Genomic DNA, 40,859 nt, shown 5'->3' with positions numbered 1-40,859 from the left:
ATACTTTTTACTATATACTCGCAAAAGCGTCCTCTTTTTTATTGTATTCGTTGTCATCAGGCTACATTGGTCAATCAAGCTGATTAGCCAAAGCAAAAGGCTATGCGTCTTTATTGTCTTTGGATTCTTCTTTTTCAGCTTTCTCTTGGTTAAGTTTATCCGAGCGATTGAGCTTATCTAAATCTCGCTCAGTTTTACCACGCCCCGTCAGATCCATATTGGCTGTCTGTTTGAGCGCTGCGATGTTACCCACAACAACGCTAACTACGATGATGATGATAACCCAAGGGTTTGTAAGCCACTCCAACATAAGCGCTCCTAATGACTGATATTCGCTACGAAGCGTGCATAGATCTCGTCTAGCTGCTCCATAATAATCTCATACCCTAATACTGGCTTAGATTGGAGTTGCTTGCCAAGTAAAGTCGGAGATAACTGTGATAAACACGACTCCGATACTTTGCGATGGCTGATATGCCATGGTTCGATCGCCACACCACCCAAATCTTGGCTGTAAGGAAAGAAGAAACCAAATTGTGCAGCATGAACTGATAGCCATTGGTAAAACGATTGCTGGTGGCCAGTAAGGTATTCCCATGGTTCTAATTGCAGATGTATGCCTTCAGGTAAGTGGTTACGAGCAAAGACATCGAAGTCACAACCCCAATGATGACGACTCGCGCCGGGAAGCGCAGACCATCTCAGGATAGCCGATAGCTTTTGTTGTTCGGTCAGTTTTGAAGCATCAAGAGGTTGGCTTTCTGAATCTAATATCGGAGCTTCGCCAGAAAACTTACGGTTCCAAATCAGAGATTGCCTTTCATAGTCGCGAAAGCCACTGGCAATCTCCATTTTAAAACCAGCGAGCTGAGCAGCTTCAATCAAATTATTCAGGTCATTCTTAACCTCACTGTGGACCAAGAAGGTCTTGGTGCCGATCAGGCTAGGCTCTAGATGAGAATCTGATTGTCCGGTAAGCTGCTCTGGTGTCATAACGAGTCTCTCAATAATTGGATGCTATGAATCGCTGATGAAAGACTATTTAGCGAATAGGTTCACTAATGTTCTTTCGTACATGTCAGTTAGCTTTTCTAAATCGGCTACCTTCACGCATTCGTTAACCTTGTGAATCGTTGCATTCACAGGGCCTAGTTCAACCACTTGTCCGCCCATACGTGCAATAAAGCGACCATCAGATGTACCGCCAGTCGTTAGCAGTGCTGGTTTCACATCATTGACGTGACCCACTGCATCAACAATAGCATCAAGCAGTGAACCTGCGTCTGTTAAGAACGGGTCGCCATTGAATGTCCATCTTAGGTCGTATTCGAAATCATACTTGTCGAGTGTCGTTGTGATGCGCTCAACGATGATGTCGTTGCTTAACTCTGTACTAAAGCGTAGGTTAAACTGAACATTAAACTCACCAGGGATCACGTTTGAAGCACCAGTACCCGCACTCACATTTGGAATTTGGAAACTGGTTGGCGGGAAGTAATCATTACCTTTATCCCACTCAGTTGTTGCTAGCTCATTAATAGCAAGCAGAGAGCTGTGTACTGGGTTGTTTGCTAGGTGAGGGTAGGCAACATGACCTTGTGTGCCTTTAATCGTTAGGTCGCCAGTGATAGAGCCACGACGGCCGTTCTTCACGACATCACCCACGAACTCAGTGCTCGATGGTTCACCAACGATACACATATCGATGTTTTCACCGCGCGCCATTAATGCTTCAACAACACGTACAGTACCGTTGATGAAAGGACCTTCCTCATCTGAAGTGATCAGGAAACCAATTGAGCCTGTGTGGTCTGGGTGTTTGGCAATGAACTGCTCGACGGCAACAATCATTGAAGCCAGAGAGCCTTTCATATCAGCAGCGCCACGGCCATGTAGGAAACCGTCTACGATAGTCGGTTCGAATGGCTTAGTGTTCCACTGTTCGATTGGGCCTGCAGGTACCACATCAGTGTGACCAGCAAAAGCAAACAGAGGCGCTTCAGTACCACGACGAGCCCAGAAGTTGGTCGTATCTTCAAATACCATCACTTCGATTTCAAAACCGAGTGCTTTTAAGCGTTCAATCATCAGGTCTTGGCAGCCTGCATCTTCTGGTGTTACCGATTGACGGCTGATTAGGTCTTTTGCCAGAGCCAAAGTTGGGCTATCTGTCATCCTTGAATTCCTTGTTTAAATAAAACGTCTAGTCATTAATTTTTAGAAGCTGATTCAATGATCAACGTCCAGTTGTCTGTCTATGTAAATACAACGATCTAAGCAAAAATAGCCGCGTATTGGTCGGCTTTAAATCCGATGTGAAGCTTACCTTCGACTTTTAAGATTGGGCGCTTGATCATGGCAGGTTGTTCAACTAGCAAAGTCACCGCTTTTTCTTCTGTTAGGGTGTCTTTCTGTTCTTGAGAAAGTTGGCGATAAGTCGTACCACGTTTGTTTAGCACAAGATCCCAACCTAGCTCAGAGCAGAAGCTTGTTACTAGCTCTTCTGTGATGCCTTGTTTGCGATAATCGTGAAATTCGAACTCGATACCTTCAGCTTCGAGCCATTTCTTTGCTTTTTTAATGGTGTCGCAATTTGGGATACCAAACATGGTGATAGTCATTATTCTTCCTTTGAGTGATTTTATTTCATTGTTATGAGTTGAATCCTATCAGGAAGCAGCAACTCAGACAAAATAGAGTGATGAATATTTCATAGAGTGAAAAAAAAGCGTAAGAAAATGTCACTATTGGAGACTTATTGATCAGCCTCAACATGTTGTCAGCGAAAAAAGAAATAATTGAGCTGCACATATATAGGAGGTGTCAATGGAGTTGAGTCCTGTTTTTGCAAGGCGGCTATATTTAGCATTGTTAGTGGAAAGCCTTGATAGGCCAAATGTGCCTAAACTCATCGAAAAAACGGGGTGGCCTCGTCGTACTATTCAAGATGTACTCAAGGCGTTACCGGGGATCGGTATCGAACTTATGTTTGTTCAAGATGGGCGACGTCATAATGATGGCTATTACCAGTTATCCGACTGGGGGCCATTTGACAGTCAATGGGTTATCCAGCGTAAAGGCGATATAGCAACAAGCCTTGGATTTAGTGCATAAGCCAGCGAAAGCTGGCTTTCTTTTGGGTGTCATAAAATCAAAGCATATCGATATGCCGCTTTAGTTGCTTACTCGCACAGGTAGGCGGTACCAAGCATAGTCACGGAAGTGCTGAAATCTTGGGGTAGGGTAAAGATGACGGTGTCTGCGCCTAGCTCAATGGCATTCGATTTAAGCTCATTCATCGCACCTTGAATCAGGGTGTCATTGGGAAAGAACAAGTAGCTGTACCAATGACCTTCGCTGCCAGTGATTTCCCCTTTATACTCACACTGCTCGATGTTAATCAGGCCGTGGTAATCCATTTGTACCTTGTCCGCTTTACTATGAGGCGTTGATGTGGGTTTGGTACACCCGAGTAACATGCCACTCATAGCCAAAGCGACTAATTCCTTTTTCATACGTTTACCCTGCTATTGCATCAAATAAATCGCGAAGCCTACCCAGCTTGCGAACAGTAGTAACCACGGCAGTTTAGTGGCGTGATTTGATGGTGTTTCAACACTTGTTTCGATCGTGTCTTCTTGGTGTTGATTAGCTTGTTGAGTCTGTTTTTCTTTCTGTACGCGCTTCTTCGCTTTATCGGCTTGGCGGCTGCGTTCTTTTTGCTGTTTCTTGTACAGTGCGATGCCTTTCTCGATACCCTGAGCAATCAGTTTAGTTTGTTCTTTGGTTTGAGCTGGCTTTTGAGTCGCTTTGGCTATCTTCAGTGCTTCCTGTTGAGATTCAACAGAGGGCGTATTAGTTTTGTTTTTCATACTGAGTTCGACAATTAAAACGGATTGGCTACTAAGATAACGCAAAGCTAGTTAAGTATGAATGATTTGCGTTAAAGTGTTGGTTTGAAAATAAGTGAAAGTGAGATTTGTGCGGTACTCCATAGAACAATACGACAAGCACGGCTTTTTGAAAGCTCCAATCTTGCTCTGGCTAGGTTGGTTGTTTCTTGCGAAAGCCTTGGTCGTTTTCATTGTTGCAGGCGCAAGCCGAGAATCGGGAACCGATATTCTTGAGATAATCTACCCAGACCATCAGATGTTTTATGTCGGGATCGCGTTGAGTGTGCCTAGTTTGCTGCTGATGTGGTTATTTGGGCTAAGATCGCCAGATAGAAAGCGCCTTAACAAAGTCGTGTCATGGGGACGTTGGGTTACCATGATGGCTATCTTGGCACAGGGCTCCCATACGATTTATTTAATCTATTTGGATAACGGATGGTTCCGTTGGTCAAATGGCATCACCCTATTGTTGCTGCTGTGGTTAGCGCTTTATCTAACCAATAGCCATGCTGCAAGGGATTGCTTTAAAGTGGTTGAGCTCGAAGACTGATTCTCATCAAAACATTTGTCCCATTCACAATTATACTTAGAAGCTAAAACTGGAAGGAATAATCTATGCTTAATGTTTCAAATGAGCAGCCTAACGTTCAAAGTGCTATTTTGCCTGAAGCTGGGCCTTTCGCGCTTTACGTTCAACTTAAAGTGAACGCTAATACTGCTAATGTACTAGCAGAAATTCAAAAGCTTCCGACTCTAATCGACGAACTAAACCAAACTCAGCCTGATGCGAACTTAACGGCATCGGTTGCGTTCTCAAAAGCTTTTTGGGATAGGTTCGAGCAAGCAGCGCCCGCTGATTTGATCGACTTCCCTGTGCTGGGTGAAGGTGATATCACAGCACCGAGCACACTGTCTGACGTTCTGATTCACTGTCATTCAAACCGACATGATCTGCACTTCTTTATCTTGCGTAAATTGCTATCTGAAGTAGCAGCTGATGTTGAAGTGGTTGATGAAACTTATGGTTATCGCTTCCTAGACTCTCGTGACATGACAGACTTTGTTGATGGCACTGAAAACCCGAAAGACGCACAACGTGCTGAAGTCGCTATTGTGCCTGAGGGTGAATTCGCTGGTGGTAGTTATGTAATGGTGCAGCGTTTTGTGCATAACCTGCCAGCTTGGAATCGTTTGAATGTATCGGCACAAGAGAAAGTGATTGGCCGAACTAAACCTGATTCAATTGAGTTAGATGATGTTCCTGCGGCGTCTCACGTTGGCCGTGTGGATATCAAAGAAGAAGGCAAGGGGCTTAAGATTGTTCGCCACAGTCTACCTTACGGTACTGCTACGGGCGACCACGGCTTATTGTTCATTGCTTACTGTAACGTTCGTCATAACTTCGATGCGATGTTAGAGAGCATGTACGGCGTAACTGATGGCAAAACAGACCAACTGCTTCGCTTTACTAAAGCGGTGACTGGCGCGTATTACTTTGCTCCTTCAACTGAGATGTTGAGTGCATTAACGATTAAGTAAGTCGTCTCAAAAAGAATAAACAAAGGGAGCCTCAGGGCTCCTTTTTTATTAAAGCTTTATATGAATTGGTCGATATAAGAGCAATCGTGAGTTTTATTCCTCTTTTTGTAAGCGAAGGTCTATGGCTATAACTGTTAATACCAATGTCTCAGCGCTGGTGGCCCAGAGAAACCTCTCTAATGCCAATAACATGCTGAACCAATCTTTGGAGCGCTTGGCTTCAGGGAGTCGTATTAACAGCGCTAAAGACGATGCTGCAGGGCTACAAATTTCGAACCGCTTGGAAGCGCAGATGAGTGGTATTGATGTCGCTGTGCGTAATGCGAATGATGGTATATCTATCATGCAAACCGCTGAAGGCGCGATGAATGAAACCACCAATATCATGCAGCGCATGCGCGACTTGTCTCTACAAGCAAGCAACGGTTCAAATAGCCAGTCGGAAAGAACGGCGATTCAAGAAGAGATTACCGCCTTAAACGATGAGCTGAATCGTATTGCAGAGACCACTTCTTTTGGTGGCAAAAAACTTCTCAATGGTAATTTTGGTAGTACGTCATTTCAGATTGGTGGCAGTTCGGGCGAAGCCGTGCAGATTGGTTTGAAAAGTATGCGTACTGATGACATCAACATGGGAGGCTTTAGCTACGTTGCTAATGGCATGGCCAGTGATTCATGGGCAGTGAAATCAAACCAGAATGATATGACGATGTCGTTTACCGATCGTTTTGGCCAGCCTCAAGAGATCATCATTAATGCGAAAGTCGGCGATGACATTGAAGAGTTGGCGACCTACATCAATGGTCAAACGGATCTGGTCTCAGCTTCGGTTAATGATGATGGGCAGCTTCAAATCTACATGTCTGGTGAAGATACCTCTGGCACTATCTCTTTCTCTGGTTCACTCGCGAGTGAACTGTCGATGTCAGCGGGTTACTATGAGTCGGTGAATGACATCAATGTGACGGATGTGGGTGGTGCGCAGCGTGCTGTTTCTATTTTAGATACCGCGATGAAGTACGTGGATAGCCATCGCTCTGAATTAGGCGCAATGCAAAACCGCTTCGACCACGCCATTAACAACCTTGAAAATGTTCATGAAAACTTGGCGACCTCAAACAGTCGAATCAAAGATACCGATTACGCCAAGGAAACGACTCAGATGCTAAAGCAGCAAATTCTGCAGCAAGTTAGCACCACTATTCTGGCTCAAGCGAAGCAAGCACCTAACCTTGCCTTAACCTTGTTAGGTTAATCAATTACTTTAAATCTCATAACACCATTTCAGTTTATTTGGCTTCTTTGGTTAATAAAAACACAAAACCTCGCTCGACGGATTTCTCGACAACTTTAGCGTTTTTCTTATCTTTTTTTGATAAATTTATTACCAGTCACGCTTTCTTCTCCTTTATCGCTATTTCTTTAATTTTATTGTTTTTTTCCTAAAGGTTTCGTCAATTACGCCGTTATTAAAAGTAACTTTGAGAGAACTACTTGGTTTTCCGAGACGTCGGAAACCGCAATATCGGAAAATCAATTGGAGAAATCACCATGGCAGTGAATGTAAATACAAACGTTTCAGCGATGACTGCGCAACGTTACCTAAACAACGCAAACAGCGCACAACAAACATCAATGGAGCGTCTAGCTTCTGGCTCTAAAATCAACAGCGCAAAAGATGACGCTGCGGGCCTACAAATCTCGAACCGTTTGAACGTTCAAAGTCGTGGCCTTGATGTTGCTGTACGTAACGCGAACGACGGTATCTCAATTGCACAAACTGCTGAAGGTGCAATGAACGAGACGACTAACATCCTGCAACGTATGCGTGATTTGTCTCTACAATCTTCAAACGGCTCAAACTCAAAATCTGAGCGTGTAGCGATTCAAGAAGAAGTAACAGCACTGAACGACGAACTGAACCGTATCGCGGAAACGACGTCTTTTGGTGGTAACAAGCTGCTTAACGGTACTCACGGTACTAAATCATTCCAAATCGGTGCGGATAACGGTGAAGCTGTAATGCTTCAACTGAAAGACATGCGCTCTGATAACGCTCAGATGGGTGGTAAGAGCTACCAAACTGAGAACGCGAAAGACAAAGACTGGAACGTTCAAGCGGGCTCTAACGACCTAAAACTGTCGTTCACTGACAACTTCGGCCAAGCACAAGAAATCGACATCAGCGCAAAAGCGGGTGATGACATCGAAGAGCTAGCGACTTACATCAACGGTCAACAAGATTCTGTTAAAGCGTCTGTTACTGAAGACGGCAAGCTACAAATGTTCACAGGCAACAACAAAGTGAGCGGCGATGTGTCTTTCTCTGGCGGTCTTGCGGGCGAGCTAGGTATTCAAGCAGCTAAAGACGTAACGGTTGATACTATCGACGTAACATCTGTTGGCGGCGCACAAGAGTCTGTAGCAGTAATCGATGCGGCCCTTAAGTATGTAGACAGCCACCGTGCTGAGCTAGGTGCTTTCCAAAACCGTTTCGATCACGCTATCAGCAACTTAGACAACATTAACGAGAACGTTAACGCATCTAAGAGCCGTATTAAAGATACCGATTTCGCGAAAGAAACGACTCAGATGACTAAGTCTCAGATCCTTTCTCAAGCTTCAAGCTCGATTCTTGCTCAAGCGAAGCAAGCACCGAACTCGGCACTTAGCCTACTAGGTTAATCGATTGAAAAGCCACGTTGACCGATAGTGTTGACGTTAGGCTTCCACAAATTAGCTCGTGGTGAGAGATGAGCGCTAAACAGACCCAGCTTCGGCTGGGTTTTTTATTGCCTGAAATTTGGAGAAGAGAGGGGAGTTGTGGTGTTGGTAGTTGATTGGAAAGCGAGATTCCCTATCACGTTCGTGCCTCACTGTAGGGAATGACGGGAGTTGGGTATTGGTGACTCTATAGCTAACTGTATAGAAGAGGTCGGTTTGAGTAACAATCACTCAGGCTTAAACCATAGTGTTTAATCGTCATCCCAGAATCGAACCGAGCGAGATGTCAGGGATCTCTGTTCGTGAGAGGCCCAAAGAAGAAGGGGATTTGTAGTTGTTAGGTATAAGGCCAAAGCGGCTGGTAATCTGGCATTAGAACTATATAGCAGGCACAAAAAACGCCACCCTTAGGTAGCGTTTTAATTAAAGCAGATAAGTAATCGAGATTACTTAGTTACTTTAAGAACTGGAGTTTCGCCAACAGTTACAGAACCAGAAAGCTTGTTCAGCTCTTTGATTTCGTCCATGTTAGAGATAACAACTGGAGTAAGCGTAGATTTTGCTTTCTCTTCTAGAAGCGCTAGGTCGAAAGTGATGATAGTGTCACCAGCTTTAACAGATTGACCTTCTTCAGCTACACGAGTGAAGCCTTCGCCTTTAAGTTCAACAGTATCGATACCGAAGTGAACGAAAAGCTCAACACCGTCGTCAGACTCGATAGAGAATGCGTGGTTAGTTTCGAAGATCTTACCGATAGTACCGTTAACTGGAGCTACCATTTTGTCGCCAGCTGGTTTGATCGCGATGCCGTCACCAACGATTTTTTCAGCGAAAACTACATCTGGCACATCTTCGATGTTTACGATTTCACCAGAAAGAGGTGCGATGATTTCGATTGCACCAGCATCAGCGCTGTCATCAGATACAAGCTTTTTCAGTTTGTCAAACAGACCCATTGTGTCATGCTCCTAACGTTTAGTTTTATTCTGTAGAATATACTATACCAATCTAACAAATTAGACGACTATTTTTAGCCGTCTAACGTTATTAAGCGATTGGCGATTACTGAGTTTTCTCAGCGATGAACTTTTCTACGCAAGCTTCAATTTCAGCAGCTGTTGGTAGAGATAGTGCTTCGTCAGCCATAGCTTTAACTTCAGCGAAGTTAGAGTTACGGATTACTTTCTTAACTTTAGGGATAGAGATACCGCTCATAGAGAACTCATCTAGACCCATACCAAGTAGAAGTAGCGTTGCACGCTCATCACCAGCAAGCTCACCACACATACCAGTCCACTTACCTTCAGCGTGTGATGCGTCGATCACTTGCTTGATTACTGTAAGAACAGCAGGAGATAGTGGGTTGTATAGGTGAGAAATCATTTCGTTACCACGGTCTACCGCAAGAGTGTATTGCGTTAGGTCGTTAGTACCGATAGAGAAGAAAGATACTTCTTTCGCTAGGTGGTGTGCGATTGCAGCAGCTGCTGGAGTCTCAACCATTACGCCGATTTCGATTTCTTCATCGAAAGCTAGGCCTTCAGCGCGAAGTTCAACTTTGTACTCTTCGATTGCTTTTTTCAGTTCACGGATCTCTTCAACAGAAATGATCATTGGGAACATGATACGTAGTTTACCGTGTGCAGATGCACGTAGGATGCCACGTAGTTGGTCACGTAGGATTTCACGACGATCCAAGCTGATACGTACTGCACGCCAGCCTAGGAACGGGTTCATCTCTTGTGGAAGGTCCATGTATGGTAGGTCTTTGTCGCCACCGATATCCATAGTACGGATAATCACTGACTCGCCTTCCATTGCTTCTGCTACTTCTTTGTAAGCAACGTATTGCTCTTCTTCAGTAGGAAGCGCGTCACGGTCCATAAATAGGAATTCAGTACGGTACAGACCAACGCCTTCACCGCCGTTACGCAGGATACCGTCACAGTCTTTTACTGTACCGATGTTGCCACAAACTTCTACACGGTGACCGTCTAGAGTTTCAGCGTGTAAATCTTTTAGTTTTGCTAGTTCAGCCGCTTCTGCTTCGAAATCTGCTTTGATTTTCTTAGCTTCTGCTAGTTCAGCTTCAGAAGGGTTGATGATGATCTTGTTGTTCATCGCGTCTAGCACAAGCATGTCGCCGTTCTTAACTTGCTTAGTGATATCGTTAGTACCAACGATAGCTGGAAGCTCAAGAGAACGTGCCATGATTGAAGTATGAGATGTACGACCGCCGATGTCACAAGCGAAACCAAGAACGTAGTCTAGGTTGATTTGTGCAGTTTCAGATGGCGTTAGGTCGTAAGCTACTAGGATAACTTCTTCATTGATATCTGCTAGAGATACAATGTTGATGCCTAGAGCATTTTTAACGAAACGAGTACCGATATCACGGATATCAGTTGCACGTTCTTTTAGGTACTCATCATCAAGAGACTCTAGTGCAACAGCTTGCTCTTCGATCACAGTGTGGATCGCGTTGTCTGCGTGCATCTTGTCTTTCTTGATGAGTGCTAAAATCTCTTCTTCTAGCTCTTCATCTTCAAGCAGCATGATGTGGCCTTCAAAGATTGCTTCTTTTTCTTCGCCAAAAGTTTCAAGTGCTTTTTGCTTAACAACTTCAAGTTGTTGAGAAGATTTGTTACGAGCGTCAAAGAAACGCTGTACTTCTGCTTCAACTTGGTCGTCAGAGATAGATTGAGTGTTTAGGACAATTTCATCTTCTTGAAGTAGTAGTGCTTTACCGAAAGCAATACCAGGAGATGCTAGGATGCCTGAAATCATAGCCTTACCTTAGTTGTTCAACTGTAAACGGGAGAGTGTGTGACTTTAAGTCGTCGACTAATGTCGCGCTTATTCCTATCTATTTCGAACAAAGCCACTTTGCTATGCAAAATGGCTTTGAAAGAAGGAGACCGTATTAGTGTAGTTGATCCATAAGAGCAACTAGGTGGTCTACTGCTTGCTGAGCTTGAGGACCTTCAGCTGAAATAGTAACGTTAGTACCTTTTACTAGGCCTAAAGTTTGTAGTTTGAACAGGCTTTTCGCGCTAGCGCTTTTGCCGTTAGAAGTCACGGTGATGTCAGCGTCGAAAGATTTTGCTTCTTTAACGAACTGTGCAGCTGGACGAGTGTGAAGACCGTTTTCTGCTGTGATTTCTACTTGCTTCTCGTACATTTTATATACCCCAATTAATTTATTTTTTGTAAGTTTGTAACCAGATTAGCTTAACTGCTTTAGCCCAAATGCGCTAGAGGCTAGTACGCCATGTTCGTGTTAGAACTTAGACTGGTTATAAATTTTTATCCAGCCATGGTCGTCTTTTGCTGAGTACTCATGACTTTCAGAATTTGTTTATTGCTTCTTTTATTTTGAAGCGAAAAATAAAACAGACCTGATATTACCAAAGGTGGGGCAGGGATCAACAAAAAAGCCCCTAAACGGGGCTTTTTTGGACGAAAAATTGATTTGACCACATATTATTGTTGGTTCTCTTTTTCCGTAAAGATGCCAGCAAATAGGGCTGTGCTTAGGTAACGCTCACCAGAGCTTGGTAGTACAGTAACGATAGTTTTTCCTGCAAATTCAGGTAGTTCGGCGATTCTGTTTGCTGCTACAACTGCCGCGCCAGATGAGATGCCTGCAAGAATACCTTCTTCTTTCATTAGGCGTTGAGCCATCTCAATCGCTTCTTCAGAAGTTACCGATTCAACACGGTCAATAATCTCTAAATCTAGGTTTCCAGGGATGAAACCTGCACCGATACCTTGAATTTTGTGTGGAGCTGGTTTGATTTCTTCACCTGCAAGTGCCTGTGCAATCACTGGAGACTCAGCCGGCTCAACCGCGACTGAAGTAATCGCTTTGCCTTTTTCACCTTTAATGTAACGACTCGTACCAGTGATAGTACCGCCCGTACCAACACCCGCTACAAACACGTCGATTTCGCCGTCTGTTGCTTCCCAAATTTCAGGACCAGTCGTCTGCTCGTGAATCTGTGGGTTAGCAGGGTTGTTGAACTGTTGAAGTAGTAGGTACTTGTCTGGGTCTGAAGCAACAATCTCTTCTGCTTTAGCAATCGCGCCGTTCATGCCTTTTGGTGCTTCAGTTAGCACAAGGTTTGCGCCAAGCGCTTTAAGCAGCTTACGACGTTCTAGGCTCATTGATTCAGGCATAGTTAGCGTTAGTTTGTAACCGCGTGCTGCTGCTACGAATGCAAGTGCAACACCTGTGTTACCACTAGTCGGTTCAACAAGCTCGATACCTGGCTTAAGCGTACCTGCTTTTTCTGCTTCCCAGATCATATTAGAACCGATACGGCACTTAACACTGAAGCTTGGGTTACGAGCTTCGATCTTAGCTAGGACGTTACCTTTGCTTACTTTGTTAAGGCGGACTAGAGGTGTGTTACCAATCGTTAGGGTGTTGTCTTCGTAGATCTTGCTCATGCGATATTCCTTCATTTAATGACAGAACTAAACGTAGTATATCAATCACTTTACCGTCTAGTGTCTTTCGATGTTTGTTCAGCTTGAATTTAGATTAAACAAGTTGAAAAAAAGGTAAAAGGATTAAAAAGTTATATCATATAGATATGTAGCAGAATTGACGCCTATCTTTATTGAAATCAGAACTTCAAAAAGATAGGCGAAACTAGGAAGTGTAGAAAGGGTTAGAGACGAGAACTATAGACGAGAACGTAGAGCTTGGTCTTTAAACTCAGCAACCCACATTGCTGTCGCGCCACAAACGGCAACGGGCATCACAATCAGGTTTAAAATTGGAATAGTAGTGAACACAGAAACAAGCGCGCCAAAGCTGTAGCTCTTACCTTGTTTTTGTTTCAAATTGTTTCTCATGTCATCAAATTTGATTTTATGGTTATCGAACGGGTAGTCGGCGTATTGAATCGCTAACATCCATGCTGTGAAAATGAACCATAAAAACGGAGCAACGGTTTGCCCTAGTGCTGGAATTAACAAAAGTAGGAATAAACCGATCGCTTTTGGCAGAATGTAGACAAGCTTGCGCCATTCTCTCGCTAATATACGTGGGGTATCTTTGAGGACATCAAGTAAACCATCGTCATTAACTTTTTTACCGCTCAACAACTCTTCAACTTTTTCCGCGAGTAAACCGTTGAACGGTGCGGCAATGAAGTTAGCGAGCGTGCTAAAGAAATACGAGAATGTGGCCAAGACGGTTAACACAAGTAATGGCCATAAAATGTATGACAACCACGACAAGAAACTTGGCAATGCACCAATCCAACCTTCAATCCAAGTGTTTAGGTTGGAGAAGATATAAAACAAGGCACCACCAACGAGTAACACGTTCGCGATAAGTGGCATTAGTACAAACTTACGAATGCTCGGTGATAAAGCGATTTTTATTCCGAAAATAAAATAGCCAAAGCCGGAGCGGGGAACAGATTCAATAGTCATATTTAAATTAGGTCACATGTGAATTTGGTTAAATAGCAAACATGTCTAGTGTACTCGACCGAAATTAAGAAAAAAAGCGTGGTGAAAATCACACCATGTAAGGAACTAATTGTATTAAGTTGTTCTAAAACAGTGGCTACTTTTGATAGAGTAGTGAGATTAGCCAAATTAACCCAACTTAGTGACAGCGTGTTTATAGCTAGTTGACTAAGAAAGCTGAGAGCGAAAAATGCAGGAATTGCGATTTGTACTCATTATTGTTGGCGCATTAGCTATCGCCGCATTATTGTTCCATGGTCTATGGACGAGTAAAAAAGAAGGGAAAGCAAAGTTTGGAGATAAGCCGCTCGGTAAGCTTGATAACGACAGCTTAGATGAAGCAGAAACTATTCCAAACCGTTCATTCGCCCCAGAAGATGATTTTGAGATAATCCGAAAAGAACGTAAAGAGCCGGATTTTGCTGTTTCACCCTCTGATACTGATCCGCTGATCGACTCAGATCCGCTAACAGCGCCACAAGCGAAAGAAGCTTACGAAGATGATATCGAATTAAATGATCTTCCTTCTTTCAGCGTAGAAGACCCAATTAAGGTTGAAAGTGAACCTGAAGTGATTGAGGAAGAGAAGGACGTTGAGCCTGAAGTTCCAAGCTTTGAGTTGACTGACGAGCAAAAAGAAAACCATGCCGGCTTTAAAGTGCAGTACGGTTCGTTTGAAGAGCCTTCTGAAACAGTTGATGAGCCAGTCGTTCCAAACGAAACGCTTACTCAAAGAGAGCCCGTTGTTGCGAAAGAAGTCGTGACTCCGCAAAGTGCGACTGTTGAAGAAGCAAAACCAGATGAAGAACTTGGTTTAGAAGTGATCGTTCTTAATGTTCACTGTGCTGGAGAGATCCCATTCGTTGGGACTGAACTTTTCCGCAGCATGGAGAACAACGGTTTAACTTATGGTGAGATGTCTATTTACCACTGCTTTGCACAATCTACAGATGCACCAAAGGTTATTTTCAGCGTTGCAAACATGATGCAGCCAGGAACGCTAGAACATGATGATCCTGCTGACTTCACGACTAAAGGTATTTCGTTCTTTATGACGTTGCCTTGTTATGGTCAAGCTGATCAAAACTTCAATGTGATGCTGAGTGCGGCGCAGAAAATTGCTGACGATATGGGCGGAAACGTGTTGGATGAGTCACGCAACTTAATGACACCAAACCGTTTATCTGACTACCGCAAGCAAATCAGAGACTTTATGACGGCATCGAATGCCTAGCCGTATTGTTTAGCCTTGTAAATAATCTATATTTATAGAAAAGGGCTCCTAAGGGAGCCCTTTTTGATATTTCAATCACGATAGAGAATGATATGAAAGAATCGATTCAAGTTACCTTAGAGCAGTTAAGAGAAACTCTGCATTATCACGCCGTTCGTTATTACGTAGAAGATAGCCCTGAGATCCCTGATGTCGAGTACGATCGATTAATGCAGCAATTGCTAAAGATCGAAGAAGAGAACCCGGAACTAGTGACGGTAGATTCTCCGAGCCAACGTGTTGGTGGTCAGCCTCTCGATGGTTTCACTCAAGTGACTCATGAGATCCCAATGCTTTCTCTGGACAATGCTTTCTCTGATGAAGATTTGGATGCGTTCAATAAGCGAATGTCTGATAGAGCGCCAACCGCTAACCTCAAGACTTTCTGTTGTGAACCTAAGCTTGATGGCCTTGCAGTTAGCCTACTCTATGTGAATGGTATTTTAGTTCAGGCTGCGACACGTGGTGACGGTGCGACGGGTGAAAACATCACTGAAAACGTGCGTACGATCAGCTCTATCCCACTTAAGTTACAAGGTGAAGGCTGGCCGCAGCGTATTGAAGTTCGTGGCGAAGTGTTTATGCCAAAAGCGGGTTTCGATAAGTTGAATGAGATGGCGTTGAAGAAAGGCGAGAAAGTATTTGTTAACCCACGTAATGCCGCCGCAGGTAGCCTGCGTCAGCTTGATTCTCGTATTACTGCGAAACGTCCGCTAGCTTTCTACGCATACAGTGTCGGTGTTGTACAAGGCGCTGAGCTATCAAATAGTCACTACCAACGCTTTTTACAGCTTAAAGGTTGGGGCTTACCTATGTGCCCCGAGACTAAGCAACTGAGCTCTCTCGAAGACGTGAAAGCCTATTACCAAGATATTATGACTCGTCGTGATGCTCTGGCTTACGAGATTGATGGCGTTGTTATCAAAGTCGACGATATCGCGGCTCAAGAAGTACTTGGCTTTGTTGCACGAGCGCCACGTTGGGCAATTGCTTATAAGTTCCCAGCTCAAGAAGAGATTACACTGCTCAATGACGTTGAATTTCAGGTGGGCCGTACTGGCGCTATTACGCCGGTTGCTAAACTTGAACCTATCTTCGTTGGTGGCGTGACAGTCAGCAATGCCACTTTACACAATGCCGATGAGATTGCGCGTTTAGGCGTGAAGGTAGGCGACAGCGTTATTATTCGCCGTGCAGGTGATGTTATTCCGCAAATTGTGGCTGTTGTACTAGATCGTCGCCCTGAAACGGCTAGAGACATTGTTTTCCCTGATGCTTGCCCTGTATGTAGCTCTACGGTTGAGCGTGTCGAGGGGGAAGCTGTAGCGCGTTGTACTGGCGGTCTAGTGTGTCAGGCACAGCGTAAAGAAGCGCTTAAGCACTTTGTGTCGAGAAAGGCGTTGGATGTCGATGGCCTTGGCGTAAAAGTGATAGAGCAGCTTGTGGACCGTGAAATGGTAGAAACGCCCGCTGACTTGTTCAAGCTTAGCGCGGGCGTAATTACAGTTCTTGATCGTATGGGGCCTAAATCGGCGCAAAATGTGGTGAGTGCGCTGAATAAAGCCAAAGACACAACGTTAGCACGTTTCCTCTATTCACTCGGTATTCGTGAAGTCGGTGAAGCGACGGCTATGAACTTAGCTCAACACTTCAAGACGTTGGAGTTGGTTCAAGCAGCAACCCATGAACAGTTAGTTGAAGTGTCAGATATTGGTGACATCGTAGCAAGTCACCTCACGAGCTTCTTCTCGCAGGAGAAAAACAGAGCTGTAGTCGAGCAGTTGCTAGAGCTTGGTGTTAACTGGCCTGCAATCGAAGCTGTTGCGGATGACCAAGATCTACCGTTAGAAGGTAAAGTGGTTGTGTTGACGGGTTCATTGTCGCAATTAGGTCGTAGTGAAGCGAAAGCCGCTTTGCAGGCTTTAGGTGCAAAAGTAACCGGTAGCGTGTCTAAGAAAACGGATATCTTATTCGCGGGTGAAGCCGCTGGTTCTAAACTGACTAAAGCACAAGATTTAGGTATCGAAATAAGAACAGAAGAAGATCTAATTGCACTTATTTCGTAAGTAAACCAAGGTAAAAAAAGCTCAAAAGCACTCCTTTAAAGGGAGTGCTTTTTTTGTGTCTGCTGCAAATTAGATGCCTTTTTAATTGTTGAGAATTTTGTACCTATACGAACTCTCAAAAAGGGACAGTGATGCCGCTCAACATTAATGAAATACCATTCTAGTTGTATCATAATTGCGAGTCATATCTATTTTTACAAAGTGATAATTACCTCAAGTTGTTGAATTTATTGGTATTGATTTTGTTTTGGTGAGGATTTTTCTATTTATCGATCTGGATCACTAAGTACCTATTAAATTTGCACCAACTCATATTTTTTTAGATGAAAATTAAGTTCTCATTGATCTTTTTGAGGGCGAAGTTAGTCTTAATGCCATGGATGCACATGATGTGTATAACCAGAAAGGAAATAGAGAATTCAGAGTTTAGGGTTCTCAAACAAGAAAAGGTATTTCTCTCTACGGCGGCCAACTTTAGGCGGGGAATATTCAAACAGCTATATCCATTTTTAGGAGTTTTATTCCATGGAAAACAAATTTTTTAAACGTACTCTACTAGGTGCAACGGTTGCACTTTTATCGACAGGCGTAATGGCGAAAGAAGTTGGTATCAACTCTGATTTCAACGTTGACGTATACGGTGTTGCAGCTATCTCTCTAGTTAACTACAACACAACAGATCAAGATGATGCGAGCAGTGGCTACGCTGTAGAGAATGAATCTCGTATCGGCTTCCGTGCTCATAAAGAGATGTTTGATGACGTATTAATTACAATGCAGATTGAATCTGGCTACGTAGATAGCACAGACTGGGGTCATGGCGGCGTTTCAGGTGGTGTGCTTGGTTTCCGTGATACTTTCGTTGGCGCTTCTGGCTCTTGGGGTAATCTACGTGTGGGTCGTGTTCTTACGCCATTATACGAAATCGTCGATTGGCCATTCTCTAACCCTGGTCTAGGTTCTGTATTCGATTGGGGCGGTATCAACGGTCATTACGATCGTCAATCTAACCAAGTTCGTTACGATTCGCCAAAATTCGGTGGTTTCTCTTTTGCAGCTTCTGTTGGTCGTGATGATAACGACAATGGTGGTGGCGCGGCGACTCGTGATTCAGAATTCTTTGGCGCGAGCGCTAAGTACAGCTTTGAAAAAGTAACATTTATGGGTGGTGTTGAGTCTGGTACTCGTGTTGTTGGAGATACAGCAAAGTCTTGTGTATTTGACCCTGATGCACCAGGTACACCTGATTGTACAGCTGCAGTAGATGGTTATAAAGACGATACATTCGCTTATATTGTAGGCTTTGAAGCAAGCCTACCAGCAGGCTTTGGTATTGCAGCAGCATACAAAGGCGAAGAAATTGATAACGGTTCTCGCAAATATACTCAAGACTCATACTCTATTATTGGCCAATACTGGAATGGTCCATGGGGCTTTAAACTAGGCTACGCAGCGAATGATGATGCAGAGTTATCTGGAACAACTGCTTCAAATTCTTCTCTAAAAGCGAGCGCAACAGATAAGAGTGATACTATCTCTGGTCAACTTATGTACGTGGATAATGGCTTTGTACCTTATCTACGTGTAGCAAGCCGTAGCTTTACTGACAATGACCGCGGTGAGGTTTCATCAGATATCGTAACTCGCATTGGTCTTGAGTACGGTTTCTAAGTTAAAGTTATCTGCTTAAAACAGTTAAATTAAAATCAAAACGCTGGTAAATCTTTTTGCCAGCGTTTTTCCATAGTGAACATAAGGAATTAGTCATAATGAATAAAGTTAGTGTCGTTGTATTATCATTATTTTTGGGAGCTTGTAGTTCACTTGATTCACAAAGCAATTTTGCAGATTCAGTTGCGGATGTACAGCCCAAAGGTGGTTACATTAAAGTAACCGGTCAATCTTACGTAGCAGAAAATAGAGCAAATGTAGGCGCAGACATTCTCAAGTCGTCGCTTTACTTTACATACAATAAAGAAGTAACACCAAATACTGCCCCAGAATCTTCAATTACTATGGACGTGAGTTACTTCCAAAGTTACAAAGAGTACGAAACGGTTAGTTTTTTTGGTAAAACGATAGAATTAGAAGATAGACAAGTACCAAGAGAAAGCTGCAGCGAGCACTGTACTAAGACTCAATATATTAAGTTTCCATTAAGTGACGCTGATATTCAGCAAGCAAGACAAAAGAATTTAGAATTTACGCTTGAAGGCCAAAACTCAGTCATGAGCACGACTTTTATCGTACCAAAGGCGTATATCGACACAATTTATAACGGTGCAAATAATCATACAGCTATCGCGGTTGCTCCAGTCGCGGCTGTTCCAGTAGCAGCAGTAGTTGCTGAAGAGCCAAAAGCATCACAAGCACAAGAGATGGTGAATTACTGGTATGGTGAAGCAACCAAAGAAGAGCAATCTGCAGTAACAGATTGGGCATTCAAGAACCGTAAGAACGCTAACCCAGCATTACTAGAAGGCTCAAAAGAGATCGAAATGGTTTCATACTGGTTCAATAAGCTAGACAGTGAAGAAAAATCTCAAACTATGATTTGGTTGTTAGAACAAGAGTAAGTTTCTAACGTTACACCCTAGCTATGTTTTTCAGCCGCAGTATTGTATAACAGCAGTACTGCGGTTTTTCATTTTAGGCTTACAGGTAAGATTGTGAATATTGGTGAAGTAGCGAAGCGTGTTGGTACAACAGCGAAATCCATTCGTTTTTACGAAAGTAAAGGCATGATGAGCCCACCGCACCGATCAGAAAATGGTTACAGGCAATATGGCGAGATTCATATCGAACAGTTAGAGTTCGTTTTGAGAGCTAAAATGGTTGGTTTCACTCTCGATGAGTGTAAGTCACTGGTTGAGTTGGCAATGAATCCCAACAGACAAAGCTACGAAGTAAAGAAGAAGGCTACTCAGAAGTTAGATGAAATAGAGTTGAAGCTTGCGGAGTTAAACAAGATGAAGGTGCAGCTACAATCTTGGGTACATGACTGCCCTGGAGATACTTCAACGGAATGTCCTATCTTGAATAATCTATCTGGCCGCAGTTAGGTTATTCCAGTTCTAAATAATCGTCAGGCAGCAATTTCATTACTAGCCTGACTTTAATCACCTATCACAGCACCTATCACAGCACCTTTCCGCCGTAATGTTTACAGATCAACAGTGGTACATGAGTGACTGCGTTACCATCTGAACACTTAACGATAGGCCCCATGTTTCCGTTACCAGGAGACTGACTGCTCGCTAGAGCGCTTCCAAATGACAAGCTGAAAATAGCCGTTAGAATTATTAAAAAATGTCTCATACAAACTCCATTAGGTTTATCTCTAATTGAGATAATTGAAAGTATGGACAAGGAAAAGAAAATTTCAAAAATTGGACGGACTTAACATTTTTAATAATTATAAATAAGCGAGAGTAAGGTTAACTATTCATATATATATTGGGTAAGAAATCTGGCTTTCTTATACCTTTTTAGCTCAATCAAACTTTTTAGCTTTACGAAATAAGAACTTATTTTTTTTTCAATTCAATCTATCGCAATGATAATTCGAATATTATTAAGGTTCAAAAATAGAAAAAGCCTGCATTTATTGAAAATGCAGGCTTCATATAGCTCTTGTTTATAAAGGTTCTATTATTAGAACGATTCCGTCTAAAGCGACAATCTTAATTTCGGTTCCAGATGGAATATCTTGACTGGCCTTTGCTGACCAAGAAGAGTCACCGAACTTAATTCGACAGCTACCTTTCTTTACGTCTTCACTTAAAATAACGGTTTGACCTACCAATTGCTTTTCTCTTTGGTTTAACTCTCGCCCTGCATCCGATTGCTTGTCATTCGAGAGTTGTCTTCTCCACCACAACCAAGTGGTAATAAGAGAGAAGCTAGCAAAGGACAGCCATTGCATCTGCCAACCAATTGGTAATGCTCCTAATAGGGCACCGACCAGCATGGCAGATATGCCTATCCATAAAAAGTAACCAGCGGTTCCAATTAGCTCAAGCGCTAACAATGCTAGACCAAACGCTAACCAATGCCAGTGGTTTACTTGTTCTAGTAATTCGACCATAAGTTAGTCCTTACTACCTTTGTCATTCTTATGTGCAAACATCTCCGCGATACCCGCTACAGAACCCATAAGGCCAGTTGCTTCGAGTGGTAGCATGATGATCTTGCCGTTTTCAGCTTGGCCTATAGATTTCAATGCGTCGGTGTAACCTTGTGCAATGAAGTAATTGACCGCTTGCATGTCACCTTGAGCAATTGCCGTTGATACCATTTCTGTCGCTTTAGCTTCTGCTTCTGCGGCACGCTCACGGGCTTCTGCTTGCAATATTGCCGCTTGCTTCTCACCTTCTGCTTTCAGGATCTCTGATTGCTTGTGGCCTTCTGCTTTCAAGATCTCAGCTTGTCGTACACCTTCTGCTTCTAAGATATCAGCACGTTTATTACGCTCGGCTTTCATCTGGGCATTCATCGCAGCAGTAAGGTCTGCTGGTGGCTGTACGTCTTTAATTTCGATACGGGTGACTTTTACGCCCCAAGGGTTTGTCGCTTCATCAACGATGTTCAGTAGCTTGGTATTGATCATGTCACGCTGACTCAGCATCTCATCCAGTTCCATCGAGCCAAGCACAGTACGGATATTGGTGAGGGTTAAGTTACGGATCGCATGTTCAAGGTCATTCACTTCATAAGCTGCCTTAGGCGCGTCGATAACTTGAACAAAACAAACCGCATCGATAACCACATTTGCATTATCTTTGGAGATGACTTCTTGTGCTGGGATGTCGAGAACACGCTCCATCATGCTGATGCGCTGTCCAACTTTATCAATAAATGGAATGATTAAGTTAAGACCCGGTTTAAGGGTGTGTGTGTATCGCCCGAAGCGTTCAACGGTCCAGTTGTTGCCTTGTGGAACGGTTTTTACGCCAGCGAAGATAAATAACAGTGCGACGGCAGTAAAGACGCCGATAGTAATCAAGGTATCAATAGGCATACAAAATCCTTTGCAAGTTTGAGTTTTTGATAGTTCAGTATTGATACTGGCTCATATTTAAATTCTGAGCAAATTTATAAACGAGAAATGGGCCATAAATCATTGATTTTATGGCCCATTTTACATTCTATTATGCGATAAACTAATTGATTGAATTGTCAATTTTCGATGTTTAATCTACGGCTTTTTAGGTTTAACTAGTAAAGCAGAGAGTACAGTTGTCGACGGTACTTACTGGCAACTGGGTTACCTTGTCCAAGCGCACTCAAGATGTCCATGAACTCTTTCTTCATGTCACCATCGAGAGCATTAAGATCTTTGGCTAGGAAAGACCATAATAGATCCATAGCTTCTTCACTGCGGTTCACTTGGTGATATTGCAATGCTAATTCAGATGCTGTTTTAGCGTCGCTCGGATTTTGCTGAAGAGCGGCTTCTAATGCTTGTATTTCAGGGCTGTCTGCTGCTTGTTTATGAAGTTCAAGCTTTGCAACTAAGCCTTTGTAGTAGTTGTCTTGGTACTCAAGAGGGATAGTTGCTAGCTGAGTTTCAGCAAGGTCAAATTGTTGCGTTTCTAACAAACACTCTGCGATCGCCAGTTTTACTTCACCTTTATTCGTCAGCTCTGCTGGAAGTTGCTGCATTGCTGCTAGTGCCTGTGTGTGCTCGCCAGCTTGCATTTGCTCAAGAGCCTGACGCAAAGCAAGTTCATCTTGGCTAGGAAGGTGTTTGCTGAGCATATCGACAATAGCTTCTATGCTTTGAGGGCCACCGAGCCCATCGACTGGCTGACCATTAACAAACAGTGCAATAGTGGGCAGTGCTTGAACACCAAACTGGCTAGCAATAGCTTGCTCTTGTTCGCAATTGAGCAGGGCTAAGGTGAAGGCACCGTTGTATTGCTGAGTTAAAGTTTGCAGTTCAGGAATGACTTGGGCGCTCTCTTGGCTCATTGGTGCCCAAAAATGGATGAGTACAGGGGTCTGCATCGAACCTTCTAATACTTGACGAAAGTTCTGCTCATTAAGTTCAACAATATGCGGAGATTGCATTTACGTTCCTTGAGGTTTGTTTTGTGGATACGTTGCAAATATGGGGGGGTTAGTCGGTAACTTCAAGATCTAACTCGGTTATCTCGGATAAAAAGAACCAAAAATAGAAAAACGCTATGCTTCGATGTTGATAGAGTTGTTATCTCAACATGGAAGGCATAGCGTTATCATCGAGGTAGTCAGTGAGGCGTTGCGTGAGATACTCAAAACAGTATAAACAGCGTAATTGCCAGACCCACACCTACCCAATTAAGGCGGTTTAAAGTCATGAGATTTCCAGAGTAGAACCATCAATTGGGAATAACTGATGGGATAGGATAATCATGACATCTTATTGTTACGGAAAAATTACATCGTTACATTAAAGTTTGCGACTCTGCATTCAAAGTTAGTAATTTATGCAGCTTTTCTCAAAATAGGGTCTAGCAAGCGACTCGGTAGAATCCTTTTCAATACCGCGAACACTTTAGTCGGGGTCGTAACTCGGTATCTTAGCTTGGGTTTGTCGGCGGTGAGAGCATGGAATACCGGCTCAATACAACTTTCTGGAGGCAGGACAAAAGCGTTATTCGATGATTCTTTTTCGAGTCGATCTTTTTGTTGTTGGTAAGCGTCTTGGTGGGCGCTGCCAGAAATGTTGATCCATTTATTGAACGCTTTCAAGGCATTGGTTCTAAATTGAGTCTCAATTGGCCCTGGTTGCAGTAATGAGATCTGTATACCGCTGCCATGCAGTTCTAATCGTAAGGTATCTGTCCAACCCTCAATCGCGAATTTAGAAGCATTATAAGCACCACGATACTTCATGGCTGCAAAACCTAATACGGAACTGTTTTGTACGATTCGACCTTCGCCACGCTCGCGCATGTGCGGAAGGATCTGACAGACGAGATGATGCCAACCAAAGAAGTTGGTTTCGAATTGTTCTCTGAGTCCTTGGGTCGGTAAGTCTTCTAGTGCCCCTGCTTGACCGTAAGCACCGTTATTGAATAATCCATACAATCCATTAGGTGCGAGATCAATAGCAAGCTTGGCGCCATGCTCAATACTTTCTTGGTTGGAAAGATCTAATTGAATACTGGTGAGGCCTTCATCTTGAAGGCGTTGAACATCTTGTGGATCACGACAAGATGCAATGACATGAAAACCACGCTTTTGAAGTGCATGAGCACATGTATAGCCAATACCTGTTGAGCAACCGGTAATCAGAATCGACTTGTTCACACTTAATCCTTTATTAGAGTCTCTATCGCTCTAGGGTAAAGAATTAGTCTTGATGTTGTAACAAGTTTTTTAGTGCTGGCTCGATTCTTGAGTAACTAAAGATGAATCCCATCTCAGTGAGTTTCTTCGGCTTGGAGCGAATGCTGTCAAATAGCAAACAAGATGATTCCCCCATGAGAATCGACATTGCCCATTTCGGCGTGAATAAGAAATGCGGTCGGCCTAATTGTTTCGCTAACGTGCTGCTGAACAGTTTGTTGGTCACAGGGTGAGGGGCACACATATTGAATTCCCCTTGAGCGTGAGGGATAGACAACAAGTGATTGATGGCTCTCACCATATCGAGAATGTGAATCCATGGCATGTACTGGTCACCTGAACCTAGTGGACCACCGACGCCGAGTTTATAAGGCAATAGCATCTTCTTGAGTGCGCCGCCATTCTCGCCAAGTACAACCCCTGTTCGCAGTAGTATCACGCGTGTGCTTTCTGATTGTGCTCTCTTGGCTATCTCTTCCCAGTGGGCACAGACTTTATGAGGAAAGCTTTCATCTTCTACTTGCAGTGACTCGTCAAATGGGTGCTGCTGTTGATCGCCATAGTAGCCGACGGCTGAACCGCTAATAAAAGCGTGTGGCGGGTTGTTACTGGCATGAATTAATTCGACCAGCTTTTCAGTGATGTGCCAGCGACTGTTACAGATCCTCTCTTTTTGCTCTGTACTCCAACGCTTATCGGCAATCGGTTCACCCGCGAGGTTGACCACCACATCAAAGTCATTGAGATCACTGAGCTCATCAAGGGATTGAATGTAATGAAGGTTGTTCTGGTTGAGGTGATTTAGGTTTTGCTTCGCATTTTCAGGACTCCGCGTCAGCAATGTCACGTCGTCAGTGTTCCAACTCTTGACCAATTCAGAGCCAATAAATCCAGTACCACCCGTTAACAATATCTTCATACCAATCTCCCTATTAAACATAATTATAGACATGGCTTGTTTTTAGTCGCCAATCAATACGAAAAAATCACTATAACGATCATAAGGTTTCAATCGTGTGATGCCCAAATTACGCCTTTTCCAATTTACAAAGGAGTGAAATTAAATTCATCAAGTCAGGATGTGTACCGTCATCACACTTATGCACTTTACTCGGATATGTTACCAACTGCGTAATATTTGTCACATAAGCAATGATAAGGATTTGCCATGATTATTATTAATTCATAATCAGCGACAAGGAATTGCGATGACGGCGGTGCTTGCTTTGTTTCGATCCATGTTAGGTAGCCTGAGGGATCTATTGCCAATCGTGGCGGTAATCGCTTTCTTCCAGCTTGCTGTCTTACAAGAGCCACTTCCTCATCTTTTATCTATTCTGACTGGCTTAGTGCTCGTCGTTTTTGGACTCACTTTCTTTATCTTTGGCCTTGAAATGGGGTTGTTTCCAATTGGCGAATCGATGGCTCAAGCATTTGCCAGAAAGGGGAGTGTGTTCTGGTTATTGATCTTCGCTTTTTGTTTGGGTTTTGGTACCACCATAGCCGAGCCAGCGTTAACCGCAGTCGCTGCCGAAGCCGCAGAAGTGGCAGCTGAGGGAGGTGTAATCCCCAATACGTTAGATGAAATGGAGCAGTATGCCAATGGCCTGCGCTTTACTGTGGCACTGTCAGTCGGTATCGCTATTTTACTCGGTGTGCTGAGAATCTTAAAAGGTTGGCCAATCCAGTACATGATCATCGGTGGATATATTGGAGTGGTCGTGCTCACTGCATTTGCTCCGGAAAACATCATTGGAATTGCGTATGACTCTGGTGGAGTAACGACATCGACGATCACCGTCCCATTAGTAACTGCGTTAGGGGTGGGTTTAGCCTCGGCAATTAAAGGGCGTAATCCGATGATAGATGGTTTTGGGTTGATCGCGTTTGCTTCGTTGCTGCCGATGATGTTTGTCATGGTGTACGGGATGGTGGTGACATGATCAGTGTTCAACAATTTATCGACACCTTTCTCGGCACTGTGATGGATGTGATCCCGATTGCGATCATCATCTTCGGTTTTCAGTTGGCGGTATTACGAAAGCCAGTCAATAACCTAGCCAAAGTGCTGATCGGTTTCTTCTACGTCATTCTTGGCTTATCACTCTTTTTGATGGGATTGGAACTCGCGTTATTCCCTCTAGGGGAGACGATGGCAATGCAACTCACCGAGCCAAGTTTTTTGACTGAGTTTAAGATCAGTTCTGGTCTTGCTTTGGCTTGGTTTGATTATTACTGGGTCTATCTTTTCGCGTTTTGTATTGGTTTCAGCACCACGATAGCCGAGCCCTCTTTGATTGCTGTAGCGATTAAGGCGAACCAAGTTTCCGGTGGCAGTATCAGCGTCAATGGGCTGAGGATCGCCGTGGCATTGGGCGTTGCTATCGGTATCTCACTGGGCAGCTACCGTATCGTTGCGGGTGACCCGATCCATTACTACATCATTTTTGGTTATGTCGTCGTGGTCATTCAAACCTTTTACGCCCCAAAACTCATTATCCCATTAGCCTACGATTCGGGTGGCGTCACTACATCAACGGTGACAGTCCCTTTAGTGACGGCGCTCGGGCTTGGACTTGCTTCAACCGTACCAGGAAGAAATCCTGTCATTGATGGCTTTGGGTTGATCGCCTTTGCCAGCTTATTTCCCATCATTTCAGTGATGGGCTATGCCCAAATAACACAATGGTTAAACCGTTTACACACCTCTAAGGAGAGCAAAGATGCGCTTTAAACTTATCTTAGCGTTTGTAGAAGAGAGCAAGACCGACACTGTGCTCGATGCCGCGCGTGATGCGGGCGCGACTGGAGCAACGGTGATTAACAACGCCAGAGGGCAAGGCTTAAACCAAAAAACCACCTTCTTTGGCCTAACGCTAGAGGTACAAAAAGATGTGTTGCTGTTTGTGGTTGAGGAACACTTAGCGAGGCATATTCTTGAAACTATTGGCGAAGTCGGTGAGTTTGACCAGGAGTCAGGACAAGGTATAGCGGTGCAGATCGATATCGAAGACGCAGTCGGGGTTGCGCATCAAGTCGAGACGTTAACAAAGGTTGTGGAGGATGAGCTATGAGTACCAGTGAAAAGATCCGAGTAGGCGATGTCATGGCCAATACGTATGTGATTATCGATGGGCTAACCACGGTGTTAGAAGCGATAGAGATGGCTAAAAAGCACAAAGTGAAGGCAATCATTGTCGATAAACGCCACGAAGATGACGAATACGGCATCGTATTGATGAATGACATTGCCAAGAAAGTACTGGCTAAGAACCGATCTCCAAGGCGAACCAATGTTTATGAGATCATGACCAAGCCAGCGCTAAGCGTGTCTGCTGAGATGAACGTAAAGTATTGCGCTCGCCTGTTTGAACGCTTTGGTATCAGTCGTGCGCCAGTAGTTCGTGATAACAAGATAGTCGGTATGGTTAGTTACAATAATATCGTGATCAATGGTATGGCGAGAGATGACGTGTAGCATTTAGATACGTACAATAGGCTCATAAATTTTATGGAGAAGTACGTGTGAAATTATTTTTTGCTTCAGACCTACACGGTTCGCTGCCAGCAACAGAAAAGGTATTAGAACTCTACCAAGCATCTGGTGCGCAATATTTAGTTCTATTGGGTGACATTCTGAATCATGGACCAAGAAATCCGATTCCAGAAGGATACAACCCGCCGGCGGTTGCAGATAAGTTGAATGCGTTTTCTCAAGAGATCATTGCCGTTCGTGGTAACTGCGATAGCGAAGTGGATCAGATGTTGTTGTCTTTTCCAATGATGATGGATTACTCGTGGGTGCTATTAGAATCAGGCCAGCGTATCTTCCTAACGCATGGCCATTTGTACAACACCAATAAACGCCCTGCGTTGAAGGCGGGCGATATCATTGCACACGGTCATACCCATATTCCTGTCGCCGAATACCAAGATGACATCTTTATCTTTAACCCTAGCTCGGTGACATTCCCACGAGAGGGACACGCGGCAAGCTATGGCATCTATGAAAACAATACCTTCAAAGTCATTAGCCTTGAAGGTGATGTTCTCGTGAGTGGTCAGCTTTAAATCATTGGATCGGCTGTGAAAGGCTTATTTTGAGTCCACGTGGCCGAGATCTCTGTCTGGAGCAATGATGTTTCGTACTCTTTGCTTCAGAACTTTCGCCTCTGGAAAACCGTCATCTGCTTTTCTTTCCCAAATCTGCACACCATTACAAAAGATTTCGAACCTGCCTCCTGTGTCTGGGTGTAAGCTCACTTGTTCAATTTCTTCGCTGAAGGTATGCAGTAGCTCTTGGCATAACCAACTAGAGCGAAGCATCCAATTGCATTGACGGCAATAGTGTATCGCGATTGTGGCTTTTGTTGCTGTCTCTTTCGCTGGCGCCAGATTAGGTTGTTCCGTTTTCATGGTTAATCCTTAAAATGCTACATCCGTAATTTGATACCAACGGCTAACAAAAAAGGGGCTTCATGCCCCTTTTTTCTATTGGTTTACCGTTTCATGGTATTCAGCTATTCATAAACAGTAAATAGCGATCCAATCTTAGTTTGAAAACAATACGGTAGAACCATGATTTAAGCTAGTCAGTAGCAGTGCCTTCGGGTTAACAATATCTATGCGGCGGCTTTGCTCTGCGTCCATCTTAATGACTTGAGTGATCAGCTCTAGCTGTTCTTCTGAAAAGTCTTGGCGCTGAGCCGAGGTCACATCTTTAAACTCCGTTGGCGAAACCAGTAAGTAGTTATCGTTAATATCCCACTGACCCGTTTCAGAGATGTTGATGACATTCGCAGGCTCAGTTTGATTACCGTAAAGTCTAACCACTGACATTCTTAAATATGTACCATTTGGTAGGTATTTCGCATTCGATGATAGTTCAACTCTACGAAGTGGGCCGATTGAGTCAGCTTGCTTGTTATCGCTAATCAGCGTCACCATTCTCGACTGCCATTCATGCTGAGTGAGCAAGCGCTCTACTTTTGCATTGCTGCTCCAATATAGCCAACCACTCAAAAATGCCGATAGAACCAGTAAGATAATCGATACTTTTAATTTCATGTTACTTACCACCGTTACAAATGTCGTTTACATCCGACTGGTTTGCGTAAATTCTTAGGGTTACATTTTCGCTCGAGTAATCTTGCGAGTGAATGTAGTTGAGGGCAAGGTTATTGGTTTGTCCTCCTGTAGCGATCACTTCAGCCGGCTTTAACACACCAGTGTGACTCGTGTTGTAACTTAATACACACTTTTCTATTGCTGGCAGCCAACTGCTGAGGTCTGGGTGGTTAACCGGTGATTGAACCTTTACACCATCCACTTCAGTCAAAACCGTGAACTCGGACTCCACCGGGGTAGTAAACGTTAAAACGAGAATCGGCATGATGAAAGCGGCAAGCAGTAACCAAAATGTTAACCATTTATTGGTGCTTTTAGCCGGAGCTACAACAGGAGCGGTTGCTGGTTCTACTGCCACTTTAGTTTGTTGAACTTTTGTAATTGGCTCAGGTTCAAATGTGTCAGTGATTGCTTGTTCAGTCGCTGCAGGCGTTGCAAACGTTAGGATAGGTTCAACGTCATTTTCTGCAATTTCAGCGGCTACTGGCTGATCATTTGATGACAGTGGCGCAGAGCGCTCAACGGTCGCAATAAATTGGTAACCGCGCTTCGGTACTGTCTTTACGAATTCAGGAGATTTAGTCGAGTCTTTGAGCATCTTTCTCAGAGTCGATACGGCTTGCGTTAAGCTTGAGTCATCCACCTCAAAGCCTTGGTCTCGCCAAACATACTCATGCAATTCATTACGAGTGATAACTTCATTAGGCCTTTCTGACAGCATCAAGAGAATGCGGCTTTCATTGCTACCAAGACGTACGACTTCACCGTCGCTCATTTGATCGACAAGTGAATTGCTGTTTGGGTCGAATACGAACCGTTGTGCGAGAATAAACTTTGTGCCGATATTACTCATTGAATTCTTCTATTTTGGATTGTTTTGGGGGGCGAAATAGACAAATCTCAGGTGAAGTTCCGTTAATTCTTCACCAAATCATGGCTCATTTTATGTTCTTTTATATTTATCAGGCTCAAGGATAATAAAAACAGATAAAAAAAACAGTGTTTTTATGATTTTTGACCTTGAATTTACATTTGTCATCCTCATGTTAATGAACAGAAGAGTGGCATCAAGTGTTACGCCCCTATGATTATTCAACATAAAGTATAGATGTTTTGGAGTAAAAATGAGCGAAACGGCAACGCAAAATAAAGAGACTCGTGGCTTTCAATCTGAAGTAAAACAACTACTTCATCTAATGATTCACTCACTGTATTCAAATAAAGAAATCTTTCTACGTGAGCTGATCTCTAACGCATCTGACGCGGCTGATAAGCTTCGTTTTCAAGCTCTATCGAACGGTGACCTTTACCAAGGTGATGCAGATCTAGGTGTAAAACTTTCTTTCAACGCGGAAGCAAACACGTTAACCATTTCTGATAACGGTATCGGTATGAGCCGCGACAACGTTATTGAGCATTTAGGTACGATTGCTAAGTCAGGCACTGCAGACTTTTTCTCAAAGCTGTCTGAAGACCAAAGCAAAGACTCTCAACTGATTGGTCAATTTGGTGTGGGTTTCTATTCTGCATTCATCGTCGCAGACGCGGTAACGGTTCGCACACGTGCAGCTGGCCTGCCGAACAATGAAGCTGTTCAGTGGCACTCTGCAGGTGAAGGCGATTACACAATCGAAGACATCACTAAAGAGTCTCGTGGTACTGACATCGTTCTGCACATGCGTGAAGACGGTAAAGAGTTCTTAAATGAGTGGCGTCTGCGTGAAGTGATTGGTAAATATTCTGACCACATCGGTATTCCTGTTTCTATCTTCACAGCAGTGAAAGATGACGAAGGTAAAGACACCGAAGAGAAACATTGGGAACAGATCAATAAGGCGCAAGCGCTTTGGACTCGCAACAAATCTGATATCGAGAAAGAAGAGTACCAAGAGTTTTACAAGCACGTATCTCACGACTTTGCTGATCCACTAACCTGGAGCCACAACAAGGTTGAAGGTAAGAACGATTACACAAGCCTGCTTTACATCCCAGCGAAAGCACCTTGGGACATGATGAACCGTGACCACAAGAGTGGCTTGAAACTTTACGTGCAGCGTGTATTCATCATGGATGACGCAGAGCAGTTCATGCCATCTTACATGCGTTTCGTTCGTGGCTTGATTGACTCAAACGATCTGCCATTGAACGTGTCTCGTGAAATCCTGCAAGACAACAAGGTAACTCAGTCTCTTCGTGGCGCATGTACCAAGCGTGTACTGACTATGCTTGAGCGCATGGCGAAGAATGACAATGATAAGTACCTAGAGTTTTGGAAAGAGTTCGGCCTAGTATTGAAAGAAGGCCCGGCTGAAGATATGGCGAACAAAGAGAAGATCGCTGGTCTACTTCGTTTCTCGTCAACGGAAGTGGATTCTGCTGAACAAACCATCAGCCTAGAATCTTACGTTGAGCGCATGAAAGAAGGCCAAGATAAGATTTACTACCTGACAGCAGATAGCTACGCTGCCGCTAAGAACAGCCCACACTTGGAGCAGTTCAAAGCTAAAGGTATTGAAGTGGTTCTAATGTACGATCGTATTGATGAGTACGTAATGAACTACCTGACTGACTTCGACGGTAAACAGTTCCAATCGATCACTAAAGCAGGCTTAGACCTAAGCAAGTTTGAAGGTGAAGAAGAGAAAGAGAAGCAAAAAGAGACAGAAGAAGAGTTCAAATCTGTTGTTGAGCGTACTCAATCTTACCTAGGTGGTCGTGTTAAAGAAGTTCGTACGACCTTCAAGCTAGCAACGACACCTGCGGTTGTTGTGACTGACGACTTCGAAATGGGCACGCAAATGGCGAAGCTTCTTGAAGCTGCGGGTCAAGCGGCACCGGAAGTGAAGTACATCTTCGAGATTAACCCTGAGCACGCACTGGTTAAACAGATGGCTGACGAAGCAGACGAGCAAGCGTTTGGTCGTTGGGTTGAGTTGCTACTTGGTCAAGCGATGCTGGCTGAAAAGGGCTCAATGGAAGATCCGTCACAATTCTTGGGTGCAATCAACGAGCTACTAACAAAGCGTTAGTCTTTCGACTTTAGGTTAAGCCAACAATTACAATAAAAAGCTCGCAAATGCGGGCTTTTTTTTATGAACGTCGTTGAAAATTGACCTAACGTGGTCAACGTCACCGTTATCGTCACAACAAATGTTGTCGATGCATTCTTTAGTCGTAAATTCAGCCAAATTGAATATTAATGTGATAGAATGCTCGACCTAATCAGCTGGGGCTAAGAAGCAACTATCTCCAGTTGTATGATTTTTAAACGTTATACCGAAACTTACCGTTTTGCTTCTGTTCACAGTTTTGCTTAGCCTCAATGGTTACTTAACGCTTTCTGTTCATCCTAAAAATGAGCAAGAATGGAGGGATAGTGAGCTTCGGTATAAATCATAATTTTATAAGAGGATTAAACATGCGCATCATTCTTCTAGGTGCTCCTGGCGCGGGTAAAGGTACTCAAGCTAACTTCATCATGAACAAATTTGGTATCCCTCAAATTTCAACTGGTGACATGCTACGTGCTGCTATCAAAGCGGGTACTGAGCTTGGTAAGCAAGCAAAATCAGTAATCGACGCTGGTCAGCTAGTTTCTGATGAAATTATCCTTGGTCTTATCAAAGAGCGTATCGCTCAAGATGACTGTGAGAAAGGTTTCCTACTAGACGGTTTCCCACGCACAATCCCACAAGCTGATGGCCTAAAAGAAATGGGCATCGCTGTTGATTACGTTGTTGAATTTGACGTAGCTGACGATGTGATTGTTGAGCGTATGGCTGGTCGTCGTGCTCACCTTCCTTCTGGTCGTACATACCACACTGTGTACAATCCGCCTAAAGAAGAAGGTAAAGATGACGTAACGGGTGAAGACCTAGTGGTACGTGATGACGACAAAGAAGAAACAGTTCGTGCACGTCTAGGTGTATACCACGATCAAACAGCTCCGCTAATCTCTTACTACGGTAAAGAAGCTGATGCAGGTAACACTCAGTACCTTAAGTTTGACGGTACTAAGCAAGTTGCTGAAGTTAGTGCAGAACTTGAGAAAGCACTAGCATAATTGGCTAACAGCCAGTTTTAGAATTTGATATATTGGAAGCGACCTTAAGGGTCGCTTTTTTTGTTTCAATTTTTAGTACGATACCAATCTATATAACTTGATTGCACATGATTCAGAACGGTTCAGACCCGATGGCAGTGGCTAGCAATTGAGAGTGGATGTTGTGTATCTCATATGAAGAATGATTATTCAGACTTTCATTGAGGCGCAATGATCTTAAACTTATGCAGATTAGTATATTACTTTCCAGAAAATCACATATTGGTCTCAGGTATCTATGGAAAATAATAAAAAGCAGGGCGTTTTACTGGTGAACTTAGGAACGCCAGATGCGGCGACCCCCGCTGGCGTTCGTCGATTTTTGAGTGAATTCTTACACGACAAGCGAGTTGTAAACCTAACGCGTTGGCTTTGGTGTCCTATATTACATGGCGTGATTTTACCGATTCGCTCGCCTAAAGTTGCTAAGCTGTATCAGTCTGTCTGGATGGATGAGGGCTCACCACTGCTTGTGTACTCTCAAAGACAAGCTGAAAAGCTCCAGAAAAAACTAGAGATGCCTGTTGCACTGGGTATGACCTATGGCAACCCAAGCCTAAAGACTGGTGTTGAGCAACTGATGGAGCAGGGCGTTGAGGACATCATCGTACTGCCTCTGTATCCGCAGTACTCTGGCACAACCACAGCGGCGGTTTCTGATGGTTTGACCAAAGCCTTTAAGCAGATGCCAGTTATCCCGAGCTATCGCTTTATTCGCGACTACTACGCGCACCCAAGCTATGCAAAAGCATTGGCTGAAAGCGTCCGCAGTCATTGGGATAAAAATGGCAGAGCCGATCATTTAGTGTGTTCTTTCCACGGTATTCCGAAGCGACTGGCTGATGAAGGCGATATCTACCCTCAGCATTGTGAAGCGACAACAAAGCTGCTTGCGGCAGAGTTAGGTTTGTTAGCGGACGATATCACCATGACATACCAATCGCGATTTGGTCGAGAAGAGTGGTTGAAGCCATACACTGACGAGACACTTGAGTCACTGCCGAGTAAAGGCATCAAGAAGATCGACATCATGGCACCTGCCTTTTCGGTTGACTGTTTGGAAACGTTGGAAGAGATTTCAGACCAGTGTAAAGAGACGTTCATTGACGCTGGTGGTTCGGACTTTAGCTACATTATGTGTCTGAACGACAGAGACTCACACATCGACATGATGGCTGAACTAGTGGCGCTTCATCGCTAACTGATATGGCGATTGAATAGATAACAAAAGGGCTGCTCATTGAGCAGCCCTTTTTGATCTTGATGTTTCTTCTTGAAATCGATCTAGCTATTAAGCGACCGAAGTTTCTGCTTTTGGTTCTGCTTCAAGCGTCATGTTGGTTTCTACACCATGCATCCATGATACAAGCTTACCAGCACAAAGCAGCAGTAATATGGCACTCACCGTTGCTGTGATAGCAATACCACTGAAGATTGACATAGCACCAAGCTCACCAACGTGAGAACCGACCAGGCCTGCCACGTAGTTTGCCACCGCATTGAAGCCAAACCATGCACCCATCATCAATGATGCTAGGCGAAGCGGAGCTAACTTAGTGACCAACGACAGGCCAATAGGCGATAGACAAAGCTCACCAAGGGTATGGAAGAAGAAAGCACCGACTAGCCATAGCATTGATGTTTTCACGGTTAGGTCACCGCCTTGCTCCATTACCGCGCCCATCATGCACACAAAGCCCAGTGCTAAGAAGAACAATGCCATTGCAAACTTAACAGGAGAGTTGGGTTCACGCTTACCCAGTTTCACCCAGAACGCAGCAATGATTGGAGCAAGTGTAATGATGAAGAATGGGTTCAAAGATTGGAACCACGCAGCAGGAACTTCAAAGCCACCAATCATACGGTCAGTATATTGTTGAGTGTAGATGTTCATTAGGCCGCCAGCTTGTTCAAAGCCCGCCCAGAAAACAATCACGAACAGACCCATGATAAGAATCACTTTTAGTCTGTCGAACTCTTCTTTGGTCAGTGGCGCTTTTTCTTTAGATTTGTTTAGTGCTTTCGCTCTTGCAGCAGCAGGCACAGAACCGATGTTGCCCAACCAAGACTGAGCCATTGTCACTTGCATGATCAAGCTAATAACCATACCAATACCAGCGGCTAGGAAACCTGCTTTCCAACCGAATGAATCGACAGCAGCACCTGAAATTAAGCCACCAAGCAGCGCACCTAAGTTGATGCCCATGTAGAAAATGGTGAAAGCACCGTCACGGCGGTTATCGCCTTCTTGGTACAGATCGCCAACCATGGTTGAGATGTTCGGCTTAAACATACCGTTACCACTGATTAGCAGTGCTAAACCAAGGTACAGCGCGTTCACTTGGTCTAAACCGATGAAGCCGTTAGGTAGAGCCATTGTAAATTGGCCAAGTGCCATCAATACACCGCCAATCATAATTGATTTACGCTGACCTAGGTAGTTATCGGCAATCCAGCCACCAATTAATGGTGTGATGTAGACTAAGCCGGTGTAAATACCGTAGAGATCGAGTGCGTCTTTCGTTGACCAACCCAGTCCACCGTTGAGGGTAGTGTCAGTCAAAAATAAGACAAGGATGGCACGCATCGCATAGTAAGAGAAACGTTCCCATAGCTCTGTGCTAAAAAGTAGAAATAGGCCTCTAGGGTGGCCAAAGATGTTGTGGTTGCTTGGCATAAGTTTTACTAATTTTAGGTATTAAAAGATTTTATAGTCATTCATGTATACACAGTGGGATAAAAGTCTGCAATAGACTTATTTTATGGTCACGACAACTTGGTTTAACTAAGATGTTGATATTAAATATCTTTATTTTTAATGTTGCCCATTTTAGATGTGCTGCAAACTAATTTTCCAGATTTGAGTTGGTTGGTTAATAACCTTCATTAAAGTTGTGTTGAATTAAAATCTTTAGATATATTGCTCTGGTGTATCATTTTGAGTTTGAAGGGAGTGGCATGCGCATTAGGTGGGGCATACATATGCTTACAACAATGAGTCTTTTGATCTCTAAATGATCTCTGTACAATGCTTAACCACTCCGACACCTATAACTTTTTGTTGATAAATTGGTCTGCTACGCATTATTTTTCGTTAGCAACGATTCATTTTATTAATGGTGATTTAACCGTTTTAGGCATGTGGTAAAATATCTAAAAATATAAAATGGCTAGTCAAATGAAACGTTGGTATTTGCTTTACTGTAAGCGTGGTGATCAAAAACGCGCTCAGCAGCACTTAGAGAATCAGGGGGTAGAGTGCTTTTACCCTCAAATAGAAGTCGAAAAGGTGGTGAGAGGGAAAGAAAAGCAGGTCAAAGAACCGCTGTTTCCGTCTTACATCTTTGTTCGCTTCGACTATGAGCAAGGTCCTAGCTTCACGACCGTTCGTTCAACACGTGGCGTTGTGGACTTTATTAAGTTCGGTTCACTGCCGCACGAGGTCCAAGGAGACTTGGTGTTTGAACTTAAAGAGTTTGAGAAGTGCTGCAGTAACGAAGTGGAAGATTGTTGTGTTGAGTTTGAATCTGGACAGGTAGTTAAGATTCAGAGTGGCCAATTTGCTGGGGTTGAAGCTATTTTCGATCAGAAAGACGGTGAGGCTCGATCGATTATGCTGGTGAAAATGATCAGCCAAGTCGTTCCAATCAGTATTGAGAACGAAGCACTACAAGCTCGCGCATAACTGCAGTAATAAAAATAGGCTTAAAACAAAAGGCGCATAATGCGCCTTTTTTAGTCTTTAGGATTTGTTCAAAACGCTCTAAGCGTTGTAAGCATCGTTGTGAACGGCTTGTACTGCACGGCCTGATGGGTCGACACAGTTTTTGAATGACTCATCCCACTCAATCGCTTTCGCTGATGAACAAGCAACTGAAGGACCACCAGGTACACACTCTGCCGCAGATTCTAGAGGGAATAGCTCCTCAAAGATTTCACGGTAAGCATAACCTTCTTTGGTTGTTGGCGTGTTGTAAGGGAAACGGAACTTAGCAGCTTCCATTTGTTGATCCGTTACTTTTGCTTCAGCCGTTGCTTTCAATGTATCAATCCAATCGTAGCCAACACCATCAGAGAACTGCTCTTTTTGACGCCATGCGATTGAATCTGGTAGGTAGTCTTCAAAACACTCACGCAGGATGTGTTTCTCCATCTTACCGTTACCGCACATCTTATCTTCAGGGTTCAGACGCATTGCGACATCGATGAACTCTTTATCCAAGAATGGTACACGGCCTTCAACACCCCATGCCGCTAGCGATTTGTTTGCACGAGCACAGTCGAACATGCTTAGAGCAAGCAGTTTACGTACTGTCTCTTCGTGGAACTCTTTCGCGTTTGGCGCTTTATGGAAGTACAGGTAACCACCAAAGATTTCATCAGCACCTTCACCTGAAAGTACCATCTTGATGCCCATCGCTTTGATCTTACGAGCCAGCAAGTACATTGGCGTTGATGCACGAATCGTCGTTACATCGTAAGTTTCGATATGGTAGATAACGTCACGGATTGCGTCTAGGCCTTCCTGAATAGTGTAAGTCATCTCATGGTGCACAGTTCCGATCTTGTCCGCAACTTCACGAGCAGCGATAAGGTCTGGTGCGCCTTCAAGACCAACAGCGAACGAGTGCAGTTGTGGCCACCAAGCTTCAGATTGCTCATCATCTTCGATACGCATTGCCGCAAAGCGTTTTGCAACTGCTGAAGTAATTGATGAATCCAGGCCACCAGATAGAAGTACACCGTAAGGAACGTCAGTCATTAGTTGACGTTTAACGGCTGCTTCTAGCGCTTCAGTCAGTTCTTCTTTGCTTGTGCTGTTGCCTTGTACCGCAGCGTACTCGTTCCAATCGCGGATGTAGTAGCGTTGAGGTTCAGCATCTTTCGAAGAGTAGAAGCTACCTGGAGGGAATTCACTGATCGTCTTACATACTTCAACCAATGCTTTCATCTCTGAAGCCACGTAGTAGTTGCCGTGCTCATCGTAACCTTGGTAAAGCGGGATGATACCAATATGGTCGCGGCCCACTAGGTACTCGTCTTTCTCTTCGTCGTATAAAACGAATGCGAAAATACCGTTAAGCTCTTCTAGAAGGTCTGCACCCATCTCTTGGTATAGCGCTAGGATAACTTCACAGTCAGAATCAGTCTGGAACTGGTACTTATCTTCATAGCGTGCACGAAGTTCTTTGTGGTTATAAATTTCACCGTTTACTGCAAGAATGTGCTTTTTGTCTTGACTGTATAGTGGTTGAGCACCACTGTTCAAGCCAACAATAGCAAGACGTTCATGAGCAAGGATTGCTTTTTCACCAGCATAGATACCAGACCAGTCTGGACCACGGTGACGAAGCTTCTTAGACATTTCTAAAGCAATAGGGCGAAGTGCTGCGGCATCACTTTTAATGTCGAGAATGCCAAATACTGAACACATAGAACTTCCTTTTAAATAATTTCCAAATCAACTGCATTCAATTTGCCATTCTGGCTAAAAAAAGCAACCGGATGTGAGCAAAAAAATAATATAAAGGGTGTTCTGTTAGAAATTATCTAATTTTTATGTGCTTTTGGTGTGTGATGTTTAATTGCGGTTGGTTTTTTAAACAAAAACCTCTCAAAAGTGCGAAAAATAGGCAGTTTTGAGAGGTTTAGTTGAACACTGTCTAATACTAGATTTTATTGATATTTGGATTTAACTGTTCGCAAACGTGGCGAGCAAAACCACTACCAGCCTCGCTGTAAATGTTAAATGCCGCATCAACGCCATTCTCTTTCAGTGTTTCGAGTTGATCGGGATATTCAGCAATAGCCGCAATTTGGCCTTTAAAGTTACGTGACTTTAATTGTTCTAAAGCGGTTTGATTACCTTGGTGGTGAGGCATTGCCAAAATCACCAGCTTTACGTTTGCTGTATCTAGAATTCGCTCCCAGAAATCTGGGTCAGTCGCGTCGCCAGAAATCACGTTTCTGCCTTGGCTTCTGTGGTTGTGCGCGGCTTCTTCACGCACTTCTACACCTAGGCTGACCTTGCCATAGCGAGTACGTAATTCGTCATAAGCACCGGTACCAATTCGGCCCATACCTAGAATAAGCACTTGGGCACGACCAGGGTCAATTCGCTTATCACGTCGGTGAAGCTTTTCTGACGCATGCTCTTTTAGCCATTTACCTGACTGCTGATAAAGCTTATGACCAGCTCGGTTTAAAGGAGCAGCGATTAGAAAAGACAGTGAAACTGCAATGGCAACGGCAACTAAGATATCACCCGACATCCAACCCATCTTGAAGGCGAGACCACCAACGATGAGACCAAACTCGCTATAGTTAAACAGTGATAGCGAGGCAAGTAGAGACGTTCGAACACGGAACTTGAAGCGGTTGAGTACCAAGAAGTAGAGAACACCTTTCACAGGCAGCATCAGCAAGAACAAGATTGCGAGCATAAAGCCTTGAATGGTTGGTTGCTCTGACAGACCAATATTCAAGAAGAAACAGACAAGGAAAAGTTCTTTAAGGTTAAACAGCGACTTTGATAATTCTGAGGCTTTTGGGTGACCAGCAAGTAACATACCTAGAACAAGAGCCCCCAAATCTGGTTTCACACCAACCAAATGGAATAAACCAGCACCGACGACTAATGCGAAGAAGATGCCGGAAAGAACCAGCATCTCACCGTGACCAACCCAATCGAGCACTTTGTAGAACAGTGGGCGTAATAAGGGTAGGGCAAACAGAGCAATTGCATACCACTCAGGTATTTTGCCCGTAGAAGCCGTTAAGAATACTACGGCGAAGATATCCTGCATGACCAAGATACCAATCGCTAACGTTCCGTAGGTCGCATTCATTTCGCCTTTCTCTTGCAGAGTCTTAACCGCAAATACAGTACTAGAGAATGAAAGAGCAAAACCGAGCAGAACGATCTGTTCTACCGACATGGCAGCTAGCGATGAAATACCTAAGAACTTAAAGCCAAACAGGGCGACGGCGAAAAACAGAGTGGACAAAAGGTTGTGGATTGTCGCGCCAGCCCAGATCTCTTTAGAGAGTAGGGTTTTGATATCGAGCTTTAAGCCGATAGTAAATAGAAGCAGCGTGACACCAAGGTCAGCTAAAGTAATGATGGTGTCATTGGTTTCAAAGCCAAAGGCAAAAAGCCCAAAGCCTGCAACCAAAAAACCAACTAATGGGGGAAGGTGACACTTTAAAGCAATAAATCCTGCGATAAACGCAGTGGATATTAATATAAGTTCCATAACTTGTTGTTGTAGTTCCCTAGCTTAAAAAAACGGGCCGTGTTTATACAAACACGG

The 40,859-nt window shown here is 43.8% G+C and carries 43 protein-coding genes; 20 read left to right on the top strand and 23 right to left on the bottom strand.

Annotated elements, in window-relative coordinates; genetic code table 11:
• Window positions 1-100 precede the first annotated feature (100 nt).
• The 4 genes from AB4307_RS09220 to AB4307_RS09205 form a co-directional block, all read right to left on the bottom strand.
• The gene (locus tag AB4307_RS09220) at window positions 101-310 is read right to left on the bottom strand and encodes a DUF2897 family protein (RefSeq protein ID WP_017060702.1); all 210 of its coding nucleotides are present in this window, start codon (window positions 308-310) and stop codon (window positions 101-103) included.
• An 8-nt stretch (window positions 311-318) separates the two neighbouring features.
• The gene (locus AB4307_RS09215; protein ID WP_017063385.1) at window positions 319-993 is read right to left on the bottom strand and encodes a M15 family metallopeptidase; all 675 of its coding nucleotides are present in this window, start codon (window positions 991-993) and stop codon (window positions 319-321) included.
• Between the two features lie 45 nt (window positions 994-1,038).
• A complete protein-coding gene (dapE, locus tag AB4307_RS09210; protein WP_017060700.1) occupies window positions 1,039-2,175 on the bottom strand; it encodes a succinyl-diaminopimelate desuccinylase in 1,137 nt (378 codons plus the stop codon).
• Between the two features lie 98 nt (window positions 2,176-2,273).
• Window positions 2,274-2,621 (bottom strand): ArsC family reductase, encoded by a 348-nt coding sequence (locus AB4307_RS09205; protein ID WP_372131679.1) that lies wholly within the window; start codon window positions 2,619-2,621, stop codon window positions 2,274-2,276.
• Window positions 2,622-2,826: 205 nt separating this feature from the next.
• Between AB4307_RS09205 and AB4307_RS09200 the strand changes: the two genes are divergently transcribed.
• Entirely contained in the window at window positions 2,827-3,114 is a 288-nt protein-coding gene (locus AB4307_RS09200) for a winged helix-turn-helix domain-containing protein (protein WP_004734273.1), read from the top strand.
• Window positions 3,115-3,182: 68 nt separating this feature from the next.
• On the opposite strand, the gene AB4307_RS09195 is transcribed toward AB4307_RS09200, so the two are convergent.
• Both AB4307_RS09195 and AB4307_RS09190 read right to left on the bottom strand, forming a co-directional pair.
• The gene (locus AB4307_RS09195) at window positions 3,183-3,515 is read right to left on the bottom strand and encodes a DUF4156 domain-containing protein (protein WP_017071060.1); all 333 of its coding nucleotides are present in this window, start codon (window positions 3,513-3,515) and stop codon (window positions 3,183-3,185) included.
• A gap of 12 nt (window positions 3,516-3,527) precedes the next feature.
• Entirely contained in the window at window positions 3,528-3,872 is a 345-nt protein-coding gene (locus tag AB4307_RS09190; RefSeq protein ID WP_017060697.1) for a DUF2956 domain-containing protein, read from the bottom strand.
• 109 nt (window positions 3,873-3,981) lie between these two features.
• On the opposite strand from AB4307_RS09190, the gene AB4307_RS09185 reads away from it, so the two are divergent.
• From AB4307_RS09185 to AB4307_RS09170, 4 genes are all read left to right on the top strand, one after another.
• Window positions 3,982-4,443, top strand: coding sequence for a DUF2919 domain-containing protein (locus AB4307_RS09185; RefSeq protein ID WP_017060696.1), 462 nt, complete (start codon window positions 3,982-3,984; stop codon window positions 4,441-4,443).
• Window positions 4,444-4,508: 65 nt separating this feature from the next.
• On the top strand, window positions 4,509-5,432 hold the full coding sequence (locus AB4307_RS09180) for a Dyp-type peroxidase (RefSeq protein ID WP_137001211.1): 924 nt from the start codon (window positions 4,509-4,511) through the stop codon (window positions 5,430-5,432).
• A gap of 121 nt (window positions 5,433-5,553) precedes the next feature.
• Window positions 5,554-6,687 carry a flagellin gene (locus AB4307_RS09175; protein ID WP_136973716.1) on the top strand — a complete coding sequence of 378 codons (1,134 nt, stop codon included), beginning with the start codon at window positions 5,554-5,556 and terminating at the stop codon, window positions 6,685-6,687.
• 296 nt (window positions 6,688-6,983) lie between these two features.
• Window positions 6,984-8,117, top strand: coding sequence for a flagellin (locus AB4307_RS09170; RefSeq protein ID WP_102300543.1), 1,134 nt, complete (start codon window positions 6,984-6,986; stop codon window positions 8,115-8,117).
• Between the two features lie 485 nt (window positions 8,118-8,602).
• Here AB4307_RS09170 and crr read toward each other — a convergent pair whose 3' ends face one another.
• From crr to cysZ, 5 genes are all read right to left on the bottom strand, one after another.
• Window positions 8,603-9,112: a PTS glucose transporter subunit IIA gene (crr, locus tag AB4307_RS09165; protein ID WP_004737851.1), complete on the bottom strand. Its 510-nt coding sequence runs from the start codon at window positions 9,110-9,112 to the stop codon at window positions 8,603-8,605.
• Window positions 9,113-9,218: 106 nt separating this feature from the next.
• On the bottom strand, window positions 9,219-10,943 hold the full coding sequence (gene ptsI, locus AB4307_RS09160; protein ID WP_048660880.1) for a phosphoenolpyruvate-protein phosphotransferase PtsI: 1,725 nt from the start codon (window positions 10,941-10,943) through the stop codon (window positions 9,219-9,221).
• 136 nt (window positions 10,944-11,079) lie between these two features.
• A complete protein-coding gene (locus AB4307_RS09155; RefSeq protein WP_004734263.1) occupies window positions 11,080-11,337 on the bottom strand; it encodes an HPr family phosphocarrier protein in 258 nt (85 codons plus the stop codon).
• A 302-nt stretch (window positions 11,338-11,639) separates the two neighbouring features.
• A complete protein-coding gene (gene cysK, locus AB4307_RS09150; RefSeq protein ID WP_017061934.1) occupies window positions 11,640-12,608 on the bottom strand; it encodes a cysteine synthase A in 969 nt (322 codons plus the stop codon).
• A 237-nt stretch (window positions 12,609-12,845) separates the two neighbouring features.
• Window positions 12,846-13,604, bottom strand: coding sequence for a sulfate transporter CysZ (cysZ, locus tag AB4307_RS09145; protein WP_029235129.1), 759 nt, complete (start codon window positions 13,602-13,604; stop codon window positions 12,846-12,848).
• A 229-nt stretch (window positions 13,605-13,833) separates the two neighbouring features.
• Between cysZ and zipA the strand changes: the two genes are divergently transcribed.
• From zipA to cueR, 6 genes are all read left to right on the top strand, one after another.
• Window positions 13,834-14,877, top strand: coding sequence for a cell division protein ZipA (gene zipA, locus AB4307_RS09140; RefSeq protein WP_017061932.1), 1,044 nt, complete (start codon window positions 13,834-13,836; stop codon window positions 14,875-14,877).
• Window positions 14,878-14,969: 92 nt separating this feature from the next.
• The gene (gene ligA / locus AB4307_RS09135; RefSeq protein WP_017065986.1) at window positions 14,970-16,982 is read left to right on the top strand and encodes an NAD-dependent DNA ligase LigA; all 2,013 of its coding nucleotides are present in this window, start codon (window positions 14,970-14,972) and stop codon (window positions 16,980-16,982) included.
• 389 nt (window positions 16,983-17,371) lie between these two features.
• Complete coding sequence (locus AB4307_RS09130) at window positions 17,372-17,527, top strand: hypothetical protein (RefSeq protein ID WP_004734257.1); 156 nt, start codon at window positions 17,372-17,374, stop codon at window positions 17,525-17,527.
• Window positions 17,508-18,653 carry a porin gene (locus tag AB4307_RS09125; RefSeq protein WP_372131677.1) on the top strand — a complete coding sequence of 382 codons (1,146 nt, stop codon included), beginning with the start codon at window positions 17,508-17,510 and terminating at the stop codon, window positions 18,651-18,653. The genes AB4307_RS09130 and AB4307_RS09125 overlap by 20 nt, the downstream gene beginning before the upstream one ends.
• A 98-nt stretch (window positions 18,654-18,751) precedes the next feature.
• Window positions 18,752-19,558 (top strand): DUF2057 family protein, encoded by an 807-nt coding sequence (locus AB4307_RS09120; RefSeq protein WP_102320158.1) that lies wholly within the window; start codon window positions 18,752-18,754, stop codon window positions 19,556-19,558.
• A gap of 93 nt (window positions 19,559-19,651) precedes the next feature.
• Window positions 19,652-20,044 carry a Cu(I)-responsive transcriptional regulator gene (gene cueR / locus AB4307_RS09115; protein WP_017061928.1) on the top strand — a complete coding sequence of 131 codons (393 nt, stop codon included), beginning with the start codon at window positions 19,652-19,654 and terminating at the stop codon, window positions 20,042-20,044.
• A 76-nt stretch (window positions 20,045-20,120) separates the two neighbouring features.
• Here cueR and AB4307_RS09110 read toward each other — a convergent pair whose 3' ends face one another.
• The 6 genes from AB4307_RS09110 to AB4307_RS09085 all read right to left on the bottom strand — a co-directional run bounded on the left by AB4307_RS09110 (window position 20,121) and on the right by AB4307_RS09085 (window position 25,236).
• The gene (locus AB4307_RS09110; protein ID WP_017061927.1) at window positions 20,121-20,300 is read right to left on the bottom strand and encodes a hypothetical protein; all 180 of its coding nucleotides are present in this window, start codon (window positions 20,298-20,300) and stop codon (window positions 20,121-20,123) included.
• Window positions 20,301-20,619: 319 nt separating this feature from the next.
• A complete protein-coding gene (locus AB4307_RS09105; protein WP_017061926.1) occupies window positions 20,620-21,069 on the bottom strand; it encodes an NfeD family protein in 450 nt (149 codons plus the stop codon).
• Window positions 21,070-21,072: 3 nt separating this feature from the next.
• Entirely contained in the window at window positions 21,073-22,002 is a 930-nt protein-coding gene (locus AB4307_RS09100) for an SPFH domain-containing protein (protein WP_017063395.1), read from the bottom strand.
• A gap of 197 nt (window positions 22,003-22,199) precedes the next feature.
• Window positions 22,200-23,054: a co-chaperone YbbN gene (locus tag AB4307_RS09095; protein ID WP_017061924.1), complete on the bottom strand. Its 855-nt coding sequence runs from the start codon at window positions 23,052-23,054 to the stop codon at window positions 22,200-22,202.
• A 396-nt stretch (window positions 23,055-23,450) separates the two neighbouring features.
• Window positions 23,451-24,278 carry an SDR family oxidoreductase gene (locus tag AB4307_RS09090; protein ID WP_372131675.1) on the bottom strand — a complete coding sequence of 276 codons (828 nt, stop codon included), beginning with the start codon at window positions 24,276-24,278 and terminating at the stop codon, window positions 23,451-23,453.
• A 43-nt stretch (window positions 24,279-24,321) separates the two neighbouring features.
• Complete coding sequence (locus tag AB4307_RS09085; protein WP_017061922.1) at window positions 24,322-25,236, bottom strand: TIGR01777 family oxidoreductase; 915 nt, start codon at window positions 25,234-25,236, stop codon at window positions 24,322-24,324.
• A gap of 289 nt (window positions 25,237-25,525) precedes the next feature.
• On the opposite strand from AB4307_RS09085, the gene AB4307_RS09080 reads away from it, so the two are divergent.
• Genes AB4307_RS09080 through yfcE form a run of 5 tightly spaced genes read left to right on the top strand, consistent with a single transcriptional unit; the run spans window position 25,526 to window position 28,388 of the window.
• Window positions 25,526-26,260: a DUF1538 domain-containing protein gene (locus AB4307_RS09080; RefSeq protein ID WP_017072437.1), complete on the top strand. Its 735-nt coding sequence runs from the start codon at window positions 25,526-25,528 to the stop codon at window positions 26,258-26,260.
• Window positions 26,257-27,051: a DUF1538 domain-containing protein gene (locus tag AB4307_RS09075; RefSeq protein WP_017062208.1), complete on the top strand. Its 795-nt coding sequence runs from the start codon at window positions 26,257-26,259 to the stop codon at window positions 27,049-27,051. The genes AB4307_RS09080 and AB4307_RS09075 overlap by 4 nt, the downstream gene beginning before the upstream one ends.
• Entirely contained in the window at window positions 27,041-27,391 is a 351-nt protein-coding gene (locus AB4307_RS09070; protein WP_017062207.1) for a P-II family nitrogen regulator, read from the top strand. Before AB4307_RS09075 ends, AB4307_RS09070 begins: the two co-directional genes overlap by 11 nt.
• A complete protein-coding gene (locus tag AB4307_RS09065; RefSeq protein WP_372097958.1) occupies window positions 27,388-27,795 on the top strand; it encodes a CBS domain-containing protein in 408 nt (135 codons plus the stop codon). Before AB4307_RS09070 ends, AB4307_RS09065 begins: the two co-directional genes overlap by 4 nt.
• 47 nt (window positions 27,796-27,842) lie before the next feature.
• On the top strand, window positions 27,843-28,388 hold the full coding sequence (gene yfcE, locus AB4307_RS09060) for a phosphodiesterase (RefSeq protein WP_017068995.1): 546 nt from the start codon (window positions 27,843-27,845) through the stop codon (window positions 28,386-28,388).
• 24 nt (window positions 28,389-28,412) lie between these two features.
• Here the strand turns inward: yfcE and AB4307_RS09055 are convergent, their stop codons facing one another.
• From AB4307_RS09055 to AB4307_RS09045, 3 genes are all read right to left on the bottom strand, one after another.
• A complete protein-coding gene (locus tag AB4307_RS09055; protein ID WP_017062204.1) occupies window positions 28,413-28,733 on the bottom strand; it encodes an Rdx family protein in 321 nt (106 codons plus the stop codon).
• Between the two features lie 135 nt (window positions 28,734-28,868).
• Window positions 28,869-29,384, bottom strand: a complete 516-nt coding sequence (locus AB4307_RS09050) for a regulatory protein ToxS (RefSeq protein WP_017063402.1) — start codon at window positions 29,382-29,384, stop codon at window positions 28,869-28,871.
• A gap of 1 nt (window position 29,385) precedes the next feature.
• Entirely contained in the window at window positions 29,386-30,297 is a 912-nt protein-coding gene (locus AB4307_RS09045; protein ID WP_136978865.1) for a transcriptional regulator, read from the bottom strand.
• Between the two features lie 271 nt (window positions 30,298-30,568).
• On the opposite strand from AB4307_RS09045, the gene htpG reads away from it, so the two are divergent.
• From htpG to hemH, 3 genes are all read left to right on the top strand, one after another.
• Window positions 30,569-32,473, top strand: a complete 1,905-nt coding sequence (gene htpG, locus AB4307_RS09040) for a molecular chaperone HtpG (RefSeq protein WP_017062201.1) — start codon at window positions 30,569-30,571, stop codon at window positions 32,471-32,473.
• Between the two features lie 389 nt (window positions 32,474-32,862).
• A complete protein-coding gene (gene adk, locus AB4307_RS09035; protein ID WP_372131673.1) occupies window positions 32,863-33,507 on the top strand; it encodes an adenylate kinase in 645 nt (214 codons plus the stop codon).
• Window positions 33,508-33,784: 277 nt separating this feature from the next.
• On the top strand, window positions 33,785-34,747 hold the full coding sequence (gene hemH / locus AB4307_RS09030; RefSeq protein ID WP_017068992.1) for a ferrochelatase: 963 nt from the start codon (window positions 33,785-33,787) through the stop codon (window positions 34,745-34,747).
• A 90-nt stretch (window positions 34,748-34,837) separates the two neighbouring features.
• Here hemH and AB4307_RS09025 read toward each other — a convergent pair whose 3' ends face one another.
• A complete protein-coding gene (locus AB4307_RS09025) occupies window positions 34,838-36,223 on the bottom strand; it encodes a peptide MFS transporter (RefSeq protein ID WP_102393253.1) in 1,386 nt (461 codons plus the stop codon).
• 501 nt (window positions 36,224-36,724) lie between these two features.
• On the opposite strand from AB4307_RS09025, the gene rfaH reads away from it, so the two are divergent.
• Window positions 36,725-37,231, top strand: a complete 507-nt coding sequence (gene rfaH, locus AB4307_RS09020) for a transcription/translation regulatory transformer protein RfaH (RefSeq protein WP_017068990.1) — start codon at window positions 36,725-36,727, stop codon at window positions 37,229-37,231.
• Between the two features lie 78 nt (window positions 37,232-37,309).
• Here rfaH and asnB read toward each other — a convergent pair whose 3' ends face one another.
• Entirely contained in the window at window positions 37,310-38,980 is a 1,671-nt protein-coding gene (gene asnB / locus AB4307_RS09015) for an asparagine synthase B (RefSeq protein WP_017062196.1), read from the bottom strand.
• Between the two features lie 235 nt (window positions 38,981-39,215).
• Window positions 39,216-40,802 (bottom strand): cation:proton antiporter domain-containing protein, encoded by a 1,587-nt coding sequence (locus tag AB4307_RS09010; protein ID WP_017062195.1) that lies wholly within the window; start codon window positions 40,800-40,802, stop codon window positions 39,216-39,218.
• Window positions 40,803-40,859: the final 57 nt, after the last annotated feature.

The organism is Vibrio sp. 10N.261.52.C2 (assembly GCF_041471425.1).
GTDB lineage: Bacteria > Pseudomonadota > Gammaproteobacteria > Enterobacterales > Vibrionaceae > Vibrio > Vibrio crassostreae_C.
This window is presented reverse-complemented; position numbering and strand designations above follow the sequence as displayed.

Bases quoted from the DNA above. Each gene is read 5' to 3' on its own strand.
- AB4307_RS09215 (WP_017063385.1), bottom strand. From the start codon at position 993: ATGACACCAGAGCAGCTTACCGGACAATCAGATTCTCATCTAGAGCCT.
- AB4307_RS09120 (WP_102320158.1), top strand. From the start codon at position 18,752: ATGAATAAAGTTAGTGTCGTTGTATTATCATTATTTTTGGGAGCTTGT.
- cysZ (WP_029235129.1), bottom strand. From the start codon at position 13,604: ATGACTATTGAATCTGTTCCCCGCTCCGGCTTTGGCTATTTTATTTTC.
- AB4307_RS09025 (WP_102393253.1), bottom strand. From the start codon at position 36,223: ATGCCAAGCAACCACAACATCTTTGGCCACCCTAGAGGCCTATTTCTA.
- AB4307_RS09070 (WP_017062207.1), top strand. From the start codon at position 27,041: ATGCGCTTTAAACTTATCTTAGCGTTTGTAGAAGAGAGCAAGACCGAC.
- AB4307_RS09170 (WP_102300543.1), top strand. From the start codon at position 6,984: ATGGCAGTGAATGTAAATACAAACGTTTCAGCGATGACTGCGCAACGT.
- hemH (WP_017068992.1), top strand. From the start codon at position 33,785: ATGGAAAATAATAAAAAGCAGGGCGTTTTACTGGTGAACTTAGGAACG.
- AB4307_RS09075 (WP_017062208.1), top strand. From the start codon at position 26,257: ATGATCAGTGTTCAACAATTTATCGACACCTTTCTCGGCACTGTGATG.
- AB4307_RS09045 (WP_136978865.1), bottom strand. From the start codon at position 30,297: ATGAGTAATATCGGCACAAAGTTTATTCTCGCACAACGGTTCGTATTC.
- AB4307_RS09085 (WP_017061922.1), bottom strand. From the start codon at position 25,236: ATGAAGATATTGTTAACGGGTGGTACTGGATTTATTGGCTCTGAATTG.
- AB4307_RS09175 (WP_136973716.1), top strand. From the start codon at position 5,554: ATGGCTATAACTGTTAATACCAATGTCTCAGCGCTGGTGGCCCAGAGA.
- ligA (WP_017065986.1), top strand. From the start codon at position 14,970: ATGAAAGAATCGATTCAAGTTACCTTAGAGCAGTTAAGAGAAACTCTG.
- AB4307_RS09155 (WP_004734263.1), bottom strand. From the start codon at position 11,337: ATGTACGAGAAGCAAGTAGAAATCACAGCAGAAAACGGTCTTCACACT.
- AB4307_RS09200 (WP_004734273.1), top strand. From the start codon at position 2,827: ATGGAGTTGAGTCCTGTTTTTGCAAGGCGGCTATATTTAGCATTGTTA.
- AB4307_RS09095 (WP_017061924.1), bottom strand. From the start codon at position 23,054: ATGCAATCTCCGCATATTGTTGAACTTAATGAGCAGAACTTTCGTCAA.
- AB4307_RS09130 (WP_004734257.1), top strand. From the start codon at position 17,372: ATGTGTATAACCAGAAAGGAAATAGAGAATTCAGAGTTTAGGGTTCTC.
- AB4307_RS09050 (WP_017063402.1), bottom strand. From the start codon at position 29,384: ATGAAATTAAAAGTATCGATTATCTTACTGGTTCTATCGGCATTTTTG.
- AB4307_RS09195 (WP_017071060.1), bottom strand. From the start codon at position 3,515: ATGAAAAAGGAATTAGTCGCTTTGGCTATGAGTGGCATGTTACTCGGG.
- AB4307_RS09220 (WP_017060702.1), bottom strand. From the start codon at position 310: ATGTTGGAGTGGCTTACAAACCCTTGGGTTATCATCATCATCGTAGTT.
- AB4307_RS09205 (WP_372131679.1), bottom strand. From the start codon at position 2,621: ATGACTATCACCATGTTTGGTATCCCAAATTGCGACACCATTAAAAAA.
- AB4307_RS09180 (WP_137001211.1), top strand. From the start codon at position 4,509: ATGCTTAATGTTTCAAATGAGCAGCCTAACGTTCAAAGTGCTATTTTG.
- AB4307_RS09010 (WP_017062195.1), bottom strand. From the start codon at position 40,802: ATGGAACTTATATTAATATCCACTGCGTTTATCGCAGGATTTATTGCT.
- htpG (WP_017062201.1), top strand. From the start codon at position 30,569: ATGAGCGAAACGGCAACGCAAAATAAAGAGACTCGTGGCTTTCAATCT.
- AB4307_RS09105 (WP_017061926.1), bottom strand. From the start codon at position 21,069: ATGGTCGAATTACTAGAACAAGTAAACCACTGGCATTGGTTAGCGTTT.
- dapE (WP_017060700.1), bottom strand. From the start codon at position 2,175: ATGACAGATAGCCCAACTTTGGCTCTGGCAAAAGACCTAATCAGCCGT.
- AB4307_RS09080 (WP_017072437.1), top strand. From the start codon at position 25,526: ATGACGGCGGTGCTTGCTTTGTTTCGATCCATGTTAGGTAGCCTGAGG.
- AB4307_RS09065 (WP_372097958.1), top strand. From the start codon at position 27,388: ATGAGTACCAGTGAAAAGATCCGAGTAGGCGATGTCATGGCCAATACG.
- AB4307_RS09110 (WP_017061927.1), bottom strand. From the start codon at position 20,300: ATGAGACATTTTTTAATAATTCTAACGGCTATTTTCAGCTTGTCATTT.
- crr (WP_004737851.1), bottom strand. From the start codon at position 9,112: ATGGGTCTGTTTGACAAACTGAAAAAGCTTGTATCTGATGACAGCGCT.
- AB4307_RS09100 (WP_017063395.1), bottom strand. From the start codon at position 22,002: ATGCCTATTGATACCTTGATTACTATCGGCGTCTTTACTGCCGTCGCA.
- AB4307_RS09190 (WP_017060697.1), bottom strand. From the start codon at position 3,872: ATGAAAAACAAAACTAATACGCCCTCTGTTGAATCTCAACAGGAAGCA.
- asnB (WP_017062196.1), bottom strand. From the start codon at position 38,980: ATGTGTTCAGTATTTGGCATTCTCGACATTAAAAGTGATGCCGCAGCA.
- ptsI (WP_048660880.1), bottom strand. From the start codon at position 10,943: ATGATTTCAGGCATCCTAGCATCTCCTGGTATTGCTTTCGGTAAAGCA.
- adk (WP_372131673.1), top strand. From the start codon at position 32,863: ATGCGCATCATTCTTCTAGGTGCTCCTGGCGCGGGTAAAGGTACTCAA.
- rfaH (WP_017068990.1), top strand. From the start codon at position 36,725: ATGAAACGTTGGTATTTGCTTTACTGTAAGCGTGGTGATCAAAAACGC.
- AB4307_RS09055 (WP_017062204.1), bottom strand. From the start codon at position 28,733: ATGAAAACGGAACAACCTAATCTGGCGCCAGCGAAAGAGACAGCAACA.
- AB4307_RS09125 (WP_372131677.1), top strand. From the start codon at position 17,508: ATGGAAAACAAATTTTTTAAACGTACTCTACTAGGTGCAACGGTTGCA.
- zipA (WP_017061932.1), top strand. From the start codon at position 13,834: ATGCAGGAATTGCGATTTGTACTCATTATTGTTGGCGCATTAGCTATC.
- cysK (WP_017061934.1), bottom strand. From the start codon at position 12,608: ATGAGCAAGATCTACGAAGACAACACCCTAACGATTGGTAACACACCT.